Source organism: Pseudomonas sp. 50_B (genome assembly GCF_017491625.1).
Lineage (GTDB): Bacteria > Pseudomonadota > Gammaproteobacteria > Pseudomonadales > Pseudomonadaceae > Aquipseudomonas > Aquipseudomonas danubii.
The window spans coordinates 1-56,145 of record NZ_JAFGYX010000008.1 but is presented as its reverse complement, the minus strand read 5'-3'; the positions used below and the strand labels follow the sequence as shown (position 1 = coordinate 56,145).

Sequence of the window (56,145 nt, the reverse complement as noted above, 5' to 3'; positions counted from 1 at the left end):
TTGCGGGAAGACTCATCAGGCGGGAGAGAATGCCAAGCAAGCTAACATTCCCCACCGGCTTTTTGTAGCCGCTGCCGCAGGCTGCGATGGCTTGCACAGGGGCGGCCTGGTGGCCGCTCTGGAGGGTTCGGCGAGCGTTGCTCAGGCTGAGCCCGCGCAGCGCGGCTACAGGCCCCCGGATCAAGGGGGCGGGCTCAGGTGGCCAGGCGTGCGCCGCTCAGGCTGCCGCTCAGTTCATAGGCCGCCAGTTCCGCCTGGTGCGCGGCGAGGATCTCCGGCAGGGAGCCGCGCAGGTATTCGACCCAGGTCTTGATCTTGGCGTCCAGGTACTGGCGCGACGGGTAGATGGCGTACAGGTTCAACTCCTGGGAGCGGTACTGGGGCATGACCCGTACCAGGGTGCCGTTGCGCAGGCCTTCGATGGCGGCGTACACCGGCAGCACACCCACTCCCATGCCGCTGATGATCGCGGTCTTCATGGCGTCGGCGGAGTTCACCAGGAACGGCGAGCTGTTGATGGTCACCATCTCCTGGCCTTCCGGGCCGTCGAAAGCCCACTTCTCAAGCGGTATCACCGGGCTCACCAGGCGCAGGCAGGCATGGTTGAGCAGGTCGCTGGGTTTGTGCGGGCAGCCGTTGGCTTTCACGTAGGCCGGGGAGGCGCAGACGATGCTGTAGGTGATCCCCAGGCGCTGGGAGACGAACCCCGAGTCCGGCAGCTCGCTGGCCAGGACGATGGACACGTCGTAGCCCTCGTCCAACAGGTCCGGCACGCGGTTGGCCAGGGTCAGGTCGAAGGTCACGTCCGGGTGGGTCTTGCGGTAGCGGGCGATGGCGTCGATCACGAAGTGCTGGCCGATGCCGGTCATGGTGTGCACTTTCAATTGCCCGGCGGGGCGGGCGTGAGCGTCGCTGGCCTCGGCCTCGGCTTCTTCGACGTAGGCCAGGATCTGCTCGCAGCGCAGCAGGTAGCGCTTGCCGGCTTCGGTCAGGGCGATACGGCGGGTGGTGCGGTTGAGCAGTCGGGTTTGCAGGTGAGCCTCAAGATTGGAGACTGCGCGCGAGACGTTGGCCGTGGTGGTGTCCAGTTGCACGGCCGCGGCGGTGAAACTACCGGCTTCGGCGACGCAACTGAAGGCGCGCATGTTTTGCAAAGTGTCCATGGGGTGCTCTCTGGGGAGATGGCAAATTGTGACACGAAGTTACGGGGGCTTGGATAGGCGACCAAGGGATTATCGCGTTTACGGTAACAAAGATTCACAGGAATCCCACCTTATCGCCGCCACGGGCGCCCCCTAGAATTGCGCCGATCCGTAGGAGCCGGTTTGCCGGCGATCCGCGCAACGCGGTTTAGCAGGCGTATCGCTGCGCCGGCCAGCCGATGCCTACGAGAGAAATACTCCCCCCCGATCTTCAGGAATTCGCAGCAGTGCCGCGTCGCATCAGCAGAGGGTTCAAGACCCTCAGTGTTTGGGCTTTATCGTTAGCAATCAGCGGCTGCATCGGAACCGGAGGCATTGCCCCACAAGGCAAGACACTTCCCGCTAATACACTGGCCACCGACGAGGCGATAAAGAGCGCCGCGCAAGAGGCCCATTGGCCCAGTGCCCAGTGGTGGCAGGCCTATGGCGACCCGCAGCTGAACCGCTGGATCACCCTCGCCGTACAAGACAGTCCGAGCCTGGCCATGGCCGCCGCCCGGGTGCGTCAGGCCAAGGCCCTGGCCGGTATTGCCGAGTCCGCCGAGTCGCTGCAGATCAAGGGCGACGCCACCCTCAAGCGCCACAACTGGCCCACCGATCAGTTCTACGGCCCCGGCGCCCTGGCCAACAGCACCACCTGGGACAACAACGCCGCCCTGGGCTTGAGTTATGCCCTGGACCTCTGGGGCCGGGAAAGCAACAGCACCGAGCGCGCCGTCGACCTGGCCCACATGAGCGTGGCCGAAGCCCGCCAGGCCCAGCTGGAACTGGTGAACAACGTGGTGCGCAGCTATATCCAGCTGTCCCTGCACTTCGCCCAGCGCGATATCGTCGCCGCCACCCTGAAGCAGCAGCACCAGATTCTCGAACTGGCGCAACGGCGCCTGGACGGCGGCCTGGGCACCCATTTCGAAGTCAGCCAGGCCGAGGCGCCGCTGCCGGAAACCCATCGCCAGCTGGACGCCCTGGACGAAGCAATCGCCCTGACCCGCAATCAACTGGCGGCCCTGGCCGGCAAGGGCCCGGGGGAGGGCGCGCAACTGCAGCGACCGAGCCTGTCCCTGGGCGCCGCGCTGAAACTGCCCTCGGCCCTGCCCGCCGAACTGCTGGGCCAGCGCCCGGACGTGGTCGCCAGCCGCTGGCAAGTGGCGGCCCAGGCCCGTGGCATCGATGTGGCCCACGCCGGCTTCTACCCCAATGTCGACCTGGTGGGCAGCATCGGTTTCATGGCCACCGGCGGCGGGGCCCTGGAGTTCCTCACCGGCAAGAAACTCAACTACAACGTCGGCCCGGCCATCAGCCTGCCGATCTTCGACGGCGGGCGGCTGCGCTCGGAACTGGGTGAAGCCGCGGCCGGCTACGACCTGGCCGTGGCCAGGTACAACCAGACCCTGGTGGACGCGCTGAAAAGCATCTCCGACCAGTTGATCCGCCGCGAGTCCATGGACAAGCAGCAGGCCTTCGCCGCCGAGTCGGTGGCTGCGGCGCAGAAGACCTACGACATCGCCACCGTGGCCTTCCAGCGCGGCCTGACCGACTACCTGAATGTGCTCAACGCCCAGAGCCTGCTGTTCCACCAGCAGCAGATCCAGCAACAGGTGCAGGCCGCGCGCCTGACCGTCCAGGCGGACCTGGTCACGGCCCTGGGCGGCGGGCTTGAAGCCGGCCGTGACGTCCCTGCGGAAAATCGCACCCAGGCACCCAAGACCCCCGCGGCTCTGGCCGTGTTCGACCACTGAAGCAGGCCCTCATGACTTCCTTGCCCGCCCCTTTGCGCTGGCTGTACTCCCTGGAATGGCGCCGGGGTTTCTTCGACTGGGCGCGCAGCGACGGCGTGACCTGGGTGTATATCTTCAAGGTCCTGGCCGCCGCGTTCCTCACCCTGTGGCTGGCCATGCGCCTGGAGTTGCCGCAACCGCGCACGGCGATGATCACCGTGTTCATCGTCATGCAGCCGCAGAGCGGCCAGGTGTTCGCCAAGAGTTTCTACCGCTTTCTCGGCACCCTGACCGGCTCGGCGGTGATGGTGGCGCTGATCGCCCTGTTCGCCCAGAACACCGAGCTGTTCCTCGGCTCACTGGCGATCTGGGTCGGCATCTGCTCGGCCGGTGCCGCGCGCTACCGCAACTTTCGCGCCTACGGTTTCGTGCTGGCCGGCTACACCGCGGCCATGGTCGGGCTGCCGGCCCTGGCTCACCCGGAGGGCGCCTTCATGGCGGCGGTGTGGCGGGTGCTGGAGATCTCCCTGGGGATTCTCTGCTCGACCCTGGTCAGCGCCGCGATCCTGCCGCAGACCGCCAGCGCCGCCATGCGCAACGCCCTGTACCAACGCTTTGGGGTGTTCGCCCTGTTCGTCACCGACGGCCTGCGCGGGCGCAGCCAGCGCGACAGCTTTGAAAGCAGCAACGTGCGCTTCATTGCCGAGGCCGTGGGCCTGGAAGGGCTGCGCAGCGTCACCGTGTTCGAAGACCCGCACATGCGCCGGCGCAATGGCCGCCTGAGCCGCTTGAACAGCGAATTCATGGGCATCACCACGCGTTTCAACGCCCTGCACCAGTTGCTCGAACGCCTGCGCAGCAGTGGCGCCGACCATGTGGTGGCGGCGATCAAACCGGGCCTGCAGGACCTGGCAGAACTGCTTGACGGTTTCTCCGGCCGGGCCCTGACCAGCCCCGATGCGGGGCGCCTGGCCACGGCCCTGGCGGCCTACAAGAGCGAGCTGCCGGCGCGGGTGCGCAGCCTGCGCACGGCCTTCCAGGAGAGCGGTCCGAGCGATGCCGAGCAGCTGGATTTCCACACCGCCTACGAGCTGCTGTACCGCTTCGTCGACGAGATGCACAGCTACGCCCAGACCCACGCATCCCTGGCCGACCACAGTCACGAACGGGAGCGCTGGGACGAGCCCTACACGCCGCAGACCAACTGGCTGGCCTGCGCCGCTTCGGGCATCCGCGCGGCCTTTGTGCTGGTGGTGCTGGGCAGCTACTGGGTGGCCACCGCCTGGCCCAGCGGCGCCACCATGACCCTGATCGCCGCCGCCACCATCGGCCTGTCCGCCGCGACGCCGAACCCCAAGCGCATGGCCTTCCAGATGGCCTGCGGGACCTTGATCGGGGCCCTGGTGGGCTTCGTCGAAATGTTCTTCGTGTTCCCCTGGATCGACGGCTTCCCGCTGCTGTGCCTGATGCTGGCGCCGGTGATCGTGCTCGGCTCATTCCTCGCCTCGCGGCCCAAGTACGCCGGGGTCGGCCTGGGGCTGCTGATCTTCTTCAGCACCGGCTCGGTGCCGGACAACCTGACGGTCTACAACCCCTACACCTTCATCAACGACTACATCGCCATGGTCATGGGCATGCTGGTCTGCGCCGCGGCCGGGGCGATCATCCTGCCGCCCAACAGCCGCTGGCTGTGGCGGCGCCTGGAGCAGGACCTGCGCGGCCAGGTGGTGTACGCCATCAGCGGCAAGCTCAAGGGCCTGGCGTCGAGTTTCGAGAGCCGCACCCGCGACCTGCTGCACCAGGCCTATGGCCTGGCGGTGGGCCAGCCCAAGGTGCAGAGCGAACTGCTGCGCTGGATGTTCGTGGTGCTGGAAGTCGGCCACGCCATCATCGAGTTGCGCAAGGAACAGGCGATCCTCCCGGTGCACCCGGCCTATGCCGAATCCCAGCCGTGGCGCCAGGCGATCCGGGTCATGGGCCGCTCATTGGTGCGGCTGTTCCTGCAACCGAGCCAGAGCAACCTGGAACGCGGGCTGATCGCCGTGGACCACGCCATCAGCCGGGTCCAGGCCACCGACGAACCCTTTGCCCCGCACTTCGACACCTCGGCCCTGCGCCGGGTCAAGAGCTACCTGCACTTCATCCGCACTTCACTGCTCGACCCGCAATCGCCGCTGGCGGCCTATGCCGTGGCCAAGCCGGCGGCGCCTGCCCCCCAAGGACTTGACCATGCCTCGTGAAATCGCCTTCCACGGCGTTTACATGCCCACCATGACCCTGATGTTCTTCATCGCCGCGGCCCTGGCCTGGGCCCTGGACCGGTTCATTTCCGGCTATGACCTGTATCGCTTCTTCTGGCACCCGGCGCTGCTGCGCCTGAGCCTGTTCTGCTGTCTGTTCGGCGCCATGGCGCTCACTGTCTACCGTTGAGATTCGCCCAATGAAAAAGTTTTTCAGCCTGCTCGCCACCCTGCTCGTGCTGGCCCTGGCCCTGTGGATCGGCCGTACCCTGTGGGAGCACTACATGTACACCCCCTGGACCCGTGACGGCCGGGTGCGGGCGGACATCATCAACGTCGCCGCCGACGTCACCGGTGAAGTGGTGGACGTGCCGGTCAAGGACAACCAGCTGGTGCACAAGGGCGATCTGCTGATGCAGATCGACCCCGAGCACTACCAGATCGCGGTCAAGCAGGCGCAATCGCTGGTGGCCTCGAAGAAGGCCACCTGGGAGATGCGCAAGGTCAACGCCAAGCGCCGTGCCGACCTGGACAACCTGGTGATCTCCAAGGAAAACCGCGACGACGCCGGCAACATCGCCGACTCGGCCCTGGCCGACTACCAGCACGCCCAGGCGCAGCTGGAAGCGGCGGAGCTCAACCTCAAACGCACCCAGGTGCGCGCGGCGGTGGACGGCTACGTCACTAACCTCAACGTGCACCGCGGCGACTACGCACGCATCGGCGAGCCGAAGATGGCGGTGGTCGACATGAACTCGTTCTGGGTCTACGGCTTCTTCGAAGAAACCAAGCTGCCCCACGTGCGCGTGGGGGATAAAGCGGACATGCAACTGATGAGCGGCGAAGTGCTCAAGGGCCACGTGGAAAGCATTTCCCGCGGCATCTACGACCGCGACAACCCGGAAAGCCGCGAACTGATCGCCGACGTCAACCCGACCTTCAACTGGGTGCGCCTGGCCCAGCGCGTGCCGGTGCGCATCCACATCGATGAAGTGCCGGAAGGCGTGCTGCTGGCGGCGGGCATCACCTGCACCGTCATCGTCAACCCCGAGCCCCTGTAAGAGCTGGCTTGCCAGCGAAAGCGCCGGCAGGGGCGATGCAAGGCTCGCGGGCCTCTTCGCCGGCAAGCTGGCTCCTACGAGGGAGGCATCGGCTGTAGGAGCTGGCTTGCCAGCGAAAGCGTCGGCATGGGTGATGCGAGGCTCGCGGGCCCTTTCGCCGGCAAGCCGGCTCCTACGACAGTGGGGGCGACGGTTATTTGTAGGTTTTCTGCATGATCGCCAGGGACTTCTTCGCCGTGGCTTCCAGACCGTCGTTGACGTGGTTGATCGCGGCCACCAGCTTCGGGTTCTGCAGCACGTCGACACCGGGGTAACGCTGCTGGGCCAGGCGCGAGACGATGATGTACTGGGTCACCGCGTAATGCAGATCGAACTTGCCGCTGTCCCGGGCCTTGGCAATGGCCGCTTTGACAAAGGCCTGGCGCTCGGCCGTGGTCATGCCCTGGAACAGGTCGGGGAGATCGAAATGGATCTCGGCCGAGAAAATCGCCACCTCCTCATCTCGTGCTTCGTCGTACATCACCTGCTTGCTGGTCACGCGCTTCTTGAGGTCGGCAAAGCGCTGTTCGCCTTCGGCCAGTTGCTCTGGGCTCATCTTGCCTTTCAGGGCATCCAGCTGGCTGGTGTCCTCGGTGTTGTCGATGACTTTCAGCCAGGCGTAGGCCTTCACCAGATCGCCGGACTCTTCGGCGGCGTCGGCCAGGCTCTGCTGCGGTTCCGGGTTGCCGTGCAGCGCCGAGCGTTCCAGCCAGCGCAGGGCCAGGTCCCGGTCCTTGGGAATGTCCTTGTCGCCGAACCAGTAGGTGGCGTACATGCCGTACTCGGCGCACCAATCGTTCTGCGACGCCGAGTAGGCGATGTAGTTGAACGACTCGCGGTCGCGCTCGGCCTTGGGCTTGTCCGTTTCCTGGTCAGTGGTGGTGGACAGGTAGCAGAAGGCCCGGGTGTAGTGCGGCGCGGCCATGGCGAAGCAGCCCTTGGCGTTCTTGTAGTCCTCGATCTCGTTCAGCTTGTAACCGATGCCGTACAGCAGATCGGCCTCCATGGCCGGGTTGCAGTATTCGTTGCTGCTGACCTTGGGCAAGACGCTGTCCAGCGTCAGCTTGGGCAGGGTGTCATTCAGTTCGGGGACTTTCGGTTCGGTGTTTTCCGGAGCTGTGGAGGCGCAGGCCGCCAGCAAGACAGCCAAGGCCAGTGGCAGCGCGTTGAACAATTTCAATGGGTATTCCCTGATCGGCGAATGAAAAGGCGCGCATGAAATCAGGCTGGGACGGGGGAAGGAGGAGCGTTAGCCATTCCGTGCTTGGGTGTCGACGCCAGCGATTCCATGCTGCATGAGCCCTAGGGGCTCAAGGTCGCGCATTCTACTGGGATTGAGAGGGCGTACAACCCAAACCGCGGCATCTGGTTGACCGCGGCAAGGGGACCTGAGGCCTTGAGCGGATGACACCTCGGCGACGGCTTCAACAGCGCTAGCGCCGCCGCTCCCGTTCTGACTTGCGCTTGGCCAGAATGGTTTTGGCCTTGGCTACGCTGTCTTCCACGCTCAGGTCATCGTCCTCCAGCACGGCCTGCAGCGCCGGGTCTTGCCACAGGTCCACGGCCGGGCCGGTGCTTTGCACCAGGCGGGAAATCAAGGCGTAGGCCACCAGTTGGCCGCGGGTGTGGAACTTCGGGTGGCGCTCCTGCATGTCCACCAACTGGGCGACGAACGCATGCCGTTGCTCAGGCGACATGCCCGCGAATACTTCCGGGTAGCTGAAGTACAGATCCCCTGTGCCCAGGGCGATGAGGTCCTGGCGCAGCGCCTGCTCAATCTCCTGTTTCGGCGTGAGTTGACCGAGCAATCGGGTGTAATGCTGCTCGCCTTCGGCCAACTGCTGAGGGCTCATCTTGCGTTTCAGCGCTGCGAGCGTTTGGGCGTCATCCAGGGTTCGGGCCCAGGCGAAGGCCAGCGGCAAATTGTCCTGTTCGTTGCTGCGCACCATCTCCTGTTGCGAGTCCTGGTCGCCGTGCCGAGCGGCGCGTTCCAGCCAGGCCATGGCCAATGCCTTGTTCGGGCGCTGGTCCAGCTTGCCGACGTTATAGATGTGGTACAGGCCCGCTTCCGCACAGGATTCATTGTGCTGGGCGGCGTAGGCGATGTAGTTGAAGGCTTCGCTTTTGTCGTAGTCCTTCTGCCTGGAACCGACAATCCCGCCCAGGATGCACAGGCTCATGGTGTTGTGGGGGGCGGCCATGATCAGGCAGGCGCGGGCCATCTGTATGGCCTGGCTTGCCAGCAGGGTACGGCTTGCGCCATGCCGCACCTCGTCCTCATTGATCAGTCGGATGCCGAGGCCGACCAGCCGTTCGCTGTCCATCTCCGGTGAGCAGTACGGGTTGGCCTCGACCTTGGGCAGGATCTGTTCCAGGCTCAGGTCCGGCAGGGTGGCATTGAGTTTTTCGTCCGGTGACGAGGCATTGCAGCCCAGTAGCAGAGTGAGGATGGCCAAGGGCAGCAGGCTACGAGATTTCAATGAAGAGTCCCTGAGGTTCAATCGTAAAAGGCAGGACGCCAAGAGGGCATGAGCAGGGGCGGGGTGCAGCCGTTGCGTGCCTGAGGTGCCGCTTCCCTGGAATTTGAGTGCGGGCATTCTATGGGCATCGGCGCGGCATACAACGGTGTCATGCAACGGATGCCCTGCGTGGGGTGCTCAGAGCTTGGCGTTCAAGCCAAACCGCTTCATCAGTCCCTTCTCCAGCCAACCCTTGGGCAGCAGGTTGGCCAGCAGCGGCAGGGCGCGGCTGCCATTGCCCAGGCGCACCAGGCGCGGCGGGTTGTCCTGCTGCACGGCCTTGAGCAAGCCGGCGGCAAATTCGCTGGCGGGGGTCGGCTTGTCCTGGGAGGCCTTGGCCCGGGCGCGGATGCCCTCGCGCAGGGGCCACCAGGGCGATTGTTCGTTGAGCAGCTGTTCGGCTTCATGCCCGGCGTTCTTGGCGAAGCTCGATGCAATGGCCCCGGGCTGCACTTCCATGACCCGGATGCCGAACGGCGACAGCTCCATGCGCAGGGCGTCGCTCAAGGCATGCACCGCGGCCTTCGAGGCGCAGTAGGCGCCGGCAAACGGCGTCACCAGCACCCCGGACACACTGCCGATATTCACCACCAGGCCACGGCTGCGGCGCAGCACCGGGAACATCGCCCGGGTCACCCCGACCACCGAGAACACATTGGTTTCGAACTGGCGCTGCATGGCTTGCACACCGCCATCCAGCAGCGGGCCCATGGCGCCGTAGCCGGCGTTGTTGATCAGCACATCCAGGCCGCCGTATTGCTGGTTGATCTCCTCGCTCAAGGCGCTCAGGGCCGGGGCGTCATTCACGTCCAGTTGCACGGCCTTGAAACCGGCGTCTTGTAGGGTGTTCACGTCCTCGGCCTTGCGAGCGGTGGCGAGCACGGTGAAACCGGCGCCCTTGAAGGCATCTGCCAGGGCGCGGCCGATGCCGCTGGAACAACCGGTGATCAACGCTACGGGCATGGCGCGGTCCTTGTGCTGGGTGAGGGGAGGGGCGAATCAGTCGGAGAAACTACCCTGTAGACGCTCGGCGCGAAACTCCAGGGTTTGCGGGCGATAGCCGGGGCGCAGCGGTGGCAGCGGCAGGCAGTCCTGCCAGTTGGCGCCGGCCTGCAACTCGCCGGGGCCACGGTAGCGCGGGGCGCTGTACTGGTTGTCGGCGAGGTTGACGGTATCCCCCGGGGCATAGGCGGCGACCCGCCAGCGCAGTTCCACCAGGGGCACCTTGTTGCCGTTGTTGAGCTTGACCTGCAGCGGCCGGTCGGCGGGGCAGTGGTCCGGCGCGTAGCTCAGGCGCAGCTCCAGGCGCGCCAGTTGCTGGGCTTCGCGGTTGTCCAGCCAGACCACCCAGCAGGCCACCAGGGCCAGGCCGAACGCAGCGGCCAGGGACACAGGAAGGGCTTTGGCGGGGTAGCGCAGAAGCAGGATCAGCCAGGTGATGACCAGCAGAACGCCGATGAACATGAGGTGAGCCTCGGGGAAAAGGAGGGGACATCCTACCTAAGCGTAGGTGGGGTTGGCGATGGAGGAGGGCTGTTGTGACGTTATCCACAGGCCTGGTTTTGATGGGGGTGTTAGGGACAATAGAAGGTCTGTTAAAGCGGATTTATGCCGATAGTGGACATCATGTGGTCCACTCTGGTGCCCGCCCGAGCGGGTGGTTGGCATGCTCCCGGGGCCTCTATTCACTCCTGGAACACCTTTACCGGGACTGGAAAATGCTCAGGTTCTAAGGGCTGCAAACATCGAACGAGGCGAATGCTAGCTGAAGGGGTGGACTCCGCTTTCGACTGTGAAGAGTGCTGGTGCCAAGGACGAGACATGCCCGTGGTGGCGATCTATGAGGTGTATAATCTCCGGGCTTTGGCATCAATCATGGGGCGATGATGGACGTATCACTGCAGCAGATTTTGCAAACTGCACAGATCAGCGATCTGAAGAAGCTGGGGACGTTTCTTGAGGTCAAACGCTTTGTCGAAACTCAGCTCTATTTGAAGTTAGGGGCAAATGGCTGGAGCTCTTTATCTTTGAAGTTGAAGCGCCTCAGTGCCCTCGCAGAAGAGGGGCGAGAGTGCGAACGTGCGCTCAGTGATGCCTTGCCCTATCCGGTTGTACGCAATGAAGTTTCAAAAAGAATCGGCTTCAGGATGTGCGCCAGGAATGTTGCAGAACTAAGAGACGCTTTGTCCTTGTTGTCGAAATGCGCTGTTCGTCCTAGGTTTGATCCTTACGAACGTTTCGAAAAGAACAAGCTTAAAAACTTTGTAAGCAGTTCAAGACTGGAAGGCATAGACATACCGATCTTCGACGAAAAAGCCTCGTTGGAAAAAGTCTTGGCCAAGCATGGAAGACCGTTGAATAGATAAATACGACGCTTCTCATGATCATTACTGCTACCCCGCCTCCTCAGTGCTTAAAAACAAGCTGAATATCCAGGAAATGGCCGCCCTTGAGGCGGCGGAGAGGGACATCACCGCGCTGACCGTCAGTCGGGTTCGCTATGTTGCTCCGCCCTACAGCCTGGAGAATCTCAAGCTGCTGCATCGACAGTTGTTTTCCGACCTCTATGCCTGGGCGGGAGAGATAAGAAATGTTGATATCTCCAAGGGCGGGACGCGTTTCTGTAACTGCGGAAGAATCGAGGCGGAAGCCCTGAAGATTTTTTCCAATCTTCAAGAAAACAACTGGCTGAGTGGACTTGAACGAAACGATTTCTGTGAAAAGTTGGCGGAATTCTACTGCGAGCTGAACATGATTCATCCGTTTCGCGAGGGCGATGGCCGAGTCCAGCGGATCTTCTTTGAACACCTCGCGCTATCGGCCGGTTACGAACTGGACTGGGAAGAGGTCAGCCAGGATGAGTGGCTTGAAGCGAATATCAATGGCGTCTATGTGAACTACGCGCCCATGGCAGAGATCTTCAAGCGCATCGTCACTGCCTAAAACCTCCTATCGAAGTTGGCCGCAATGGCCTGCTTGTTCTGGCGTGCTACGGCGTGCCGCCATCCTAAACATTCCCAACACCCATGGCTTGGACATAAACGGCGACGCCTTCGTCGTTGCTGCGTGTCGAACCCGGACTAGCCTTTGAGCGTCGCAGCACACTCAGCGACCGGGCTTGGTAACTCGTTCTGATACAGGCGCAACAGCGCCGCATTTCACTTGTGCAATGGCAGCTGTGCGTGGGAGGGGGCGTCCCTGCCGGGTTCCTGTATCTCCGGTTTACCAACCTGCACGCAGCTGCCACCCCTCCGCTTGGTAACCCGTTTTGATGCAGCTGCAGCAGCGTCCCATTTCGCTATGGCAGGCGGGTTGTGCGCCTGCGCATTCGTGCAATGGCAGCTGTGCGTGGAAGGGCTTCGTCCCTGCCGGGTTCCTGTATCTCCGGTCGACCAATCCACGCACGGCTGCCACCCATTCGTTTGGTCGCGAACGTGGCAGTCCTCACTTTGATACGGGAGGTTCAATCATGTGCGCTATCAAAACCTCGGGCTTCGTCACCTTCGGTTCCTGTGGTGATGCCGATCAGTCCCTGTTCCGCGTCAATGCCGACGTGCCTCTGCAGCAGGCGCTGGAGCACGCGTCGACCCTGCTGTACTACGCCAAGAAATTCGCTCTGGATGCGGCCATGGAAGACCAGGGCGAGCGTTACGCCTGGGCCGCGCATTTCCTGGCGGAAATGGGCAAGGCGGTGATCGATGACGTGGGATTGGGAATGAAGGACGAGGTGTTGCAGGCCTGATCGATGTTTCTTGATCAGGGAGTCGAAAGGGCGCTACGTCTTCGTGGGAGGGACGCGGCGCTTTTTTGCTTCTTGTAGCCGCTGCCGCAGGCTGCGAACGACCGCGCAGCGGGCGCAGGGGGCTCAAGATCGCAGAAGGTCCTTCGGCCCTTTTCACAGCCTGCGGCAGCGGCTACAAAAATCCCCCTGTCCAAGTGCCTGCGGATAGGGGACGCCGGCACCTGGAAAGGGGGAGCACAAAGGTCTTGCTAGCACGACTCCCTGCTTTTACTTGCAGCTTGCCGCTTGAAGCTTACGGCTGCTTCTACTTGCCGCTGTTACTGGGCGATGGTCTTCACCGAGACGCCACGTTCCACCGGCGTCGAGCGCCCGTAGATATCCTCAAACCGCTCGATATCGTCCTCGCCCAAATAACTGCCCGATTGCACTTCGATGATCTCCAGCGGGATCTTGCCCGGGTTGCGCAGGCGGTGCACCGAGGCAATCGGGATGTAGGTGGATTGGTTCTCGGTGAGCAGGAACACGTTCTCGTCACAGGTGACTTCGGCGGTGCCGCTGACCACGATCCAGTGTTCGGCGCGGTGGTGGTGCATCTGCAGCGATAGGCAGGCCCCCGGCTTGACCGAGATGTGCTTGACCTGGAAGCGCCCGCCCATGTCCACCGAGTCGTAGGAGCCCCACGGGCGGTAGACCTCGCAGTGGTTCTGGGTTTCGCTGCGGCCCTGTTCGTTGAGGGTGTTGACCATCTGTTTTACCCCTTGGACCTTGTCCTTGTGGGCAATCATCATGGCGTCCTTGGTTTCTACGACGACGATGTTGTCCAGGCCGATCACCGACACCAGCTTGCCGTTGCCGTGGATCATGCAGTTGTGGCTGTCCTGGATCACCACATCGCCTTTGCTGACGTTGCCGTTGGCGTCTTTTTCATGCACGTCCCACAGCGACGACCAGCAGCCGACATCGCTCCAGCCGGCGCTCAGTGGCACCACGCAGGCGCGTTGGGTCTTTTCCATCACCGCGTAGTCGATGGAGTTGTCCGGGCAGCAGGCGAAGGTGGCTTCGTCGATGGTCACGGTGTCCGCGTCCTGCTGGCTGCGTTCCAGGGTCAGGAGGCAGGTGTCGTAGATGTCCGGGTCGTGTTTCTTCAGCTCTTCGAGGAAGCGGCTGGCGCGGAACAGGAACATGCCGCTGTTCCAGAAGTAGCCGCCGGCCTGGACGAACTCGGTGGCGCGTTTTTCGTCGGGCTTCTCGACGAACTGCGCGACCCGGCTGATGCCCTCCGGCAGCAGCGCATCGTTGCTGGACTTGATGTAGCCATAGCCGGTTTCCGGTTTGGTCGCCGGCACGCCGAACAGCACCATTTCGCCCCGCTCGGCGGCCACGGTGGCCAGGGCCAGGGCCCGTTGCAGGGCTTTCTGATCGTCCAGGACGTGGTCGGCGGGCAGCACCAGCATCAGTTCGTCACGGCCTTCGTTGACCAGCATCATCGCGGTCAGGGCCACGGCCGGGGCGGTGTTGCGGCCGAAGGGCTCCATGAGGATGCGCTGGGACTCGAGCTTACGGGCTGCCAGTTGCTCGTTGACGATGAAGCGGTGGTCCTTGTTGCAGACCACGATCGGGGTGTCCATGCCTTCGAACACCAGGCGCTCCAGGGTTTGCTGGAACAGCGTGTGTTCGCCGGTCAGGGCGAGGAATTGCTTGGGGAATTGCTTGCGCGAAAGCGGCCAAAGACGTGAGCCGCTACCACCTGACAAGATCACCGGAATCATGTTGTTACTCCTTCAAACATCGTATGGGTTAGAGCTACTGCGTTCTGTCGTTTCACTCTTGTTTTTGTCTCGGTGTAGCCGCTGCCGAGGTACGAGGCTGCGCTGGGCTGCGAAGCGGCCCCGGAGGGCGGTCCTGCGGACCGCGTCGCAGCCTCGGGCCTCGGCAGCGGCTACAGGTCTTAACGGGTGGAGACGGGGCGTTTCACCCACACCGGCGACAGGTTGCTGCCGTTGCCGGTGACGTAGAGCACCGCCGCTTCGCCGCGCTCCAGGGCCACGGGCTTGAGGTCGCTGACTTTTTTATCGCCGTCGTACAGGGCGAAGCTGACCTTCACCGGGTTGATTTCGCGCTCGCCGCGGCCTTTGGCAGCCACCGCCTTGACCACGTCGGTCTTGCCGTCGGCGGTCTTCAGGGTCAGGGCCTGGTCGCTGAGGTTCTGTACCCGCACCAGGGATTTCTGCTTGTTCTTGAACGGCGGTTCTTCGATCAGTTGCGGCTGGCCGCTGGCGTTGTTGACCAGGGTGTAATAGTGATCGGCGGCCAGTTTCACCGGCACGCTCTGGCTGCCCACCTTGGCGGTGTAGTCGCCGCCGGGCATGAAGCTGAAGTCGCTGCTGGCCAGGGGCGCGACGTCGTTGACGTTGGTGCTGCCCACCGTGGCGCTGACTTCGCTGTTGCTGGCGTTGTACAGGCGCACGAAGGTCGAGCCCTTGGGCGCGGTGGGGCCGTACAGCGCGGCGTCGCCACCGGCGAAGGCGGACAGGGACAGGACGCTCATGCCGGCAGCCAGGGTGATTGCTTGGGCGAGACGGCGAGGAGTAGTGATGAAAGTCATGAGTGTTACCTCTTTGTTCAGTTTTGCGCCCGGTCGGGCGTCTCGGATTTCGAAGTGTTGCTGGCCAGGTTTTGCTGGCGAGCACCGGCTTGCTTGAGCGCTGCGACCCACTGCGGGTCGGCGTCGCCGATTTCGTTGTTCACAGGCAGATAGCGTTCAGGGAATTCCCAGATCAGCACCTGGGGCGGGTGGTTCTTGAAGTCGTCGCTTTTCAGGTAGCTGAGCATCGGCAGGATCGGGCCGTGGCCGTCTTCGGCGTAGCTCAGGACGTCGCTGTGCAGGGCCTGTTTCAGGGCGCCGACGAAGTTCCAGTTGGGGTTGGCGCTGTAGCTGGTGCCCACCAGGGTCACCGGCACTTCGTGGTCGGCGAACAGCGCGTCGTCGGCGGCCGGCTGTTCCTCGCTGGCGCGGGTCACGCGCTTTTGCAGGGGCTCTTCGGCCGGCATCAGGTTGTCGAACAGCGGGTCCAGGGGCAGGAAGCGCCGCAGGTCACCCTGGTGCTTCACGGTCTCTTGGGTCTCGGTGACGAAGCGTTGTGGCTGACCGCTGAGCGGGGTCTTGGCGGCGATGGCCTGGGCCAACTGGCGAGCGACGACTTCGGCGCCTGCCGGGGTCCAGTGGGTGTCGGTACGCAGGAACACTTGCTGGCCCTGTTGCTTGGCCTGTTGCAGGGGGCCCAGCAGGTCGGGGGCAAGGATCTTGTTGGCGGCGACCCGGGCATGGAAGTCCTGGTAGAGGTTGGCGTGAATGCGCGCCGGGCGCACCTCGTCCAGGTGCTCCGGGTACAGGCGCGCCTTGGCCGGAATGATGGCCATCACCAGTTTCACTCCGTGCTCTTTCAAGGTCTGGCGCACGCCTTCCACCAGGGCGTAGTTGCCTTGCAGGTTGAGCTCCTCGTTGACCACGGGGTTGAACTCTTCATCGCTGTACAGCCACTGGTCGCGGCCCAGTACCACCCCGGGGCGGCCTTCGTTGAACAGCTTGAAGTCCAGGGCGGCCCACAGGTTGGTGCCCAGGCGCTTGATCGGGAACTGGTCGTCGTAGTGGGTTTCCACGGCCTTGGCCCAGCGCCCGTTGAGCACGGTGGCGTCATTGTTGGTGCTGAAGCCGAAGAAGCTGCGCACCGACCACAGCCCCAGCGCCAGCAGGGTCACCAGGAACAGGGCGATGTAGAACACACGTAATGAGCGGGTCATGGGCAGATCCCTCAGAACTGGAAGTAAAGGAACGGCGAGAAGCTTTGCGCCGAGAGTTTGAGAATCGAGGCGATGAACAGCAGCAGCACCAGGGCGCGCATCACGTAGCGCGACCAGTCGGCGCTCCAGTAGGCCGGTTGCACCTGGGCCTCGGTGCCGACGATGTAGCCGGGCTGGTGAATGCTGCCGGGGGTGTCCCCGGGCACTGCCTTGATCAGGCCGGGCTGGGCGCTGGCCGGGCCGTCGGCGGGGCTAGCGACGTCGGGCTTGGCCTTGACCGGTGCCGGGTTGCGGTACAGGTCACGCAGGCCGAAGAACGCCAGGGTGGCGTAGGCCAGGATCAGGGTCGCCACTTGCAGGCCGGTGAGGCTGGCGCGATTGAGTTCCGACAGCGACCAGTCGCCAAAGCTGAACATGGCGCCGTACATGCGCCCGGCCACGTGCAGGTTCTCGGCACGGAAGATCACCCAGCCCATCACCACCAGCAGGAAGGTCAGGGCCCAGCGCACCGGGTTCAGGCTGCGTGGAGTGGTGTTGATGCCCAGGGCCTTTTCGATGGCCAGCCACATGCCGTGCCAGGCGCCCCAGACGATGTAGGTGATGTTCGCACCGTGCCACAGGCCACCGAGCAGCATGGTCAGGAACAGGTTGCGGTAGGTGATCAGGGTGCCTTTGCGGTTGCCGCCCAGGGTGATGTACAGGTAGTCGCGCAGCCAGGTGGACAGGCTGATGTGCCAGCGCCGCCAGAACTCGGTGATCGACTGGCTGATGTAGGGCTGCTTGAAGTTTTCCATGAAGCGAAAACCCATCATCAAGCCCAGGCCGATGGCCATGTCGCTGTAGCCGGAGAAGTCGAAGTACAGCTGCGCGGTGTAGGCCAGGGCGCCGAGCCAGGCATCGCCCGTGGTGGGGTTTTGCAGGGCGAAGCAGTGGTCGGCGACCACCGCCAGGGTATCGGCGATGAACACTTTCTTGATGAAGCCCTGCATGAAGCGAGTGCAGCCTTCGGAGAACTTGTCCAGGGTGTGGGTGCGATTGTTGAACTGGTCCGCCAGGTCGCGAAAGCGCAGCACGGGGCCGGCGATCAGGTGCGGGAAGATCGCCACGAACGCCGCGAAGTCGATGAGGTTGCGGGTGGCCGGGGTGTCGCCGCGGTAGACGTCGATGATGTAGCTGATGGACTCGAAGATGTAGAACGAGATGCCGATCGGCAGCAGGATGTGGGTCAGGATGAACGGTTCCAGACCGTAGGAGGTCATGATCGCGTTGATGCTGTCCACGCCGAAGTTGGCGTACTTGAAGTAGCCGAGGATGCACAGGTCGACGCCGACGCCGAGCAGCAGCCAGCGTTGGGCCGGCTTGGTGCGGACCCCGGCGGCGCCGACTTTCAGGCCGATCCAGTAGTTCCACAGGGTGACCCCGGCGAACAGCGCCAGGAAGTCCACGCGCCACCAGGCATAGAACACGTAGCTGGCGATCAGCAGCAGCAGGTTGCGATAGCGTTGCCCGCTCAAGTAGTACAAGCCGAGAAAGATCGGCAGGAACAGGAACAGGAACACATTGGACGAGAAAACCATCCCGATCTCTCCATGTTTAACCAATAGTCAGAGGCCGCAGCCCCCCCAAACCCCCCCCGTGAAAAACCGCGGGGGCGTATTGCATTCATGACGCTCTCTGTCGCCGCTGCCGAGGCACGAGGCTGCGATGGGCTGCGAAGCGGCCGCCCTGGCGGCGGTCCTTTGGACCGCGTCGCAGCCTTGTGCCTCGGCAGCGGCTACAGGTGTTGCTGTTACGGGCCCTTGCTGCCTTTTTCGTGGGTCGGGTCGTAGACCTTGGTCAGGTCGCCGCCCAGGCGGAAGGTCTTGAACGGCTGCATCTTGTGCTTGCGTTCCAGCACATCCGGGGCGCAGGTGTAGAGGCTGCAGTAGGGTTCCAGCCAGGCGAATTTGGAGTCGACCTTGAGGTCGGTCATGTCCTGGGCCTTGCCGTTTTTCTGCTCGAAGGTGTCCGGGTCTTTCACCCCAGCCAGCACTCGCTCGCCCAGGCGCTTGAGCGCGCCGTTGTTTTCCTGGCGCAGGTCGACGCCGTTGACCTGGGCGAAGCTGGCGATCATCGCCAGCGGCGGCAAGGCGTAGTTGTGGTACGCCAGGGCCCGTTGCTGGCGCTTGAGTTCGTTGGGCAAAAAGCCGTCGGCGTCGACCTGGTGGGCGCCGACCTTGTATTCCTTCACGGCCCAGTCGAACAGGTCGCGGCGGTTGGTGGCCACGGCGGTGGCCATCACCGACCAGGCGGCCCAGTAGGAGTGGTTGTTGGTCTTGTCCAGGGGCAGGTTGTCCCAGTCGCTGACTACCTGGTCGGCCATCTTGCTGAACCAGGCCTCGATCTTCTGCGCCTGTTCCTGGTGGCTGGCCAGGGGGTGGGAGTCGGAGAACTTCAGCCGCAGGTAGGCCGAGGCCATGCTGCCCAGGGCCCATTTGCGCATGGACTTGCCGGTGTGGTTGAAGTCCTTGGACATCAGCGCGTCGGCCTGGGCCCAGGCGCTGAGCCAGGCGAGGGTGCAGTCCAGTTGCTCCGGGCGGCCGTCGCGCATGAACTGCATGACCCGCTTGCTGGTGCCGCGCTCGATCTTGGTGATGTCCGCGGTGGTGTCGCGAAAGGCCTGTTCGGACTGCACGTTGAGGGTGGCCCGGGCCTTGTCCGAGCCTTCGTACTTGCTGCGAAACTGCAGGGCGCCGGTGTAGGGCGCGGGCATGGCGTCGCAGCCTTCGCTGTCGTCACCGCTCTTGAACTTGTCCACCGGGGCGTAATAGCCCTGGGGCGGACGCAGCGGCGCGGCGGCCTGGGCGCTGCCGGTGAGCATGGCCAGCCCCAGCAGGCTGGGTATCAACAGGCGTTTCAGGTGTGTGCTTTGCATAGGTAACCTCATTGCCCGATCTGCGCGGTGCGTTGCTCGGCGCTCGGGAATACGTTGCGTTTGCAAATTTTCGCTTCGACCTTCTGCCCGGCAGTGCCCGCTTCCGGGCCCTGGATTTCCACCGCCAGCAGGTTCTGCGAGGCCCAGTCTTCGTCAGTGCGCAGTTCGAAGGCGAAGCGCCCGTCGGTGTCGGACGTTTCCGGTTTTTCGATCTTGATGTCCTCGTGGCGGCCGTTCATGTACCAGAGGGTGGCTTGCAGGGTTTTCACCGAAGGGTCGGCGAAGCGGATGTCGACCTGATGGCCGCTGTTGCGCAGGTCCAGGTTCTTGCTGTTGACCAGCAATTCGTTCTTGCCCGGCTTGAGGGTGGTGCTGGCGCTCATCTGCGGGTCCTTGCCTTCGCAGCCGTTGTCCAGCAGGGCCATCATCTGCCGGTAGATGGTTTCCTGGTCCAGGCGGTACAGCGGCGAGAATTCCCAGATCAGGATCTTCGGTGGGGACTTCTGGAATTCGTCGCTGCCCAGGTACTGCAGCATCGAGCCTTCCAGGCCACCGCCGGGGAAGGCGACGTTGAGAATGTCGGCACCGATGGCCTCTTCGAGGAAGCCGGCGAAGTTGTAGTTCTTGCCGCTGTGGCTGGTGCCCACCAGGGTGATCTGCGGGTTGCCGGAATCACCGAACAGGTCGCCGTCGCCGGCCTCGCCCTTGGGCTCGGTGGTGAACTGGTCCATGTACTGGATGGCGTAGCTGGTGCCGCACAGCTGCCCGGCCATGTTGTGCAGGGTGCCGGTCTTACCCATGCGCCCGGACTTGTGGGTCTCGAATTCACGCCGGGGAATGTCGGCGAAGGCTGGCAGTTGCTTGACCTTGTCGGCGACGATCTTGGCGGTGCGCTGGGCGCCGTAAGGGGTCCAGTGCTGGTCGCCGCGGAAGTAGAAGTCGTGGGCCGGCAGGGTGTCGGGCAGTTGTTCGTTGGTCAGCGGCGACAGGTCCGGCACCACGTAGCCCATCTGCGCGAAGCGCCTGAGCATGGCCTGGTAGTTGTTCAGGGCCTTGTCGTAGTCGAAGCGGGCTTTCTGTTCCGGGTTGAGCTTGTTGCGGTTCACCAGGCCGCGGGTCGGCTGGTAGACCAGCACCAGTTCCACGCCCTTGCTCTTGAAGGCTTCGTGCAGCTGCTTGAGGCGGCGGTAGCCTTCAGGCGTGGTGTTGAACTCGGTGCGCAAATCTTCCTGGGTACGGAACAGCCAGTCGCCCTGGGCTTGCACCAGGGTGGTGAAGTTCTGCTGGTAGCGTGTCACGTAGTTCTTCGCGTCGTGGGCGGCCGGGCACAGGTTGCAGCACGGCTCGGCGGTGAAGTTCGGCGCCTGGGGCTCATCGGCACGGGCGCCGGCACTGGCGGCGAGAATGCCGGCGGTCAGCGCCGACAGGCTCAACAGTTTGATCAGGTGTGGGGGCATGACAGTCATCCTCAATCGCGCATTTCGGTCTGGCGTTCGACAGGGTCGATCAGCACGGCTTTTTGCTGGCGCACCATCAGGTCGAGGATTTCATCCTGGCGTTCGCCAAGGATCCCCGAAAAGCTGATGCCGCTGCTTTTGGTGGGCGCGAGCATGGACACGCGATACAGCTCCACGCTCAACGGCGAGTCGATGGACAGCGGGCCGCTGCCATTGGCCGCCAGCTCGCCGCCGACCACCATCAGCGAAACCTGAGCGTCGAATGGGTCGAGCTTGATGTCGCGGTCGGTGTCGGACAGGTCCTTGATGTGGCCGTAGACGCCGGTCAGGCCGTTGGCCATGGCGATGTTTTCGTACAGGCGGATGTTCACGCTGTTGCGAATGCGGATGCCGTGGCGTTTGTTGCTGATCACCTTGTTGCCCCACAGCAGGTTGTCGGCGCTCTCGTAGAGGGTGATGCCGTCGGTGTGGTTGCGGTAGATCTCGTTGTAGGCGATCAGGTTGTTGACGCTGTTACGGTCGATCACCAGGCCCGAGAGTTTGTTGTCGTAGCTGCGGTTGTTGAAGATGAAGCTGTCGTTCACTTCCCGGGAAATGATGATGCCGTGCTTCTTCTTGGTCCCGTGGACGGTGTTGTCGGCGATGATCAGACCGTGGGAACGGTCGTGGGGGTCGATGCCGTAGACGATGTTGTCCTTGTAGGTGTTGCCCTTGACCACGAAGTCGCGGGTTTCGTAGCAGTAGAAGCCGTACCACATGTCCGAGAAATCCGAGCCGATGATCCAGCCGGTGGGTTCATCGCGCTTGAGCACCTTGGCCATGTTCGGCGTGTACTGGGAAATACTCACTCCGTAGGACTTGGAGTTGGCGTAGCCGAAGCTGGCCATCTGGCTGTTGACGATGTAAGTCTCGGTGCCGCCCCAGGCCAGCAGGAACGGGCGGAATTCCTTGGGCGAGCGGAAGGTCGCCGGGCCGTTGTCTTTCTCGCGCCAGCCGGTGACCTTGGTGTCGCGCACAAACAGCTGGCCATCGTTGACCAGGAACGAACCGCCTTCCTGGGACAGGCGCAGCTCCTGGGTCTGTTTGTCGATTTCCAGGATGCCCTTGCGCCCGACCACGATCGGCAGGCGCGCGAGGAATACACCCGGCGCGGTTTCGCTGATGTACTGCTTGGGCAGTTTCTTGGCCAGGTCCTTGAGGTTGATGTAACCGTCGTCGATAAAGATCGCCTGGGGAATGCCGTGCTGGCGCACCACCCATTCGGCCATCTTGTTGTCACCGCCGATAAAGTCTTTCAGGGCGTCTTCCTGCATCATCCGGCGCACGCTGATCTTGCCCGGCTGGCTGCGCACGATCTTCGCCGCAACGGCCTCGGCGGTGTAGCCGGAGAGATCGGGCAGGGTCGGCGTGGCCAGGTTCAACGGCTCAGTGGGCGCGCTGCTGACGGTATAGGTCTTGGCCTGTTGCAGTTCCTTGGCGACGATCGGCGCCTTGGCCGGCTCGGCAGTGGCGAACGCCGAGCTGCTGGCCAGCAACAGAGCGCCCGCCAACAGGCTGATGGCGCCTTTCGCAGCGGGGCTGTTCATGGGGTAGCAGTTCATTTCGGGCACTCCCTTCGCGGTTCGCATCAGAAGCGCCAGATCACGTCGATAAAGGCGCGGTGCATGTACGAGTCGACGTCTTTGCCATAGGCATCGCCGGGCTTGAACACGCCGCCACGAAAACGCACCAGGGCCGACGGCTCATCGATGGACTGGCTCAGGGCCGCCGGCAACAGGCCTTGCTTGAAGTACTTGGTGACCACCAGGTCCATTTCCTGCCCCAAGTCTTTCTTGCCGTCCTGCAGGGGCAGCGCGGTGCTGGAGAGCAGGTTGCCGTTGCCGTCATAGTCGTTGTCCACGGCGTTGATGCCGTTGCTGCCCACCGGCTTGTTGCCGTCCACGCGCCAGAACTTGTGGTAGATCAGGCTGGCGTCGTATTCATCGTTGAGCATCCAGGAGCCGAACAGGGTGGCGGTCTGCATGTTGTTCATTTCGCCGCGATAGGCTTCGCCGAAACGGTGCACGCGGGAGCGGGTGCCGGTGTAGTTGGAGCGGTTGCTTTCCAGGCCGTTCTGCTCGTAGTCGCCGCTGGCGCGGGCATAGGCGGCGCCGACTTGCCAGTTGGGGTCCAGGCGCAGGCGTACGCCCAGGTCGGTGGCCCAGCCGTCGAGGTTGTCGCCGCGCTTGGCCTGGGCCGGGCGGTTGCCATTGGCGTCCAGTGCGTTGACCGTGTCGCGCTCGCCGCGCATGCCGGTCAGGCTGGCCCAGTAGTTGACCGTGTTGGTGTTGCGCCAGTTATAGGCGTCGCTGTCGGCGGTGAGGCCGAGCCAGGTGAGGTCGCCGTTCTCTTTCTTGTCCAGGGAATCGGCGGCTTCGCCGGGCACCGGATAGTCGAGCTTGCCGTCATCGTGAGTGTGATGACCGCGAATCCCCACCCAGTTGCCTGGGGTCCACTGGTAGGCCGCGTCGCCGTAGACGTGCAGGCGGTCCTTGTCCTTGGGCGCCAGTTCCTTGAGGTCGGTGCGGTATTCGCTGAAGCGCTCGGCGGCGCCAACGTTGGCCCGCAGCAAGGTGGTGTCGAAGGTCCAGTTCAGGGCTTCGATGTTGGTGTCGCGCCACTGGCCGTCGTCGTTGCGCAGGCGTTGGCGACCCAGTTTCAACTGCTCGCCGGGGTAGGGCGTGAAGCCGCTGTAGCCGATCCAGAACTCGCGCAGGGCCAGGTAGTTTTTCTTGGTCTTGCGGTCGTCATTGCTCGACTGCTGGGTACCGTCGGCGTCCGACTGCTGCAGGGTATCGGTTTCGATGATGTCGGTGGAGGTCACCGCCTGGCCCATGGCGTAGGCGCTCCAGGCACCGCGTTCACCGTAGACCCACGGCCGCAGGTCCAGGCCCAGGCCGTTGACGTCGCCGCCGCTGAGGGTGCCCAGGTCGCGATCATCTTCGGATTGGCCGGTGATCTTCACTTCCAGGCCGAAGTTCTGGGTATCGGTCATCGCCGCCAGGGTCGGGTTGGACCCGAGCATGGCAAAACCCAGGGCCATGCCCAGTTTCGACAGGCTGAAGCGCTTGCCTATAGCTGCTGCCGCAGGCTGCGCCCGGTCGCGCAGCAGCCGCGATTGGCGGGGGCTGGTGTGGCGAGCGCTTTGCGCTCGATCGCAGCCTGCGGCAGCGGCTACAGGAGGTGTATTGAGTGGGGGGAGCGTCATAGGGTTTCCTCGCCGTCTTCTTCTTGCAGGGCGTGCAGTTGCAGCGCGTTCTGGCTCAAGGCCCCACGCACGGCCTGCTCTTGTTGCAGCAGGCGTTGGGCTTCGGCGCGCTGTGCAGGCGGCAATTGGCTTTCCAGTTGTTGCGCCAGCTCGTTGGCCTGCGGTGTGTCCTGGACCTTCGCCAGTTGGCTGAAGACGTAGGCGTTGACTGGGTTGGGCTGGGTGCCGCGGCCCTGGGAGAACAACTGGGCAATGGCGAAGTCGGCGCTGTTCTGGCCGTTGCGCGCGGCGGTCAGCAGGTGGTCCAGGGCCTTTTGTGGGTAGACCTGGCCCAGGTAGCCACGGCGGTAGATCTGGCCGAGGTAATAGTCGGCAGCCACTTCGCGGCCCACGGCTTTCTGGAAGTGTGCTTCGGCGACCTTGGCGTCGGCCGGCACCCATTTGCCTTCGTAGTAGAGCTTGCCCAGCAGCAGTTCGGCGCGGGGCTGGTCGGCGGCGCGGCCGTTGTCCAGGTACTGCATCATCTTGTCGACGTCACCCAGTTCGGGGAAGTCGTAGAGCAGCTGGGCCAGGCTGACCCAGGACGCCGGGTAACCCGGAGCGACCTGCTCCAGCAGGGCCTGGGCGGTTTTTTCATCCGGTTTGCCCAGGCTGGCATCGCCCAGCACCCGGGCCACGCTGTCGACGCGCTGGGCGCTGACCGTGCCACGGCTGTAGCTGGCCTGCAGCTGCTTGAGCAGCTCGGCCTGTTGCTCCGGCTGGCCGCGTTTCTGATAAACGGTTGCCAGTTCCACGTAGCAGATGTCGGTGCTGTTGAGTGCGGCCTTGCAGATGCTTTCCACCTCGGCCAGGTGCTGGTCGTAGCTGCCTTGGGTGCGGTACAGCAGCACCTGGGCCAGGCCGGCTTCCGGGTAACCGGCGCTGCGCCATTGGCTGATCTGCCGCTGGGCGTCGACGTTGGGGAAGCTGTGGGGGTATTGCAGGTACAGCATCGCCAGGGGAATCAGGGTGTTGCCTTCACCGTTGGCAAAGGCTTTTTTCAACAGGCCTTCGGCTTCGTGCTGCTCGGCCTCGGTGGAACCGGGCTTGGCCACCAACAGGCGGCCCAGGCGCGCCTGGGCCCGGGGCGACACATCGGCTGCGGCGCGATAGGTGGCCTCGGCCTGCTTGATCTGCGCCGGGTCGCGGCTGTCCACCTGGATGTCGGCCAGGCCTACCTGGGCCTCGCTGTAGCCCAGGTCCGCCAGTTGCCGGTAGTTCTGTTCGGCCAGCGCGGTGTCGCCGCGCTTCAGGGCTTCGTTGGCCAGGCGCTGGTCCGGCAAGCCGGCGCAACCGGCCAGGGCCAGGGCGGCAACCAAGGGCAACACCGAACCCTGTAGCCGCTGCCGCAGGCTGCGATCGAGCGCGCAGCGCTCGTGCTGGTTGTCGGGGTGCATCGAGTCGACCGGATTGCGTCCACTGCGCGGCTGGGCGCAGCCTGCGGCAGCGGCTACAGAGAGCTGGGTAGGCACTGTCATGGTTACAGACCCGCAGCCATGGCTTTGTCGATCAGCCAGTTCATCGACGGGCCGCGGTCGCTGCTGACTTCCACCGGGCGGCCGGCGAAGGTGCTGCTCAGCGGCGCGTCGGGCTTGATCTGCACGCGGATGTCAGAGGACAGGTCGCTGCTGTTCAGGCTGGTGCTGCTGACGATGGTGCCGGTGCGTACTTCATCCTCGCCGGCGATCTGGAAGTTGACCCGGGTGCCCGGGCGCACGTCGCCGAACTGGCGGTAGGAGAAGCGCGCCTCGACGTTGGCCTGGCTGTTGCGGGGCACCAGTTGGAAGATCACGTCGCCTTTGCTGGCGTACTGGCCGTCGGCGACCATTTGCTGGGCCACGATGCAGTCGCAAGGGGAGGTCAGGGTGCCGGTCATTTGCTTGCCGAACAGTTCCTCGACCTTGGCCGGTTGCAGTTGGTCTTCAGCCAGGTGGCCTTTGAGCACGTCGAGCATGCTGGTGCTGAAGGTGGCCAGTGGCGCGCCCTTGGCGGCGATGCCGTCGCTCTGTACCAGGCTTTGCACAGTGCCGTCGCGCGGCATGGTGACGTTCATCCCCGGGACGCTGACCAGGCCGGCCTGGGCGTGGCTGACGAAGTACATGCCGTACACCGACTTGAGGATGAAGCCGAACGCCGCCAGGCCCACCACGAAGATCCCGGCGCTGAAAGTCACGGCCCGCAGGCGGCCCATGGCGGTCATGCCGCTGCCGCTGTCCTTGACCTTGCGCGCCTTGGTGAAGTTGTCGCGCTGTAGGGTGGCGAGCACGTCGCCCATGCTGACGATGTCGCCGGCCAGGTGCGAGGTGATCAGGTGGCGCAGGGTGGAAATGTCCTGGGGTTCGAGGTTCTGGAACTGGCAGCCGACGCGGCCGCTCTGGCGATCGAAGGAGCGGATCTGCAGCTCCACGTCCATGGCCAGGCCCAGGTTGTCGATGACGAACTGCAGGCGGCCCTTGTGCACGGCACCCACGGTCAGCATCTGCTGCCCGGCGTTGAAGCTCAGGCCGCCGGCCGAGAGGTCGTGGACCCGCACTTCCAGGGGCTTGGCCTCGTTGCCGAAGAAGCGCAGCTTGGCCGGGATCTTGACCCGGGCGTGCTGGCGTTGGGCTTCGGATTCATGCACTACATTGACGTTCACGGCGGTGTTCATAGGGTCGATTTCCTAGTTAATTCAGGCAAGGCGGTTCAGACCATCAGCAGCAGGACAGCGACGAACACGCTGCCGGCCGAGAAGGTCATGGTCCGAGACGACCAGGTGTTGAACCAACGTTGAAAACTGGCCAGGTCGCGGGTCAGCTTGGTGTCCTGGCGGGTCCAGGATTGCTGGTCGAGGCGGAAGAACACGTAGATCTTCACCAGGGCGCCGACGATCTGGTTGTAATAGAGGATCAAGGGGTAGGCCGGGCCGATGTGGTGCCCCGAGCAGGACAACAGCAGGGTCAGGATCAGCCGGGTGATGCCGATCCACAGCAGGTAGGCGAGGATGAAGGCGGTGCCGTACTTGACGCTGGCGATGATGGCCACGGTCAGGCCCAGCAGCGAGGTCCACATCGACACGCGCTGGTCGAACAGCACCACGCTGGTGAACAGTCCCAGGCGCTTGACTCCTAGACCCAAGGCCCGGGCGTTCTGCCGCAGGTTGTTGCCGTACCAGCGGAACATCAGCTTGCGGCTGGCCTTGATGAAGCTCTTCTCCGGCGGGTGTTCCACTGTGTTGATCGCCGCGTCGGGCACGTAGAAGGTGTCGTAGCCCAGGCGCATCAGGCTGTACCAGCTGGACTTGTCGTCGCCGGTGAGGAACTTGAAGCGGCCCAGGCGCCAGTGCTGCAGGGAGTCGCTTTCCACGTCGGCGATGAAGTCCGGGTCGGTGACCACGGTGGCGCGGAACACCGACATGCGCCCGGTCATGGTCAGCACGCGCTTGGACAGGGCCATGGAGCACATGTTGATGTGGCGCTGGGCGAAGCGCAGCTTGTGCCATTGGCTCATGACGTAGCCGCCGCGCACTTCGCAGAATTCGTTGGTGGTCAGGCCACCGACGTTGCCGAACAGCTGGAACCAGGGCACGGTCTTGCGCACCACGCCTTCGCCGAGCACGGTGTCGCCGTCGATCACCGCCACCACGGCGCGGTTGTCCGGCAGGTGGCGGGAGATGGCGCGGAAACCGAAGGCCAGGCCGTCGCGCTTGCCGGTGCCGGGGATGCGCACGAAGTCCAGCTTGACCCGCTCCGGCGGATTCATCCGCGTCCACAGGCTTTTCACCAGCAGCTCGTCGGACATTTCCACGATCGAGCAGACCACGGTGGTGGGGAAGCCGCAGTCGATGGCTTCGCGGATCACCGAGCCGTAGACCTGGGCGGTGGTCAGCGCATCGATGCGAAAGCTGGTGACCATCAGGAACACGTGGGACGGGTCGGCCGCGCTGCCGAGCTTGCGCACCTTGCGCCGCAGGTGCGGGTAGACCACGTAGAGAAACAGCATGCCGCGCACGAAGTGCGTGGCGCCCATGGAGTAGCGCCAGATGCCTACGGCGCCAATCAGGAAAATGAAGTCCTTGGACTGCGAGTCGAAGGTCGATGCGGGCAGCAGCAAGGCCATGCCCATCAGCAAACTCAAGTAAAACAGCCAACCGGCGGCCTGAAGCAGGCCGTGCTTTAGCCTGTGCATAATCTGCGTCCTAAAATTCTAAGCGGTACCCTGTAGCCGCTGCCGTAGGCTGCGATAGGTCCGCAGGGCCTCGAGATGCCCTCGGGAGCACGCCCCTTCGGGGACGATCGCAGCCTGCGGCAGCGGCTACAGGCGCATGCCTTTACCAGCAGATCCCTTCGGTTCGGCCCTGGACGCTGGAGGCTTTGGACATGAAGCCCACCAGGTCGATGACCTGCTTGCCGTGGGGCACGTCTTCGGCCAGGGCGCGGAACTTCTCGTCGCGGTTGCCGAGGATGATCACGTCGGACTTGCCGATCACCGCGTCGAAGTCCGAGTTGAGCAGGGACGAGACGTGGGGGATCTTCGACTCGATGTAGTCCTTGTTGGCGCCGTGGACCCGGGCGTACTCGACGTTGCTGTCGTAGATGCTCAGGTCGAAGCCCTTGCCGATGAGCATTTCCGCCAGTTCCACCAGCGGGCTCTCGCGCAGGTCGTCGGTGCCGGCCTTGAAGCTCAGGCCCAGCAGGGCGACCTTGCGCTTGTCGTGGCTGGACACGATGTCGAAGGCGTTCTGTACCTGGGATTCGTTGCTGCGCATCAGCGAGTTGAGCAGCGGCGCTTCGATGTCCAGGGAGCTGGCGCGGTAGGTCAGGGCGCGCACGTCCTTGGGCAGGCACGAACCGCCGAAGGCGAAGCCGGGGCGCATGTAGTACTGGGACAGGTTGAGGGTCTTGTCCTGGCAGACCACGTCCATCACTTCACGGCCGTCCACACCCACCGCCTTGGCGATGTTGCCGATCTCGTTGGCGAAGGTGACCTTGGTGGCGTGCCAGACGTTGCAGGTGTACTTGATCATCTCGGCGACTTCGATGTCCTTGCGGATGATCGGCGCGTCGAGCTCTTCGTACAGCGCTTGCAGCACGTCACCGGAGGCCTGGTCGAACTGGCCGATCACGGTCATGGGCGGGAAGTCGTAGTCCTTGATCGCGGTGCTTTCACGCAGGAACTCCGGGTTCACCGCGACGCCGAAATCCACCCCGGCCTTCTTGCCCGAGCAGTCTTCGAGAATCGGGATCACCACGTTCTTCACCGTGCCCGGCAGCACCGTGCTGCGCACCACGATGGTGTGGCGGGTGGCCTTGTCGCGCAGGACGAAACCGATCTCGCGGCACACCGATTCGATGTAGTCCAGTTCCAGGTCGCCGTTCTTCTTGCTCGGGGTACCGACGCAGATCATCGACAGGTCGGTATCGCGGATGGCTTCGGCGAAGTTGGTGGTGCCGCGCAGACGAGCGGTCTGGATACCTTGCGCCAGAAGTTCACCCAGACCCGGTTCAACGATCGGCGATTTACCGGCGTTGATCAGGTCGATCTTGTCTTTGGAGATATCTACGCCAACCACTTCATGGCCCCGTGCGGACAGGCAACCGGCACAGACTGCACCGACGTAACCCAAACCAAATATGCTGATGCGCATCGCATTTACCTCTGTGTTATTCACGCCATTAGATGGCCGGAGTTAATGTTTGCCAGCTGTTGTTGCGCACTCGGAAGTACAACGAAGTACGTTGTAGGGCCGCGTGCAGGCAGACTAAGTTCCGAGTGTCTAAATAAGTGCACTCAAGTTGTGCGCAACCGATCCTTGTTGTACTGATTTGCCCTTGAATGTTGCCGGCGGCTCCTGCTGCAGGGTTCGCGAGAAAAACCATCCGCTATCCTTGGGATGGCTGAAGGCCACGTAATACGGGCTTTTCAGTTGGTTCTCGCGGCCCTTGAAGGCCAGCTGTTCCTTGGCTCGTTAGGGGATAGTTGTGCTGCCTTATCTCCTGTTGTTTACCCTTTAGTTCAAGTTTGTGACTCATTGGTCAAAGGTGGACGCAACTTGATTAGTTTCAGTTGAGTCCGTGTAAGTCATCTCCTACAAGCTCGTTGAGAATCGTTACCGGTGGTATGAGCGGTGTCCGCAGGCATAGTTCCGGCCCGCTCATCCTGTTTTGCGAAGTTTCTTGAAATATTGAGAAAGATGGCACTGCTTTCAAACTGATAGCACTTAAGGTTTGGGCCTTTAGTTGTGGGGAGTTGAACTGCGTAGATAGTTTTGTGCCACTACCTAATAAAAAAAGTGGTGCCACTACTGAAAAAAATCACTGTTGTCGAGTGAAAGAAAAGTTATAGAAATAGATGAAGATTTTATGGCGCCAAAAAAATGGCTAAAAGGAGGCGGGGAATGTGCGAGTGATCACATTCTGGCGCGCTCGCCGGGTGGCAACGAGCGCGGCAGGGGAACGTTTTATTCCGGTGCGTGGTCGCGCAGGAACACCAGGTTGTCGGCTTTGGATTGCTCCGCGCTGAAGCGATAGCCCTGGACGTCGAATTGCTTGAGTTGTGCGGGGTCGTTGATGCGTTCCTGGATGACGAAACGGCTCATCAGGCCCCGGGCCTTCTTGGCATAGAAGCTGATGATCTTGTACTGGCCGTTCTTCAGGTCCTTGAACTCGGTGTTGATGATCCGCGCGTTCAGGGTCGTGCGCTTGACTGCCGAGAAATACTCGTTGGAGGCCAGGTTCAGCAGCAGATCGTCGCCCTGATCGGCCAGGGCCTCGTTCAGCCATTCACTGATGCGCGTGCCCCAGAAAGCGTACAGGTCCTTGCCACGGGCGTTGGCCAGCTTGGTGCCCATTTCCAGGCGATAGGGCTGCATCAGGTCCAGGGGGCGCAGCAGGCCGTACAGGCCGGAGAGCATGCGCAGGTGCTGCTGGGCGTAGTCGAAGTCCGCTTCGCTCAAGGATTCGGCATTGAGCCCGGTGTAGACGTCGCCCTTGAAGGCCAGCAGCGCCTGCTTGGCGTTGTCGGGAGTGAAGGCTGGGGTCCAGCTGCCGAAGCGCGCGGCATTCAGGCCGCCGATCTTGTCGGACACGTGCATCAGTTCGCTGATCTGCGCCGGGCTCAGTTCCCGCAGTTGCTGGATCAGTTCCTGGGAGTGGTCGAGGTATTGCGGCTGGGTAAAGCGCGGGGTGACCGGCGGCGTCTCGTAATCGAGGGTCTTGGCGGGTGAAATCACCATCAGCATGAGTCGTCTCCTTTTAGCGTCGGGGGATTCTATTGGCTCGGGCGTTCGGACTCCACCTATCAAGGCGATAGCTGACGCGTGGCGGATGCCGGGTGAATGCCTTCGCTGCGCGGCATATCGGCTATAGTGCCGCGCGGGTTTTGTTCTGGAGGCGTCTCTTTTGCGTATCGCGTTTTTCTTCTCGGCCTGGCTTCTGAGTCTCAGTGTGCTGGCGGCGCCCAATGATGTGGCGACCCTGGATCGCAGCACCTGGCCGGAAAAGCTCGACAATCCGACCCTGTTCGACGTCGCCTCGCGGGCCGAGATCCTGACCTTTGCCCGCGCCTTGCTGGTCAGCGAGGCCTGGGACGAGGCGTCCCTGAAGCAGCGCCTGGGCTTGCGCATGATCAACATGGAGGCGATCTCTGAGCTGCGCGAGCATCTCTGGAAACGCCTGCTGGACAACTACAACTTCGCCCAGCAGAGCTGCGACCAGGACGCTTCGTTCTGCTACCTGGTGGAAAACATGCAGCAACTGCGCAAGCAGGCCGGCAAGTTCCACTTGGCGGAGGATTCCTACTACGCCCGTTGGGGCGAGCCGAGCCGGACCTTCCATGAGCAGTACCTGGACGAGTTGCTGCGCAAGGCGGCGCTGGCTCCCCAGACCAGCAGCGAGGTGCTGCGCTACGGCGACTACGAGCGCAATGGCGACGAACTCAACGACCGGCTGTTTCTGCTGACCTTCGACAGCGCCGCCAACCTGGCGCCGGACAACACGCCCTGGCTCACCAACTACCTGCGCAAGGCCAATCTCAGCGGGACGTTCTTTGTCCTGGGCAACGACATCCAGAATCGCCTCGACAAGGCCTCGGTGGCCAGCCTGCAATCGCTGTACTCCAGGCAGTGCGTTGGCGTGCAAGGCTGGGAGTTCCGCTCCCACAGCCACTGGCAGGACTGGCAGTATTCGATCCAGCGCAGCGCCGATCTGGTGAAGAGCAAACTGCCGGAAAACTATGTGCCCTTGTTCCGCCCGCCCTTTGGCCAGCGTCGTGCCGACGCCGAGGGCTTCTTCAATGCCCAGGGCATGCAGGTGGCATTGTGGGACATCGACGCCCAGGACGGTGCCGGCAAGCTCAAGGCCGAGGACAGTGGCCAGCGGGTGCTGACCTTGATGTTGCTATGGCGGCGTGGGGTGATCGCTTTCAATGCCAAACAGGACGGGGTCAAGAGCAGCTTGCCCTGGCTGCTGGCGCAGACCGCGCAAAGTGGCATCGGTTGGGAGGATTGTCAGGACGCGTTTCGCTGAAACGGCCAAGTGCCCGTAAACACGGGGCGTGGGCGCAAAAGGGGGCGGATTACGGCGGGATTTCGAGGCAGGCGGACTTCCGACTTTAACGGTGACCGGGCAGCGCGCCAAGGGCTTTTCGTCACCCTGAAAAATAAACATCAAAAAAGCGTCAAAGTGCGTTTTCCTGTCACGGTTTTTGGAGTATTACGAACTCAGACCGCCGAAACCTGCGACACAGGTGGCGTCTCCCAAGACTCCTTGTGTGTGCAGCTCACCTGAACCCCTGCGGGTGAATTCGGTGGTCATTCGAGGCGCGATACCCCATGGTATTGCGTCGACTGGCTCCCACATAAGGTGACCGAGTATGGATGACCACGGACGTAGCGCTTCCTCCAACCAGCCAATCCTTTATGTACTCGATACCAATGTATTGATTCACGATCCCAACGCCTTACTGAATTTCGAAGAACACCACGTCGCCATCCCCATGACCGTCCTTGAAGAGCTGGACAAGCTCAAGAGCGGGCATCACAGCGTGGCCGCCGAATGCCGTCAGGCGATCCGCCTGATCGACAAGACCCTGGGCGAGGCTTCGCCCGAGGATGTCGAGCTGGGCGTGCCGATCCAGCGTGGCAAGAGCGGGCCCAAGGGCTTGCTGTCGATTCTGATGAGCAAGCGCAACGAGCCCAACAGCTTGTTGCCGGACAATCTCAACGACAACATCATCATCAACCAGTTGATCGACCTGCACGCGCGCAACAAGGACTTGCCCGTGGTGCTGGTGACCAAAGACATCAACATGCGCCTCAAGGCGCGGGCCTGCGGGATCGCCGCCGAGGACTACAGCACCGACCAGCTGGTGGACGACGTGTCCCTGCTGCCCAATGGTTTCCACAACATGAGCGGCTCGTTCTGGGACCGCGTAAGCAAGGTGGAAACCCGTCAGGATCACGGCCGTACCTGGCACCAGGTGCAGTTGATCGACAACCTGCCGGCGGTGCATATCAACGAATTCATCATCGACGAACAGGGCTTTGTCGGTTGGATCAAGGAGATCCGCGCCGATGTGCTGCTGATCCTCGACCTGCATCAGGAACCCCTGTTGCACCAGGAAGCCTGGGGCCTGAAACCGCGCGACATCTACCAGGGCCTGGCGCTGTACGCGCTGCTCGACCCGGACATCCACCTGGTCAACCTGTCCGGCGCCGCCGGCTCCGGCAAGACCATCCTGGCCCTGGCTGCCGCCATCGAGCAGACCATGGTCAGCAAGCGCTACCGGCGCATCATCGCCACCCGCAGCGTGCAGGGGCTGGACCAGGAGATCGGCTTCCTGCCGGGCACCGAGGCGGAGAAGATGGAACCCTGGCTGGGCGCCATCACCGACAACCTCGAAGCCCTGCACATGGATGACGAGAACACCCACGGCAGCGTCGACTACATCCTCAGCAAGGTGCCGTTGCAGTTCAAATCCCTGAACTACATCCGCGGTCGCAGCTTCCAGCAGAGCCTGATCCTGATCGACGAATGCCAGAACCTCACCCCGCACCAGATGAAGACCATCATCACCCGTGCCGGCGCCGGTTCCAAAGTGGTGTGCCTGGGCAACCTGGCACAGATTGATACCCCTTACCTGTCGGCCACCAGCTCGGGCCTGACCTACCTCACCGAACGCTTCAAGGACTTCCCCAACGGCGTGCACATCACCTTGCAAGGGGTGCCGCGCTCGATCCTGGCGGAGTACGCGGAGAGCCATCTGTAACGGCAATTGCTTCCAGCACGGGCGGCCTTCGGGTCGCCCGTTTTGCATTCGGCCTGCGCCACTGGGTTATTCTGCGGCTCCCCGCCGTAGAGCGCTTCCCAGTTGGAAAACACCGGATGACCCGCGTTTCCCTGCGCAATATCGATCTGAATCTGTTGGTGGTACTCGATGCCTTGCTGACGGAAAAGCACGTGACCCGCACTGGCGAGCGCCTGCACCTGAGCCAGCCTGCTATCAGTCATTCCCTGGGCAAGCTGCGGGTGCTACTGGATGATCCGTTGCTGATCCGCCAGGGCAACGACGTGTTGCTCAGCCCCCTGGCCCGCAGCCTGCAAGCGCCCCTCAAGGAGATTCTCAGTCAGATCGAAACCCTGTTCGGCAAGTCCCTCGACTTTGATCCGGCCACCTCCCAGCGGATCTTTCACCTGGCGATGTCGGATTACGGTGCGGCGATCGTGCTCCCCAGGTTGCTGGTGCGTCTGCGTGGCGAAGCGCCCTTGATGCGCCTGGTGGTAACCCAGGGCAGCCGCCACGAGATGTTCGAGCAGATCACCCAAGGCAAGATCGACCTGGCCCTGGGGGTGTTTCCCACCTCCTCGGACGAGATCGTCAAGGAAGTGCTGTTCGAGGAAACTTTTTCCTGTCTGGTGGACCGCGCCACCCTTGAGGGTGACGGCGGCCTGGACCTGACGGCCTATCTGCAGCGTCCCCATCTGCAGGTGTCGATGGACGGTTGTTTCAATGGTGAAGTCGATCACCGCCTGGGGGAGGAGGGACTGCAACGGCAGATCGCGGTCAGCGTGCCCCACTGGGGCATCGCGCCGGGGATGATCCGCGGCACCGACCTGATTCTTACCGTGGCCAGCCGCACCCTGGACGAGATTCCGCTGCCGGAAGGGCTGCTGCGGCTGACCCCGCCCTTGAACATTGCGCCCTTCAAGTTCGTGCAGATCTGGCACTCGCGCTTGAGCGATGACCCGGCCCATCGCTGGTTGCGTGAACAGGTCAAGCTGGCCAGCGTGGCCAAGGCCTGAAATGGCGCCTCAGCCGCGGGTGGTGATGACGAAACCGCCGATCACCACCAACACGCCTATCAGCTTCTGCAGGCTGATGTCCTTGCGTGGCAGACCCACCAGCCCGAAGTAGTCGATGATCAGCGAGATCAGCAACTGGCCGATGATCACCACCATGATGAAGTTCAGCGCCCCCAGGCGTGGCGCCATCAACAGCGCGACGGTGATGTAGAGCACTCCAGCCAGGCCGCCCATCCAGATCCACCAGGGGCCTTGCAGCGCGGCCATGAGATTGGGCTTGGGCACTTTAATGAACAGCAGCAGGACCCCCAGCACCAGCAGGCTGACCAGCAGCGAAACACCGGTGGCCCACAGTGGATGCCCCAGCAGGGTGCCCAGGCGGGCGTTGGTCCCGGCCTGGAGGGGCACGGCGAAACCGGCGAGCAGGCTGAGCAGGATCGAAACGAACAAGGCCATGAAGTGACTTCCTTTTGCGGGTTCTTGCGCTGTTGTACGTTTATCCGCAGTCGGGCTCCAATTCGTTGTTTTGATGCGGGTTATTCGCCAGGCTGATTGCCGGTTGGCGCAGCCAAACGCCGGGCAGATGCCCCGTGCGAAAAACTGACCCGCAGGTTTACAATCGGCCCACCTGATCAGGAGTAACACCGTGCTGACTCATCTCGATTCCCAAGGTCGCGCCAACATGGTCGACGTCACCGATAAGGCCGTGACCTTCCGCGAGGCGGCGGCCGAAGCCCGGGTGCGCATGCTCCCGCAAACCCTGCACATGATCGTCAGTGGTGGTCACCCCAAGGGTGACGTGTTCGCCGTGGCGCGCATCGCCGGAATCCAGGCGGCGAAGAAAACCAGTGAGCTGATTCCCCTGTGCCATCCGTTGATGCTCACCAGCGTCAAGGTCGAGCTCAGTGCCGAAGGCGAGGACAGCGTGCGCATCGTGGCGCGTTGCAAGCTGTCGGGGCAGACCGGGGTGGAGATGGAGGCGTTGACCGCCGCCAGCGTCGCCGCGCTGACGATCTATGACATGTGCAAGGCCGTGGACCGCGGCATGACCATCGACGGCGTGCGAGTGCTGGAGAAATCCGGCGGCAAGAGCGGCGATTACCGGGTGGCTGACGCATGAGGATCTCGGTGAAGTTCTTTGCCCGCTACCGTGAGGCCCTGGGGCTCGATGGCCTGCTTGTCGAGGGCGACTTTGCCTGTGTCGACGATGTGCGCCAGGCGCTGTTGTCCCGTGACGGGGCCGCCGTGCTCGCCGAACAGAACCTGATGTGCGCCCGCAACGAAGAGCTGTGCCAGCTTGACGAGCCCCTGGCGGACGGCGATGAAGTGGCGTTCTTCCCCACTGTGACCGGAGGCTGAGATGGCAATCCGTGTGCAAACCGCGGCCTTCGATCCCGGCGCCGAAGTCAACGCCATGCACGCTGCCGATACCGGGGTTGGCGCGGTGGTCAGCTTTGTCGGCTACGTGCGCGACTTCAATGACGGCCAGGACGTGCATGGCATGTTCCTGGAGCACTACCCGGGCATGACCGAAAAGGCCCTGGGCAAGATTGCGGCCGAAGCCGAGCAGCGTTGGCCGCTGTTGCAACTGGAGGTGCTGCACCGCATCGGCGCCCTGGAGCCGGGCGAGCCCATTGTTTTCGTCGGCGCAGCCAGTGCCCATCGTCAGGCGGCGTTCGAAGCCTGCGCCTTTGTCATGGATTATCTGAAGACCCGGGCGCCGTTCTGGAAAAAGGAAAACACCGCCGACGGCCCCCGTTGGGTAGAAGGCCGCGACAGTGATCACGCGGCGGCCGCGCGCTGGAAAGACTGATCCCCCTGATGCTGGCCGGCGGGGCTTGAGCCCGCCCCAATTCAACCTGTAATCGACTGCGACTGTTCCCGCCGACCGCTGGGGATAAGTCGCTGTGCGCGCCGTTGACGATATGTACGTAAAAGTCCAGTATGGATTTACAAGTACAAATACAGCGTCCTCCGTTTCATCCTTTCCTTCTGTCTTGCCAAACCAACAACAACCCGCGAGAGAACGAACATGAAAAAACTCCCCCTCATCAGTGGCCTGGCCTTGAGCTTGTTGGCGTGCAGCAGCCTGATGGCTGCCGAGAAAACCTTGCGCCTGGGCATCGAGGCGGCGTATCCGCCGTTTGCCTTCAAGACCGCCGACGGCAAGATCGGCGGATTCGACTACGACATCGGCAATGCCCTGTGCGCGCAGATGCAGGTCAAGTGCGAGTGGATCGAGGGCGAGTTCGACGGCCTGATTCCCTCGTTGAAAGTGAAGAAGATCGACGCCGCGCTGTCCTCCATGACCATCACCGCGGAACGGCGTAAATCCGTGGATTTCACCCACAAGTACTACTTCACTTCGTCGCGCCTGGTGATGAAGAAGGGCGCGGTGGTGGACGACCAGTACGCCAGCCTCAAGGGCAAGACCGTGGGCGTGCAGCGTTCCACCACTACCGACCGTTTCGCCACCGAGGTCTTCGAGCCCAAGGGCATCAAGGTGGTGCGCTACAGCAACAACGAAGAGATCTACATGGACCTGGCGGCCGGGCGCCTGGACGCGATCTTCGCCGACACCATTCCCCTGGAGGATTTCCTGTCGATGCCGCGGGGCGCCGACTACGCCTTTGTCGGGCCTGAGCTGAAAGATCCGAAATACGTTGGGGAAGGCGCCGGGATTGCAGTGCGCAAGGGCAACAGTGAACTGGTGGGCGAGTTGAACAAGGCCATCGATGAGATTCGCGCCAAGGGCGAATATCAGAAGATCCAGGCCAAGTACTTCAAGTCGGACATTTATGGGGATTGAGACGTTGCGGCGTTCTTGAGGACGCTTTCGCGAGCTCGTTCCTAGGGGATATGTGCAGGGGCGAGCTCGGGAACCTTTATTGTCCCTTCAATTCCTTCAAGTGCTTGTACACCGTCGCCCGACCCATGTTCAGTACGTTGGCCACGTAGTTGGAGGCGCTCTTGCCCTTGAAGGCGCCCTCGGCGTGCAGCGCCAGTACCAGTTCGCGCTTGTGGTCGCGGGTCAGCAGGTTCAGCCCCAGCTGGCGCTCGCGCAGCCAGTTGTGCAAGAAAGTGTTGATGCGTTCCTGCCAGTCGTCGCGAAACAGTGAATCGGGCTGGGGAATCAGTTTGCTCGGTGAGAGAAACAGGTCCAGCGCGGCCTTGGCATTTTCGAACAGCGAGATATTCAGGTTGATGCACAGCACGGCCATTGGCTGACCGTGGCTGTCGCGCAGCACGCTGCTGAGGCTGCGGATCTTCTGGCCGTCCCAGTTGAGCTTTTCATAGGGACCGATATTGCGTTCGTCGCTGTCGCCACTGAGCAGGTCTTCCAGGGCCGCATCGTCGCCCACTTCGCGCTTGGACAGGTTGTTGGCGATGTAGTCGATCTTCTGCGTGCGCAGGTCGTGGAGCACCACCTCGGCGTGAGGGAAAAACAGCGTGGCGATGGCATCGGCAATCGCCCGGAAATTATCCAGGGCTGGGTCCTTTGCGGGTGAGGTCATGGGTCGTACTCCAGGCGGCTTCAGCGCCCGCCGTTAGCGGGCGCTGGGAGTGTGCCGCAATCGTTCGGGCGCGTCACCCCGCAGGCGGGTTCAACCGAGGCGGGCAGGGGAGAGCATGGCGGACTCCAGGCCGAAGCGGGTCAACTGCTCCGGCAGGGGGTGGCCACGCACCAGGGCGGCGCTGGCCTGGCCCATGGCCGGAGATGTCTGGATGCCGTAGCCGCCTTGCCCGGCGACCCAGAACAGCCCGGGCACCTGTGGATCAAAACCGGCCAGCAGATCGCCGTCGCTGACAAAGCTGCGCAGGCCGGCCCAGGTCCGGGTCGGGCGACGAATACTCAGGGTGGTGGCCTCTTCGATCTGGTAGATGCCCAGGGCAATGTCCAGCTCTTCAGGCTGCACATCATGGGGCTCCACCGGGTCGGCGTTGGCCGGCGAACCGAGGAACATGCCGGCGTCGGGCTTCATGTAGAAGGACTCGTCCAGGCTCACCAACATCGGCCAGTGGTGAATATCGACCCCTTCCGGGCCGGCAAAGATAAAGGCCGCGCGGCGCTTGGGTTGCAGGCCCAGGGGGCGGGCACCGGCCATCGCGCCGATCTGGTCGGCCCAGGCCCCGGCAGCGTTGATCAGCACCGGCGCACTGAAGCCCTGGCCGCTGGTTTGAACCTGCCACAGCCCTTGTTCATCACGGTGCAGCCCCAGCACTTCATGGTCGGTATAGACCTGGCCCTGATGGCGGCGGATGCCCCGCAGGTAGCCCTGATGCAGGGCGTCGGTGTCGATGTCGCTGGCACTGGGGTCGTAGAGGGCGCCATGGACCTTTTCGCGACGCAGGATTGGCAGACGAGCGCAGGCTTCGTCGGCACTGAGCAGTTGCATCTCCGGCACCGTGGCCTTGGCGCTCAGGTACTGGTTGTTCAGTTCGGCCGGATCGCCGGTGAAGTCCACGGTCATTTCCCCTCGTGGCGTCAGCAGCGGGTGGTCGCAGAAGCCCTCCGGCGGATGGTCGAAAAAGTCCCGGCTGGCCAGGGTCAGGGCCCGCACCTGGGCGGTGCCATAGGCGGCGGTGTAGAGCGCGGCAGAGCGGCCGGTGGAGTGATAGGCCGGATGGGATTCGCGCTCCAGCACGATGACGCGGCCGTGGCGCGACAGCCAGTAACCGGTGGAGGCTCCGGCGATACCGCCGCCGATGATGATGAAATCTGCCTGGATCATTCAAGGCTCCTGGAAAAGTGCTAGTGACAGGCCCTTAGTGCGGGTGCCTCAGGTGGTACAGGGCATTGGCCAGGGCGATGTCTTCCAGGCCCAGGCCGATGGAGCGGAAGAACACATGGCGCTCGGCGCTGGGGCGTTGAGCCTGGTTGCTCAGCAGCTCCGGCAGGTCGCCGAGAATCGCCGCGTTGTCCCAGTCGTGCTGTTCACCGGCAATCAGCATCTCGCCGGCCGAGCCCGGGGTGGTACGGCGATAGTCACAATAGACCTGCATCTGCTGCAGTGCGGCGGGCGGCACTTCGTGGGCCCGTGGCGCATTGGTGCTGATGGAGGTGATCAGCGCCGGCTTGTTGAGGGTGCGTGGGTCGATGACCGGTCCGGCGGACGAAGTGCAAAGCATGACCACGTCTGCATCTTCGACAGCCTCTTCAAGCTGCGGGACGATTTGCAGGCGCGGATCGAGGGCCTTGAGACGCGCAAGCTCCTCGGCGGATTTGCTCGCAAGGCTTGGGGAAAAGAGGCGGATGCTCTGCCAGGGGCGCAGGTCTTTCACGTAGTGCAGATGAGCCTGGGCCACGGCGCCGCTACCGATGATTGCCAGGTGCCGGGCCTCGGGCGTGGCCAGTGCCTCGACGGCGACCGCCGTAGTGGCGGCGGTGCGTGCGGTGGTCAGTTCGGCGGCGTCGCACAGCAGCAGGGGCTGGCCGCTGTCCATGGACATCAGCAGGGTCCAGGCGGTGACCAGCGGGCCTTCGGCGCGAACGATGTAGGGCGAAGTCTTGACCCCGTAGACCCGATCTTCAGTCAGCACGCCCAGGTAGTTGATGAAGTCGCCGGCGCCCTGGGGAAACTCCACCAGCTGTTGTGGCGGTTGTACGGCGAGTCCGGCGGCCAGGTCGCGAAACAGTTTGCGCAGGATCTGCGGGACGTCGATTTGCGCGAGCAACTGGCGGGCTTCGGTCTGGGCAATCAGGTAGGGCGTGCTGGGCATGTAGGCGTTCCCAAAGAGTTGAACTTATTTGTCCATTATGGACTTTTAGTTTCCTTGAGCAACATCCAGGCGAAAAAAAACGCAGCCGGTGATGGGCTGCGTTTTTTCGGCGCGCCTGCTATCAGGCTTGCGGGCGTTTGCGCTCTACCGGGCGCAACAGCTCGGCCGGCGGCATCTCGCAGCTGATCTTGCGCCCCAGCAGGGCTTCGATCGATGGCAGCTGATAGGAGTCGTCCTCGCCGGCGAAGCTGATGGACACGCCGTCGGCACCGGCACGCCCGGTCCGGCCGATGCGGTGCACGTAGTCGTCCGGCACTTCCGGCAGGGTGAAGTTGATCACGTGGCTGATGCCGTCGATGTGGATGCCGCGGCCGGCCACGTCGGTGGCCACCAGGACCCGGATCTTGCCTTCGCGGAAGCCTTCCAGGGTCTTGATCCGCTTGTGCTGGGGCACGTCGCCGGACAGTTGGGCGGCGTTCACGCCGTCGCGCACCAGGCGTTCTTCGATGCGCCGCACTTCATCCTTGCGGTTGGCGAAGACCATGACCCGCTCCCAGCCGTTGTCGGTGACCAGGTTGTACAGCAGCTTGTACTTGTCGGCCCCGGCCACGGCATAAATGTGCTGTTCGACGTTTTCGCTGGCGACGTTCTCGGCCTCGATCTCGACGATCGCCGGGTCGGTGGTCCACTGCTTGGCCAGGTTCATCACGTCTTCGGTGAAGGTGGCGGAGAACAGCAGGGTCTGGCGCTCGCTCTTGGGCGGGGTCTGGCGAATGATCTGCCGCACTTGCGGGATGAAGCCCATGTCGAGCATGCGGTCGGCTTCGTCCAGCACCATCACTTCGACCATGTCCAGGTGCACGTCACCGCGCTGGTTGAAGTCCAGCAGGCGGCCCGGGGTGGCCACCAGGATGTCGCAGTGGCGAGCTTCCAGGTGCTTGAGCTGCTTGTCGAAATCCATGCCGCCAACGAAGGTCATGACGTTGAGGCCGGTGTATTTGGTCAGGGCCGCGGCGTCCTTGGCGATCTGCACTACCAGTTCCCGGGTCGGGGCAATGATCAGTGCCCGTGGTTCGCCCATGTAGCGCTCTTTCGGCGGCGGGGTCTGCAGCAACTGGGTGATGATCGAGATCAGGAACGCGGCGGTCTTGCCGGTGCCGGTCTGGGCACGGCCGATGGCGTCTTTGCCCGCCAGGGTGAAGCCCAGTACCTGGGCCTGGATCGGCGTGCAGTAGGGAAAGCCCAGGTCCTGGATGGCGTGCATCAGTTCCGGAGCGAGCTTGAAGTCGTGGAAACGGGTCTTGCCTTCCTGGGGTTGCACCACGAAGTCTTCGAGTTTCCAGGTGCTGGCCGCTGGTTTTGGCGGCCGCGGGCGCTGCGCTTGCTCAGGTTTGGGTTGCTCGGCCTTGGGCTTCTCTTGGCGCGGTGCTTTGGGAGCGGAAGGGGCGGCCGGTGTGTTCACCGGTTCTTTTTTAGCTGCGGTAGCAGGTGCGCTCCGCTCCGGCTGACGGCCGTCATTGCGGCTGCTGGAACTGGGGGAAGGGGCGCTGGGGCTTGGCGCGAGCGGCTCAGCCTCGCTTTTACCGAAGATTTTCTTGAGTGCTTTGAGCACGGTCATCTCATCAATTGGTTAAGGAATGTACGCCGGCCAGTGTAATGCAAGAAACGGGCGCGGCGTAGTCTGTTGCTTGTGGTCCTGGCGCGAGGCACTTTTTCTAGCGCAAACGCTCGCTCAGCCAGGTGCCGATATCACGGATTTCTTCCGGTAACACCTCGTGTCCCATTGGGTATTCCTGCCATGTCACGGTGACACCGTGCTGTTTCAGGTACTCGTATGCGGTGCGTCCCATGGCGTTCTGCACCACTTCGTCGTACTGGCCGTGCAGGGACAGCACCGGAATCCGCTGTTGGCTGGCGCACAGTTGCAGTTCGTCGCTGAAGGTCGGGGCATAGGTGGAGAGGGCAAGTACGCCACCCAAGGGACCCTGCCATTTGAGGAAGGCGGTGTGCAGTACCACGGCGCCACCTTGGGAGAAACCCGCGAGGAAAATGCGCGATGCGTCTATTCCGCTTGCGCGTTGCTCTTCGATAAGTCTGATGACCTCGTCAGATGATTCTTCGAGCTGTTCGCGACTGATCGCGCGAGCCGGGCTCATGGCCAAAATGTCGTACCAGCTGGGCATGGCGTATCCGCCATTGATGGTCACGGCACGGGTCGGTGCCTGGGGCAGGACGAAGCGGGTGCTCAAGAGTTTTTCCTGCAGCATCTCGGCCACCGGCAGGAAGTCGTAACGGTCCGCTCCCAGGCCATGAAGCCAGATCACACAGGCATCTGTGGGCTTGCTGGGCTGAAGAATCAAGGGCTCGGTCATGGCTGCTCCATTTATGTGCGTGCGCGCTGATTGAGTGCGAGGTTAAGGGGCGCGCCCGGTTGATCGGTGAAGAAGATGTCGCACGGTTGAACGTTTTGCTATTGACCACTGGCTGAAACGCTTTAGCCGAAACTGTGGTACGGGCTTTGCTATGGCTCAGAAAGAGGAGCGGATGTGATAGCACGCTCTGCCGGCGGTAACACTAACAGGCTACCGCGGGCGATGGCATACCCACCTCCTCTGATACAGGTTCGCCTACGGCCGCTACGGGCTCTGTGAACTGCAAAGGGCTAAAGCCCGTTCGGCCGATTGGTGAGATGTAGGTCCCCCATTACGTGGATTTCTCCTACTAGACTCATAGCGAAGGTCTTACGCCGCTTGACCCTATAAAAAGCCGACACGGGTCAACAGCGCCTCATGAGGGTGCGGCAGGACTCAAGCTCCGACACAACAAGAGCAAAACTGGAGGTTTGAATGAAGATGTTGAAATCCACCCTGGCCGTCGTTACGGCGGCCACGGTACTGGCTACAAGCGGTTTCGCACAGGCGGGTGCGACCCTCGATGCAGTACAGAAGAAAGGTTTCGTACAGTGCGGCGTCAGCGATGGTCTGCCGGGCTTCTCGGTACCGGACGCTACCGGCAAGATTCTCGGCATTGACGCCGATGTCTGCCGTGCCGTGGCCGCAGCCGTATTCGGCGATGCGACCAAGGTCAAGTTCAGCCAGTTGAACGCCAAGGAGCGCTTCACTGCGCTGCAATCCGGCGAGATCGACGTGCTGTCGCGCAATACCACCTGGACCAGTTCCCGTGACGCGGGTATGGGCCTGATGTTCGCCGGCGTCACTTATTACGACGGTATTGGCTTCCTGGTGAACAACAAACTGGGTGTGAAAAGTGCCAAGGAGTTGGACGGTGCGACCATCTGTATTCAAGCCGGTACTACCACCGAGCTGAACGTGTCGGACTACTTCCGCGGCAATGGTCTGAAATACACCCCGATCACCTTCGATACTTCCGATGAAAGCGCCAAGTCCCTGGAATCCGGGCGTTGCGACGTGCTGACATCCGACAAGTCCCAGCTCTACGCACAGCGCAGCAAGCTGGCGACCCCGACCGATTATGTCGTGCTGCCGGAAACCATCTCCAAGGAGCCTTTGGGCCCGGTGGTGCGTAAGGGCGACGAAGAGTGGTTCAGCATCGTCAAGTGGACCCTGTTCGCCATGCTCAACGCCGAAGAGGCGGGCATCACCTCGAAAAATGTCGAGGCTGAAGCCAAGTCCACCAAGAACCCTGATGTAGCACGTCTGCTGGGCGCGGACGGTGAATACGGCAAAGACCTGAAACTGCCGAAGGACTGGGTAGTACAGATCGTCAAGCAAGTAGGTAACTACGGTGAAGTGTTCGAGAAAAACCTCGGCAAGAGCACGCCACTGGCCATCGACCGCGGCCTGAACGCGCTGTGGAACAACGGCGGCATCCAATACGCACCACCTGTGCGCTGATGGTTCTATCACCCGGCGGGCCAACCGCCGGGTGATGTTCTGTTCCATTATTCCTGGGGCACTTCATGCAAAATTCAATCGGCGCACCCAAGCAGAGGCTTAGCCTCAGCGATCCGCGTGTGCGCGCCTGGCTGTTCCAGATCATCACCCTTGTGGCGGTGGTTTCGCTGGGCTGGTTTCTGTTCGACAACACACAAACCAACCTCCAGCACCGGGGTATTACCTCGGGTTTCGACTTTCTTGAGCGCAGCGCCGGTTTCGGCATCGCTCAACACTTGATTGCCTACACCGAAGCGGACAGTTATGCCCGGGTCTTCGTCATCGGTCTGCTCAATACGCTGCTGGTGACCTTTATCGGGGTGATCCTGGCGACCTTGCTGGGGTTCATCATCGGGGTGGCGCGGCTGTCGCAGAACTGGATCATCAGCAAGCTGGCGACGGTGTATGTGGAAGTGTTCCGCAACATTCCGCCGCTGCTGCAGATCCTGTTCTGGTACTTCGCGGTGTTCCTGACCATGCCGGGGCCGCGCAACAGCCATAACTTCGGCGACACCTTCTTCGTCAGCAGTCGTGGCTTGAACATGCCGGCGGCGCAGATGGCTCCAGGGTTCTGGGCGTTCTTTGCGAGTGTGGTGCTGGCCATCGTCGCCATCGTGCTGATGTGCCGCTGGGCCAACAAACGCTTTGAAGACACCGGGGTGCCGTTCCACAAGTTCTGGACTGGCCTGGCGTTGCTGCTGGTGATTCCGGCGCTGTGCGCGCTGGTCTTCGGCTCGCCCGTGCATTGGGAGTTGCCGAAGCTGCAAGGCTTCAACTTCGTCGGCGGCTGGGTGCTGATCCCCGAACTCTTGGCCCTGACCCTGGCCCTGACCGTCTACACCGCGGCGTTCATCGCCGAAATCGTGCGCTCCGGGATCAAGTCGGTGAGCCACGGCCAGACCGAGGCGGCCCGCTCCCTGGGCCTGCGCAACGGTCCGACCCTGCGCAAGGTGATCATTCCCCAGGCCTTGCGGGTGATCATTCCGCCACTGACCAGCCAGTATCTGAACCTGGCGAAGAATTCGTCCCTGGCCGCCGGTATCGGTTACCCGGAAATGGTTTCGCTGTTCGCCGGCACGGTGCTCAACCAGACCGGCCAGGCCATTGAGGTCATTGCCATCACCATGAGCGTGTACCTGGCAATCAGCATAAGCATTTCCCTGCTGATGAACTGGTACAACAAGCGCATTGCGCTGATCGAGCGGTGAGGAAGCGCCCATGACGACTCATACTTTCAAGCCCGATATGCCGCCGCCCAGCCGCAGTATCGGCGTGCTGGCGTGGATGCGCGCCAACATGTTCTCCAACTGGCTCAACACCCTGTTGACCCTGTTTGCCTTCTACCTGATCTATCTGGTGGTACCGCCGATCCTGCAGTGGGCGATCCTCGACGCCAACTGGGTCGGCACCACCCGTGCCGACTGCACCAAGGACGGTGCCTGTTGGGTGTTCATCCAGCAGCGTTTCGGCCAGTTCATGTATGGCTACTACCCAGTGGAACTGCGCTGGCGGGTGGACCTGACCGTATGGCTGGCGGTGATCGGCGTGGCTCCCTTGTTCATCTCGCGCTTCGCTCGCAAAGCGATCTACGGCCTGTGTTTCCTGGTGTGGTACCCGGTGCTGGCCTACACTCTGCTGCACGGCGGCTACCTGGGCCTGAGCACAGTCGCCACCAGCCAGTGGGGCGGCCTGATGCTGACTTTGGTGATTGCCACGGTGGGCATTGCCGGGGCGTTGCCCCTGGGTATCCTGCTGGCATTGGGACGACGTTCCAACCTGCCGGCGATCCGCGTGGTCTGCGTGACCTTCATCGAGTTCTGGCGTGGCGTGCCGCTGATCACGGTGCTGTTCATGTCGTCGGTGATGTTGCCGCTGTTCCTGCCCGAGGGCATGAACTTCGACAAGCTGCTGCGGGCGTTGATCGGGGTGATCCTGTTCCAGTCGGCCTATGTGGCCGAGGTGGTGCGTGGCGGTTTGCAGGCCATTCCCAAGGGCCAGTACGAAGCGGCTGCCGCCATGGGCCTGGGTTACTGGCGCGCGATGGGCCTGGTGATTCTGCCGCAAGCCCTGAAGCTGGTGATTCCCGGCATCGTCAACACCTTCATCGCCCTGTTCAAGGACACCAGCCTGGTGATCATCATCGGCCTGTTCGACCTGCTCAACAGCGTCAAGCAAGCCGCCGCCGACCCCAAATGGCTGGGCATGGCCACCGAAGGCTATGTCTTCGCGGCCCTGGTGTTCTGGATTTTCTGTTTTGGTATGTCCCGCTACTCCATGCATCTGGAGCGTAAGTTGGACACAGGCCACAAGCGTTAGGAGTACCTCCATGAGTGAAGCGAACAAAAAGCCTGTGGGCCCTGAAGGCATTATTCAGATGCAGGGTGTGAACAAGTGGTACGGCCAGTTCCACGTGTTGAAGGACATCAACCTCAACGTCAGGCAGGGTGAGCGCATCGTGCTGTGCGGGCCTTCGGGCTCGGGCAAGTCCACCACCATCCGCTGCCTCAACCGCCTGGAAGAGCACCAGCAGGGACGCATCGTGGTGGATGGCGTCGAGCTGACCAACGACCTCAAGCAGATCGAGGCCATTCGCCGGGAAGTGGGCATGGTGTTCCAGCACTTCAACCTGTTCCCGCACCTGACCATCCTGCAAAACTGCACCCTGGCGCCGATGTGGGTGCGCAAGATGCCCAAGCGCAAGGCAGAGGAAATTGCCATGCATTACTTGGAGCGGGTGCGGATTCCGGAGCAGGCCAACAAGTACCCGGGCCAGCTGTCCGGTGGCCAGCAGCAACGGGTGGCGATTGCCCGGGCGCTGTGCATGAAGCCCAAGATCATGCTGTTCGACGAACCCACCTCGGCCCTGGACCCGGAAATGGTCAAGGAGGTGCTCGATACCATGATCGGCCTCGCCGAAGACGGCATGACCATGCTCTGCGTGACCCATGAAATGGGTTTTGCTCGCACCGTGGCCAACCGGGTGATCTTCATGGACAAGGGCGAAATCGTCGAGCAGGCGGCCCCCAACGACTTCTTCGACAACCCGCAAAATGATCGCACCAAGCTGTTCCTGAGCCAGATCCTGCATTGATCCTGATGCACGGCTGGTGCTGACGATAAACCCGGACTGGCTCCGGGTTTATTTTTGCCCGGCATTCAGCTGCCGGCAGCGCCGAGCTGTGGTTCGGGGTGGTCGCCCAAGGCTGAGGGCGCCAGCCGTGGTTCGCCAAGCTCCAGTACGTCCTTCATCAACCGTGGGTGGCGATCCAGCAGGCGCATCAGCACGTACAGCGGTTGGGGCACGCCGACTTCGCCGCGCTCGTAACGGGAAAAGGCGTTGTGCCCGCCGCCGGACAGCAGTTTGACCGCTTCTTTCTGCGAGAGGTGCAGCTTGCGGCGGATGCGCTTCAGGTCGGCGGCGACGCTCTGCCGGTACTCCTCCAGCAAGTGGTCGCCCGCGGCGGCATAGCGCTCTGCACTCTGGGCATCGAATTCGATTTCACCGCACTCCTGGCATTCCCAGCCCGCCAGGCCATGGAGCTGACGCTGCAGGTGCCGGTAGTCGATGAGCTCGCTGCGCTGCTCGAAGGCCAGCATGCCGGTGGGAGTGCCGCAGCTGTAGCATTGTTGTCGTTTCATGTCTCTGCCTCCTTGAAGGAGATCACCGGAGGCCCTGCACCGGGGCGGTAGGTGACCTTGATGTAGAGCGTCCGGTTATCGATGCGGGTGTAATACACGTCCTGCCACAGCCGGTGATCGCCATAGGTGGTCATCGATTTGTAGAACAGGCTGCCCTGCAGTCCGGCTACTACTCGTTGCATGGCGGCCAGGGACAATCCGAGTTCCTTGCCGCAGCGCAATGCGCTTCGAGTGAAGGCTTGTGCTCCTTGCCGAACGACCTGTGCCTTGATCAGCGACAGGTCGTAATGAGGTGTTTTCTTTTCCATGAGACACCCTTGAGGCTTGATCGAAATTACCCTTATAGGGTTTTTTGTCAAGACCTGTTTGCAATGGCGAAAGTGCCTCCTCCAGCCTAAATCGTTGAACTCTCGGAAAAGCCTGAATACCATGTCGGACAATTCATCCGATGATTGGATGATTGAGTGAGTCCCATGAGCGAAACATCCCCCCTGATCAAAAAATCCCTGGTCGACCAGGCCCTGGAACAACTGCGCAAACGCATCAACAGCGGTGTCTGGCGGGTCGGCCAGCGCTTGCCCACCGAACCGGAACTGGCCCAAGAACTGGGCATCAGCCGCAATACCGTGCGCGAAGCCATGCGAGTGCTGGCGTTCTCCGGACTGATCGAGATCCGCCAGGGCGACGGCAGCTACCTGCGAGCGGTGGCCGATCCACTGGACATGCTCCAGGCCCTGTCCCAATGCTCTCTGGAGCAGGCCCGGGAAACCCGGCAGATCCTTGAAGTGGAGGCGGTCGGCCTGGCGGCCCTGCGTCGCACCGACGAGGACCTGCGCGCCTTGAGCGAAGCCTTGCAGGCCAGCGGCGGGCATTTTCATGGCGATCTGGAAAGCTACATCGCCTGCGACCTGGTGTTTCATCAGGGCCTGGTGGATGCCGCGCACAATCCGACCCTGAGCCAGCTGTACCGCTATTTCTCCAGTGTGGTGGGCGCTCAGTTGCGCCAGACCTTGACGGTTACTCCGCGCCGCCAGGACGTCTTCGATCTCCACCAGCATCTGCTGGACGCCATCGAGCAGGGCGACCCCGAGCGGGCCAAGCAGCTGTCCCGCCAGTTGATCAACGAATCCTGAATCCGAGACCTTTATGTCCAACCAGCAGTCCCCTCCGAACACCCCGTCGCCTCCCGAGTTGTTGATCGATGCCGAGGCCGATGACGAAGAAGTCCAGCAGTCCCCGCCACCTTTGCGGCGGCCCTGGCTGTTGCTGCTGGGGCTGATTCTGGTGGCGTTGAACCTGCGTCCGGCGCTGTCGAGCATGGCGCCGTTGCTCAGTGATGTATCCCAGAGCCTGGGCCTGTCGGCCGCCAAGGCGGGGTTGCTGACCACTTTGCCGGTGTTGTGCCTGGGGCTGTTCGCGCCGTTGGCGCCGCTGCTGGCCCGGCGTTTCGGCGCCGAACGGGTGGTGCTGGGGATTCTCCTGACCCTGGCCCTGGGCATTGTGCTGCGCAGTTCCCTGGGGGAGTTCGGCGTCTTTGCCGGGAGCATCCTGGCCGGCGCCAGCATCGGTGTGATCGGGGTGCTGCTGCCGGGCATCGTCAAGCGCGATTTTGCCCGCCATGCAGGCACCATGACCGGGGTCTACACCATGGCCCTGTGCCTGGGGGCGGCGATGGCGGCAGGCGCGACGGTGCCCCTGAGCCAGCACTTCGGTAGCAGCTGGGCCATGGGCCTGGGGTTCTGGGTCGTGCCGGCGCTGGCGGCGGCGCTGTTCTGGTTGCCGCAAGTGGGGCACAAACACGGCGCCCACCATGTCGCCTTCCGTGTGCGCGGGTTGCTGCGTGATCGCCTGGCCTGGCAGGTGACCTTGTACATGGGCCTGCAGTCCTCCCTGGCCTACATCGTGTTTGGCTGGTTGCCATCGATCCTGATCGGTCGTGGGCTGACTCCGACCCAGGCCGGACTGGTGCTGTCGGGTTCGGTCATCGTGCAACTGGCCAGCTCCCTGGCGGCGCCCTGGCTGGCGACTCGCGGCAAGGACCAGCGTCTGGCCATCGTGATCGTCATGCTGATGACCTTGGGCGGTCTGTTCGGCTGCCTGTATGCACCGCTTGATGGCTTGTGGGGCTGGGCCATTCTGCTGGGCCTGGGGCAAGGAGGCACTTTCAGCCTGGCCCTGACCCTGATCGTCCTGCGCTCACGGGATACCCATGTGGCCGCCAACCTGTCGAGCATGGCCCAGGGCATTGGCTACACCCTGGCGTCCATGGGGCCGTTTGCCGTGGGGCTGGTGCATGACTGGACCGGCGGCTGGAACGCCGTGGGCTGGATCTTCGCAGTGTTGGGCAGCGGGGCGATCATTGCCGGGCTGGGCGCCGGCCGCTCGCTGTATGTGCAGGCGCAAAGCGAGAGGATCTGAGGAGCGTCACTGTCGGTATTTGCACGGCAAATGCCGATAGTCTTCTCTGGGCGTGCGGATTATTGTGCTGGCATCCCTTTGTCCTTCCGGAGTCCGCCCATGAGTGATGCCCACCGCGTCCTGATCACTGAGTTCTACCAGGCCTTCCAGCGGCTCGATGCCGAGGCCATGAGCGCCTGCTATACCGAGGACGTTGTATTCAGTGATCCGGCCTTCGGCGAATTGCGCGGACGTGACGCCGGCGACATGTGGCGCATGCTCACTTCCCGGGCCAAGGACTTTTCCCTGACCTTCGATCAGGTGCATGCCGACGAGCGTTCGGGTGGCGCGCACTGGGTCGCCACCTACCTGTTCAGTCAGACCGGCAACACGGTGGTCAACGATATCCAGGCGCGCTTCGTGTTTCGCGATGGCAAGATCTGTGAGCACCACGACCATTTCGACCTGTGGCGTTGGGCGCGCCAGGCCCTGGGGGCCAAGGGGCTTTTGCTGGGCTGGACGCCGCTGCTGAAAAATGCCGTTCGCGCCCAGGCCCGTAAAGGCCTCAAGGCCTTCCAGAGCGGTCGCTGAAAGCCATCCTCTGCTAAGATCGCGGCTTGTTATCCACAGGCCCCGATGGTTTTTGTGAGCAGCCCCGATCCAAACCCCGTGATTGCCGGCGAACTGCCCGCGCCTGCCAGCAAACCCTGGTTTGTGTATCTGGTGCGTGCGGCCAATGGCGCCCTTTATTGCGGCATCAGCGACGACCCGGTGAAGCGCTTCGCCAAGCACCAGAGTGGCAAGGGCGCGCGTTTCTTTCTCTCCAGCCCGGCGGTGGCCCTGGTCTATACCGAAGCTTGTCGGGACAAGAGCGAGGCTCTGCGTCAGGAGCGGTTGATCAAGAAGCTCAGGAAAAGCGCCAAGGAGTGTCTGGTGGCGTCTGCCGGGGCAGCAGCATCAATCTGACTGATAGGTGCTCATCAGTCGGATCGGTAGGCCGTCCATGGATTGCGCGCTAAGCTCAGCGCTTTCCCTCTTCCGGCGGACCCCAGCATGTCAGAGTTGATCCTGCACCATTACCCGACCTCTCCCTTCGCGGAAAAAGCCCGTTTGCTCCTGGGCTTCAAGGGCCTGTCCTGGCGCTCCGTGAAGATTTCCCCGGTGATGCCCAAGCCTGATCTGACGGCCCTGACCGGTGGCTATCGCAAGACGCCGGTACTGCAGGTCGGTGCTGATATCTACTGCGACACGGCTTTGATTGCCCGGCGTCTGGAGCGGGAAAAGGCCTCGCCGGCGCTGTTTCCCGAAGGCCAGGAAATGATCAGCGCGACCTTCGCCGCCTGGGTCGACTCGGTGGTGTTCCAGCATGCGGTGACCCTGGTGTTCCAGCCCGAGTCTGCCGCAGCACGTTTCGGCAAGATGCCGCCGGAGGTGGTCAAGGCCTTCATGGCCGACCGCGCCGGGTTGTTCAGTGGTGGCAGCGCCAGTCGTCTGCCCCTGGAAGTGGTCAAGCATCAGTGGCCGACCATCATGGCGCGTCTGGAGCAGCAACTGCAGCGCGAGCCGGGGGACTTCCTGTTTGGTGAGCCCTCGATTGCCGATATCGCCCTGGCGCACCCGCTGTGGTTCCTCAAGGGTACGCCGGTGACGGCGCCGCTGGTGGACGAGTATCCGGCGGTATCAGCCTGGTTGGCGCGAGTGCTGGGCTTTGGTCACGGTTCCTTCACCGAGATGAGCGCTGAAGAGGCCCTTGAGGTGTCGCGCGGTGCGACCCCGGCGCCGCTGCCGGATGAGCGGTTTGTCGATCCCAATGGCTTTGTGGCAGGGCAGCAGGTGGTGATTGCTGCGACCGACTATGGAGTCGATCCGGTGGCGGGCGAGTTGCTGTTTGCCGGTACTGAAGAGTTGATCCTGCGCCGTGAAGATCCACGTGCCGGTTTGGTCCACGTGCACTTCCCGCGGTTGGGTTTCCGTATCCAGGCACAGTGATCCACACCTGTAGGAGCTGGCTTGCCAGCGAAGGCGTCCTCAAGATCGATGCTCGATCTACTGGCCCTTTCGCCGGCAAGCGGAACGCCGCCCGGCCGGCTCCGACTAAGGTTTCAGCGCAGCCATGATCGCGTCGGGGTCGTAGGTACGGATCAGGCTGCCATTCACGTCCAGGATCGGAATCCCGGCACCGCCCAGAGCGGTATAGGCCTTACGCGCCTCCGCGTCTTTCTCGATGTCGAACTCCCGATAGGGAATGCCCTTCTGATCGAGAAAGCGCCGGGTAGCCTTGCAGTAGCCGCACCAGTCGGTGGCGTACAGCACCACCCGGGCCTGGCTACGGATCTCTTCGCTGACCACCGCCGAAGGGTTGAACAGCCGCTCGATCTTGCCCCAGTTCTGATAGACCACCACCACCAGCAGGATCAGCAGGAACTTCTTCAGTACTCCCTGGAGCATCAGTTGCGGCGCTTGAGCTGGTCGGTCAGTTGGGTCGGCAGGCCCTTGATGATCAGGGTCCCGGCTTCTTCGTCGTACTCGATCTTCGAGCCCAGCAGGTGGGCTTCGAAGCTGATGGACAGGCCCTCGGCGCGACCAGTGAAGCGGCGGAACTGGTTGAGGGTGCGTTTATCCGCAGGAATTTCCGGCGATAGCCCGTAATCCTTGTTGCGGATGTGGTCGTAGAACGCCTTGGGGCGGTCTTCGTCGATCAGTTCCGAGAGTTCTTCCAGGCCCATGGGTTCGCCAAGCTTGGCTTGGCTGCTGGCGTAGTCCACCAGGGTCTTGGTCTTTTCCCGGGCCGACTCTTCCGGCAGGTCTTCGCTTTCGACGAAGTCGCTGAAGGCCTTGAGCAGGGTGCGGGTCTCGCCCGGACCGTCGACGCCTTCCTGGCAGCCGATGAAGTCGCGGAAGTACTCCGAGACCTTCTTGCCGTTCTTGCCCTTGATAAAGGAGATGTACTGCTTGGACTGCTTGTTGTTCTGCCACTCGGAGATGTTGATCCGCGCGGCGAGGTGCAACTGGCCCAGGTCCAGGTGGCGCGACGGGGTCACGTCCAGTTGGTCGGTCACCGCCACGCCTTCGCTGTGGTGCAGCAGGGCGATCGCCAGATAGTCGGTCATGCCTTGTTGGTAATGAGCAAACAGCACGTGGCCGCCCACCGACAGGTTGGATTCTTCCATCAGCTTCTGCAGATGCTCCACCGCCACCCGGCTGAATGCGGTGAAGTCCTGGCCGCCGTCCAGATACTCCTTCAGCCAGCCGCTGAAGGGGAAAGCGCCGGACTCGGGATGGAACAGGCCCCAGGCTTTGCCCTGTTTGGCGTTATAGCTTTCATTGAGGTCGGCGAGCATGTTCTCGATGGCCGCGGACTCTGCCAGTTCGGAGTCTCGGGCATGCAGAACTGCGGGGCTGCCGTCGGGTTTTTTGTCGATCAGGTGGACGATGCAATGACGGATCGGCATGGGCTTCTCGGCTGATTGAAGGGGGAGGGCGGACTCCCCGAAAAAGTGCCCAGTGTACCGCACCCGCTGGTTTTGGCGCGGTTTGCCAGGCGATGAACGGCCTGTCGGTAACGCTTATGCATTTTTTTACCGATTTAGAGCAATAAAGCTGACCAAATGGCTAGGTAGAGGCGGATATTTCCCCGTCTGTGTGCTAGTTTTGCCCCGTCTTACGCGATGTCTCAGCGTTAAGCGTGCATTCAGCATTTGTCGGGTCGAACCAAACCCTGATTTCGGTATCTATAACCCCGATCTGTCGTGGTTGTAACCGGGGTGCCAGATTCACAAGATCTGGCTCGATGGCTGACACTGCACTCTGCAATCCAAATGAATTTGATAGGGAAGGAACACCACAATGGCTATTACTAAAGACCAACTGATCGCTGATATCGCTGAAGCTATCGACGCGCCGAAAACCACCGCGCGTAACGCTCTGGACCAACTGGCCCAGATCGTTGCTGATCAATTGGAAAATGGCGGCGAAATCACTCTGCCAGGTATCGGCAAGCTGAAAGTGACCGAGCGTCCTGCCCGTACTGGCCGTAACCCATCGACTGGCGCTGCCATCGAAATCGCTGCCAAGAAAGTTATCAAGCTGGTTGTGGCTAAAGGCCTGACCGACGCTGTTAACAAGTAAGACTTGCAGTGAAACCGTGCTCAGAAGTTCTCCGGGCACGGTTTGTGTGACACCGATTCACGCAAGGTGAATCGTCTTTGAATCTCCCGCCTCTCTAGCTCTTCCTGACCCAGCGTTCCTGACTCCAGGCCTGTTGCTGTGCCTTGTCCTTGAAGGTCCAGGCGACGAAGCGGCTCTGTTTCTGTCCCTGGGACATCTCCACCACCTGGCTTTCCAGGGCGCCGGCCTTTTTCAGCGCGCTTTCAATCGCCGGCAGGTTCGAGGCCTTTGACACCAGGGTGCTGAACCACAGCACTTGCTGGCCGACGCCGGCGCTCTCGCTGATCAACTGGCTGACGAAACGGATCTCGCCGCCTTCGCACCACAGCTCCCGGGCCTGGCCGCCGAAATTCAGCACTGGCAGCTTGCGCTTGGGATCGGCCTTGCCCAGGGCTCGCCATTTGCGCTGGCTACCGCGGGTGGCTTCATCCAGGGAGGCGTGGAACGGCGGGTTGCACATGGTCAGGTCGAAACGCTCGGTGCTTTCCAGCAGGCCGTTGAGGATCTGCCTGGGATTGCCCTGCTGGCGCAGGCTGATGGCCTTGTTCAAGCCGTTGGCCTGGACGATGGCCTTGGCGGCGGCCAGGGCGGTGCTGTCGATGTCCGAACCGAGGAATTGCCAGCGGTAGTCGCTGTAGCCGATCAGCGGGTAGATGCAGTTGGCGCCGACTCCGACGTCCAGCACCCGCACGGCTGCGCCACGCGGGATTTCACCCTGGTTGTGGCTGGCCAGCAGGTCGGCGAGGAAATGCACGTAGTCGGCGCGACCGGGCACGGGTGGGCAGAGAAAGTCCGCCGGAATGTCCCAGTGGGCAATGCCGTAGAAGGCCTTGAGCAGGGCGCGGTTGAACACCCGCACGGCCGCCGGGTCGGCGAAGTCGATACTTTCCTTGCCGTAGGGATTGAGGATCACGAACTGCCCCAGTTCCGGGGTGCTCTTGATCAGTTGCGGGAAGTCGTAACGCCCCTGGTGACGATTGCGCGGATGCAGGCTGGCCTTTTCCCGGGGGGCGGCGTTTTTGGCCGGGGAGGCGGGTTTGGGCTTCTTG

Annotated in this window: 54 protein-coding genes (1 of these 54 only partly in view); 24 read left to right on the top strand and 30 right to left on the bottom strand. The window is 62.6% G+C overall.

What is annotated here, in order from left to right; genetic code table 11:
• On the bottom strand, position 1 holds a 1-nt sliver of the coding sequence (locus J5M73_RS13325; RefSeq protein ID WP_207815767.1) for a D-glycerate dehydrogenase. 974 nt of this gene lie to the left of the window's left edge; only 1 of the gene's 975 nt is visible here; its start codon straddles the left edge of the window (only 1 of its three bases is visible, at position 1); its stop codon lies beyond the left edge, outside the window.
• A 193-nt stretch (positions 2-194) separates the two neighbouring features.
• Positions 195-1,163 (bottom strand): LysR family transcriptional regulator, encoded by a 969-nt coding sequence (locus tag J5M73_RS13320; RefSeq protein WP_102861226.1) that lies wholly within the window; start codon positions 1,161-1,163, stop codon positions 195-197.
• A gap of 266 nt (positions 1,164-1,429) precedes the next feature.
• Here J5M73_RS13320 and J5M73_RS13315 point away from each other — a divergent pair, with 266 nt between their 5' ends.
• From J5M73_RS13315 to J5M73_RS13300, 4 genes are read left to right on the top strand one after another with little or no spacing between them, the layout of a single operon-like run.
• Complete coding sequence (locus J5M73_RS13315; protein ID WP_207815766.1) at positions 1,430-2,941, top strand: efflux transporter outer membrane subunit; 1,512 nt, start codon at positions 1,430-1,432, stop codon at positions 2,939-2,941.
• Positions 2,942-2,952: 11 nt separating this feature from the next.
• The gene (locus J5M73_RS13310; protein ID WP_207815765.1) at positions 2,953-5,160 is read left to right on the top strand and encodes an FUSC family protein; all 2,208 of its coding nucleotides are present in this window, start codon (positions 2,953-2,955) and stop codon (positions 5,158-5,160) included.
• The gene (locus tag J5M73_RS13305) at positions 5,150-5,350 is read left to right on the top strand and encodes a DUF1656 domain-containing protein (RefSeq protein WP_007930063.1); all 201 of its coding nucleotides are present in this window, start codon (positions 5,150-5,152) and stop codon (positions 5,348-5,350) included. The genes J5M73_RS13310 and J5M73_RS13305 overlap by 11 nt, the downstream gene beginning before the upstream one ends.
• A 10-nt stretch (positions 5,351-5,360) precedes the next feature.
• Positions 5,361-6,221, top strand: coding sequence for an HlyD family secretion protein (locus J5M73_RS13300; RefSeq protein WP_115581645.1), 861 nt, complete (start codon positions 5,361-5,363; stop codon positions 6,219-6,221).
• A gap of 193 nt (positions 6,222-6,414) precedes the next feature.
• Here the strand turns inward: J5M73_RS13300 and J5M73_RS13295 are convergent, their stop codons facing one another.
• From J5M73_RS13295 to J5M73_RS13280, 4 genes are all read right to left on the bottom strand, one after another.
• Positions 6,415-7,440, bottom strand: a complete 1,026-nt coding sequence (locus J5M73_RS13295; RefSeq protein ID WP_242553901.1) for a sel1 repeat family protein — start codon at positions 7,438-7,440, stop codon at positions 6,415-6,417.
• A 253-nt stretch (positions 7,441-7,693) separates the two neighbouring features.
• Positions 7,694-8,740: a sel1 repeat family protein gene (locus J5M73_RS13290; protein ID WP_243433790.1), complete on the bottom strand. Its 1,047-nt coding sequence runs from the start codon at positions 8,738-8,740 to the stop codon at positions 7,694-7,696.
• Between the two features lie 177 nt (positions 8,741-8,917).
• The gene (locus J5M73_RS13285; RefSeq protein ID WP_207815764.1) at positions 8,918-9,742 is read right to left on the bottom strand and encodes an SDR family oxidoreductase; all 825 of its coding nucleotides are present in this window, start codon (positions 9,740-9,742) and stop codon (positions 8,918-8,920) included.
• 36 nt (positions 9,743-9,778) lie between these two features.
• Positions 9,779-10,243 (bottom strand): multidrug transporter, encoded by a 465-nt coding sequence (locus J5M73_RS13280; protein ID WP_102861233.1) that lies wholly within the window; start codon positions 10,241-10,243, stop codon positions 9,779-9,781.
• Positions 10,244-10,665: 422 nt separating this feature from the next.
• On the opposite strand from J5M73_RS13280, the gene J5M73_RS13275 reads away from it, so the two are divergent.
• From J5M73_RS13275 to J5M73_RS13265, 3 genes are all read left to right on the top strand, one after another.
• Positions 10,666-11,145 carry a YhfG family protein gene (locus tag J5M73_RS13275; protein ID WP_180988522.1) on the top strand — a complete coding sequence of 160 codons (480 nt, stop codon included), beginning with the start codon at positions 10,666-10,668 and terminating at the stop codon, positions 11,143-11,145.
• Complete coding sequence (locus J5M73_RS13270; protein WP_102861235.1) at positions 11,138-11,722, top strand: putative adenosine monophosphate-protein transferase Fic; 585 nt, start codon at positions 11,138-11,140, stop codon at positions 11,720-11,722. Before J5M73_RS13275 ends, J5M73_RS13270 begins: the two co-directional genes overlap by 8 nt.
• A gap of 526 nt (positions 11,723-12,248) precedes the next feature.
• Entirely contained in the window at positions 12,249-12,521 is a 273-nt protein-coding gene (locus tag J5M73_RS13265; protein ID WP_102861236.1) for a DUF3077 domain-containing protein, read from the top strand.
• A gap of 317 nt (positions 12,522-12,838) precedes the next feature.
• Here the strand turns inward: J5M73_RS13265 and J5M73_RS13260 are convergent, their stop codons facing one another.
• The 13 genes from J5M73_RS13260 to yaaA form a co-directional block, all read right to left on the bottom strand.
• Positions 12,839-14,290: a mannose-1-phosphate guanylyltransferase/mannose-6-phosphate isomerase gene (locus J5M73_RS13260; RefSeq protein ID WP_102861237.1), complete on the bottom strand. Its 1,452-nt coding sequence runs from the start codon at positions 14,288-14,290 to the stop codon at positions 12,839-12,841.
• A gap of 179 nt (positions 14,291-14,469) precedes the next feature.
• Positions 14,470-15,126, bottom strand: a complete 657-nt coding sequence (locus tag J5M73_RS13255) for an alginate O-acetyltransferase AlgF (protein ID WP_047301872.1) — start codon at positions 15,124-15,126, stop codon at positions 14,470-14,472.
• Positions 15,127-15,143: 17 nt separating this feature from the next.
• Positions 15,144-16,322 (bottom strand): alginate O-acetyltransferase, encoded by a 1,179-nt coding sequence (locus tag J5M73_RS13250; RefSeq protein ID WP_102861238.1) that lies wholly within the window; start codon positions 16,320-16,322, stop codon positions 15,144-15,146.
• An 11-nt stretch (positions 16,323-16,333) separates the two neighbouring features.
• Positions 16,334-17,899, bottom strand: coding sequence for an MBOAT family protein (locus J5M73_RS13245; RefSeq protein WP_207815763.1), 1,566 nt, complete (start codon positions 17,897-17,899; stop codon positions 16,334-16,336).
• Between the two features lie 212 nt (positions 17,900-18,111).
• Positions 18,112-19,236: a mannuronate-specific alginate lyase gene (locus J5M73_RS13240; RefSeq protein ID WP_207815757.1), complete on the bottom strand. Its 1,125-nt coding sequence runs from the start codon at positions 19,234-19,236 to the stop codon at positions 18,112-18,114.
• 8 nt (positions 19,237-19,244) lie between these two features.
• Positions 19,245-20,693, bottom strand: a complete 1,449-nt coding sequence (locus tag J5M73_RS13235; protein ID WP_207815754.1) for an alginate O-acetyltransferase — start codon at positions 20,691-20,693, stop codon at positions 19,245-19,247.
• 11 nt (positions 20,694-20,704) lie between these two features.
• Entirely contained in the window at positions 20,705-22,294 is a 1,590-nt protein-coding gene (algG, locus tag J5M73_RS13230; RefSeq protein WP_207815752.1) for a mannuronan 5-epimerase AlgG, read from the bottom strand.
• 26 nt (positions 22,295-22,320) lie between these two features.
• A complete protein-coding gene (locus tag J5M73_RS13225) occupies positions 22,321-23,775 on the bottom strand; it encodes an alginate export family protein (RefSeq protein WP_207815831.1) in 1,455 nt (484 codons plus the stop codon).
• A gap of 161 nt (positions 23,776-23,936) precedes the next feature.
• Positions 23,937-25,376 carry an alginate biosynthesis TPR repeat lipoprotein AlgK gene (gene algK, locus J5M73_RS13220; RefSeq protein ID WP_243433797.1) on the bottom strand — a complete coding sequence of 480 codons (1,440 nt, stop codon included), beginning with the start codon at positions 25,374-25,376 and terminating at the stop codon, positions 23,937-23,939.
• Between the two features lie 83 nt (positions 25,377-25,459).
• A complete protein-coding gene (locus J5M73_RS13215) occupies positions 25,460-26,629 on the bottom strand; it encodes an alginate biosynthesis protein Alg44 (RefSeq protein WP_102861243.1) in 1,170 nt (389 codons plus the stop codon).
• Between the two features lie 35 nt (positions 26,630-26,664).
• A complete protein-coding gene (gene alg8 / locus J5M73_RS13210) occupies positions 26,665-28,149 on the bottom strand; it encodes a mannuronan synthase (protein ID WP_162884168.1) in 1,485 nt (494 codons plus the stop codon).
• A gap of 139 nt (positions 28,150-28,288) precedes the next feature.
• On the bottom strand, positions 28,289-29,605 hold the full coding sequence (locus tag J5M73_RS13205; RefSeq protein ID WP_102861245.1) for a nucleotide sugar dehydrogenase: 1,317 nt from the start codon (positions 29,603-29,605) through the stop codon (positions 28,289-28,291).
• A gap of 813 nt (positions 29,606-30,418) precedes the next feature.
• Positions 30,419-31,198, bottom strand: coding sequence for a peroxide stress protein YaaA (gene yaaA, locus J5M73_RS13200; protein WP_207815751.1), 780 nt, complete (start codon positions 31,196-31,198; stop codon positions 30,419-30,421).
• 160 nt (positions 31,199-31,358) lie between these two features.
• Between yaaA and J5M73_RS13195 the strand changes: the two genes are divergently transcribed.
• The 3 genes from J5M73_RS13195 (at position 31,359) to J5M73_RS13185 (ending at position 35,258) form a co-directional block, all read left to right on the top strand.
• Positions 31,359-32,483 carry a polysaccharide deacetylase family protein gene (locus tag J5M73_RS13195; protein WP_102861247.1) on the top strand — a complete coding sequence of 375 codons (1,125 nt, stop codon included), beginning with the start codon at positions 31,359-31,361 and terminating at the stop codon, positions 32,481-32,483.
• A 346-nt stretch (positions 32,484-32,829) separates the two neighbouring features.
• Positions 32,830-34,224 (top strand): PhoH family protein, encoded by a 1,395-nt coding sequence (locus J5M73_RS13190; protein WP_102861248.1) that lies wholly within the window; start codon positions 32,830-32,832, stop codon positions 34,222-34,224.
• Between the two features lie 116 nt (positions 34,225-34,340).
• Positions 34,341-35,258: a LysR family transcriptional regulator gene (locus J5M73_RS13185; RefSeq protein ID WP_102861249.1), complete on the top strand. Its 918-nt coding sequence runs from the start codon at positions 34,341-34,343 to the stop codon at positions 35,256-35,258.
• A 9-nt stretch (positions 35,259-35,267) separates the two neighbouring features.
• Here J5M73_RS13185 and J5M73_RS13180 read toward each other — a convergent pair whose 3' ends face one another.
• Positions 35,268-35,714: a DMT family transporter gene (locus J5M73_RS13180; RefSeq protein WP_047301890.1), complete on the bottom strand. Its 447-nt coding sequence runs from the start codon at positions 35,712-35,714 to the stop codon at positions 35,268-35,270.
• Positions 35,715-35,904: 190 nt separating this feature from the next.
• Between J5M73_RS13180 and moaC the strand changes: the two genes are divergently transcribed.
• The 4 genes from moaC to J5M73_RS13160 all read left to right on the top strand — a co-directional run bounded on the left by moaC (position 35,905) and on the right by J5M73_RS13160 (position 38,067).
• On the top strand, positions 35,905-36,378 hold the full coding sequence (gene moaC, locus J5M73_RS13175) for a cyclic pyranopterin monophosphate synthase MoaC (RefSeq protein WP_102861250.1): 474 nt from the start codon (positions 35,905-35,907) through the stop codon (positions 36,376-36,378).
• Positions 36,375-36,617 (top strand): MoaD/ThiS family protein, encoded by a 243-nt coding sequence (locus tag J5M73_RS13170; RefSeq protein ID WP_102861251.1) that lies wholly within the window; start codon positions 36,375-36,377, stop codon positions 36,615-36,617. The genes moaC and J5M73_RS13170 overlap by 4 nt, the downstream gene beginning before the upstream one ends.
• A gap of 1 nt (position 36,618) precedes the next feature.
• Entirely contained in the window at positions 36,619-37,071 is a 453-nt protein-coding gene (moaE, locus tag J5M73_RS13165; RefSeq protein WP_102861252.1) for a molybdopterin synthase catalytic subunit MoaE, read from the top strand.
• 219 nt (positions 37,072-37,290) lie between these two features.
• On the top strand, positions 37,291-38,067 hold the full coding sequence (locus J5M73_RS13160) for an ABC transporter substrate-binding protein (protein ID WP_102861253.1): 777 nt from the start codon (positions 37,291-37,293) through the stop codon (positions 38,065-38,067).
• Between the two features lie 76 nt (positions 38,068-38,143).
• Here J5M73_RS13160 and J5M73_RS13155 read toward each other — a convergent pair whose 3' ends face one another.
• From J5M73_RS13155 to J5M73_RS13135, 5 genes are all read right to left on the bottom strand, one after another.
• A complete protein-coding gene (locus tag J5M73_RS13155) occupies positions 38,144-38,773 on the bottom strand; it encodes a transcriptional regulator (protein ID WP_102861254.1) in 630 nt (209 codons plus the stop codon).
• A 90-nt stretch (positions 38,774-38,863) separates the two neighbouring features.
• Positions 38,864-39,991: an FAD-binding oxidoreductase gene (locus tag J5M73_RS13150; protein WP_102861255.1), complete on the bottom strand. Its 1,128-nt coding sequence runs from the start codon at positions 39,989-39,991 to the stop codon at positions 38,864-38,866.
• Between the two features lie 34 nt (positions 39,992-40,025).
• Positions 40,026-40,979 carry an ornithine cyclodeaminase family protein gene (locus tag J5M73_RS13145; protein WP_102861256.1) on the bottom strand — a complete coding sequence of 318 codons (954 nt, stop codon included), beginning with the start codon at positions 40,977-40,979 and terminating at the stop codon, positions 40,026-40,028.
• Positions 40,980-41,100: 121 nt separating this feature from the next.
• Positions 41,101-42,597, bottom strand: coding sequence for an ATP-dependent RNA helicase RhlB (gene rhlB / locus J5M73_RS13140; RefSeq protein ID WP_102861257.1), 1,497 nt, complete (start codon positions 42,595-42,597; stop codon positions 41,101-41,103).
• 97 nt (positions 42,598-42,694) lie between these two features.
• On the bottom strand, positions 42,695-43,351 hold the full coding sequence (locus J5M73_RS13135; protein ID WP_102861258.1) for an alpha/beta hydrolase: 657 nt from the start codon (positions 43,349-43,351) through the stop codon (positions 42,695-42,697).
• Positions 43,352-43,825: 474 nt separating this feature from the next.
• Here J5M73_RS13135 and J5M73_RS13130 point away from each other — a divergent pair, with 474 nt between their 5' ends.
• The 4 genes from J5M73_RS13130 to J5M73_RS13115 all read left to right on the top strand — a co-directional run bounded on the left by J5M73_RS13130 (position 43,826) and on the right by J5M73_RS13115 (position 47,984).
• Complete coding sequence (locus tag J5M73_RS13130; RefSeq protein ID WP_102861259.1) at positions 43,826-44,854, top strand: amino acid ABC transporter substrate-binding protein; 1,029 nt, start codon at positions 43,826-43,828, stop codon at positions 44,852-44,854.
• Positions 44,855-44,919: 65 nt separating this feature from the next.
• On the top strand, positions 44,920-46,101 hold the full coding sequence (locus J5M73_RS13125) for an amino acid ABC transporter permease (protein ID WP_102861260.1): 1,182 nt from the start codon (positions 44,920-44,922) through the stop codon (positions 46,099-46,101).
• A 10-nt stretch (positions 46,102-46,111) separates the two neighbouring features.
• Entirely contained in the window at positions 46,112-47,209 is a 1,098-nt protein-coding gene (locus tag J5M73_RS13120; RefSeq protein ID WP_102861261.1) for an amino acid ABC transporter permease, read from the top strand.
• Between the two features lie 10 nt (positions 47,210-47,219).
• Positions 47,220-47,984, top strand: a complete 765-nt coding sequence (locus J5M73_RS13115) for an amino acid ABC transporter ATP-binding protein (protein WP_016965197.1) — start codon at positions 47,220-47,222, stop codon at positions 47,982-47,984.
• A gap of 65 nt (positions 47,985-48,049) precedes the next feature.
• Here the strand turns inward: J5M73_RS13115 and J5M73_RS13110 are convergent, their stop codons facing one another.
• Together J5M73_RS13110 and J5M73_RS13105 are read right to left on the bottom strand one after the other, a co-directional pair.
• Complete coding sequence (locus tag J5M73_RS13110; RefSeq protein ID WP_102861262.1) at positions 48,050-48,532, bottom strand: type II toxin-antitoxin system MqsA family antitoxin; 483 nt, start codon at positions 48,530-48,532, stop codon at positions 48,050-48,052.
• Entirely contained in the window at positions 48,529-48,840 is a 312-nt protein-coding gene (locus tag J5M73_RS13105; protein ID WP_102861263.1) for a type II toxin-antitoxin system MqsR family toxin, read from the bottom strand. Before J5M73_RS13105 ends, J5M73_RS13110 begins: the two co-directional genes overlap by 4 nt.
• A 165-nt stretch (positions 48,841-49,005) precedes the next feature.
• Between J5M73_RS13105 and J5M73_RS13100 the strand changes: the two genes are divergently transcribed.
• The 5 genes from J5M73_RS13100 (at position 49,006) to J5M73_RS13080 (ending at position 52,918) form a co-directional block, all read left to right on the top strand.
• The gene (locus J5M73_RS13100) at positions 49,006-49,665 is read left to right on the top strand and encodes a FadR/GntR family transcriptional regulator (protein WP_102861264.1); all 660 of its coding nucleotides are present in this window, start codon (positions 49,006-49,008) and stop codon (positions 49,663-49,665) included.
• Positions 49,666-49,678: 13 nt separating this feature from the next.
• Entirely contained in the window at positions 49,679-50,950 is a 1,272-nt protein-coding gene (locus J5M73_RS13095; RefSeq protein WP_102861265.1) for a CynX/NimT family MFS transporter, read from the top strand.
• 99 nt (positions 50,951-51,049) lie between these two features.
• Positions 51,050-51,520 carry a nuclear transport factor 2 family protein gene (locus tag J5M73_RS13090; protein WP_102861266.1) on the top strand — a complete coding sequence of 157 codons (471 nt, stop codon included), beginning with the start codon at positions 51,050-51,052 and terminating at the stop codon, positions 51,518-51,520.
• A 54-nt stretch (positions 51,521-51,574) separates the two neighbouring features.
• Positions 51,575-51,895: a GIY-YIG nuclease family protein gene (locus tag J5M73_RS13085; RefSeq protein WP_102861714.1), complete on the top strand. Its 321-nt coding sequence runs from the start codon at positions 51,575-51,577 to the stop codon at positions 51,893-51,895.
• 87 nt (positions 51,896-51,982) lie between these two features.
• Positions 51,983-52,918, top strand: a complete 936-nt coding sequence (locus tag J5M73_RS13080) for a glutathione S-transferase family protein (RefSeq protein ID WP_102861267.1) — start codon at positions 51,983-51,985, stop codon at positions 52,916-52,918.
• Between the two features lie 105 nt (positions 52,919-53,023).
• Here J5M73_RS13080 and J5M73_RS13075 read toward each other — a convergent pair whose 3' ends face one another.
• Together J5M73_RS13075 and yejK are read right to left on the bottom strand one after the other, a co-directional pair.
• Positions 53,024-53,377, bottom strand: a complete 354-nt coding sequence (locus J5M73_RS13075; protein ID WP_207815749.1) for a glutaredoxin family protein — start codon at positions 53,375-53,377, stop codon at positions 53,024-53,026.
• The gene (gene yejK / locus J5M73_RS13070) at positions 53,377-54,381 is read right to left on the bottom strand and encodes a nucleoid-associated protein YejK (protein ID WP_060837659.1); all 1,005 of its coding nucleotides are present in this window, start codon (positions 54,379-54,381) and stop codon (positions 53,377-53,379) included. Before yejK ends, J5M73_RS13075 begins: the two co-directional genes overlap by 1 nt.
• 394 nt (positions 54,382-54,775) lie before the next feature.
• Here yejK and J5M73_RS13065 point away from each other — a divergent pair, with 394 nt between their 5' ends.
• Positions 54,776-55,057 carry an HU family DNA-binding protein gene (locus tag J5M73_RS13065; protein WP_003440137.1) on the top strand — a complete coding sequence of 94 codons (282 nt, stop codon included), beginning with the start codon at positions 54,776-54,778 and terminating at the stop codon, positions 55,055-55,057.
• A 94-nt stretch (positions 55,058-55,151) separates the two neighbouring features.
• On the opposite strand, the gene rlmF is transcribed toward J5M73_RS13065, so the two are convergent.
• The coding region (rlmF, locus tag J5M73_RS13060; protein ID WP_207815748.1) for a 23S rRNA (adenine(1618)-N(6))-methyltransferase RlmF at positions 55,152-56,145 on the bottom strand (994 nt) is incomplete at its 5' end.

Bases quoted from the DNA above. Each gene is read 5' to 3' on its own strand.
- J5M73_RS13320 (WP_102861226.1), bottom strand. From the start codon at position 1,163: ATGGACACTTTGCAAAACATGCGCGCCTTCAGTTGCGTCGCCGAAGCC.
- J5M73_RS13310 (WP_207815765.1), top strand. From the start codon at position 2,953: ATGACTTCCTTGCCCGCCCCTTTGCGCTGGCTGTACTCCCTGGAATGG.
- J5M73_RS13305 (WP_007930063.1), top strand. From the start codon at position 5,150: ATGCCTCGTGAAATCGCCTTCCACGGCGTTTACATGCCCACCATGACC.
- J5M73_RS13300 (WP_115581645.1), top strand. From the start codon at position 5,361: ATGAAAAAGTTTTTCAGCCTGCTCGCCACCCTGCTCGTGCTGGCCCTG.
- J5M73_RS13285 (WP_207815764.1), bottom strand. From the start codon at position 9,742: ATGCCCGTAGCGTTGATCACCGGTTGTTCCAGCGGCATCGGCCGCGCC.
- J5M73_RS13280 (WP_102861233.1), bottom strand. From the start codon at position 10,243: ATGTTCATCGGCGTTCTGCTGGTCATCACCTGGCTGATCCTGCTTCTG.
- J5M73_RS13275 (WP_180988522.1), top strand. From the start codon at position 10,666: ATGGACGTATCACTGCAGCAGATTTTGCAAACTGCACAGATCAGCGAT.
- J5M73_RS13265 (WP_102861236.1), top strand. From the start codon at position 12,249: ATGTGCGCTATCAAAACCTCGGGCTTCGTCACCTTCGGTTCCTGTGGT.
- J5M73_RS13260 (WP_102861237.1), bottom strand. From the start codon at position 14,290: ATGATTCCGGTGATCTTGTCAGGTGGTAGCGGCTCACGTCTTTGGCCG.
- J5M73_RS13255 (WP_047301872.1), bottom strand. From the start codon at position 15,126: ATGACTTTCATCACTACTCCTCGCCGTCTCGCCCAAGCAATCACCCTG.
- J5M73_RS13250 (WP_102861238.1), bottom strand. From the start codon at position 16,322: ATGACCCGCTCATTACGTGTGTTCTACATCGCCCTGTTCCTGGTGACC.
- J5M73_RS13245 (WP_207815763.1), bottom strand. From the start codon at position 17,899: ATGGTTTTCTCGTCCAATGTGTTCCTGTTCCTGTTCCTGCCGATCTTT.
- J5M73_RS13240 (WP_207815757.1), bottom strand. From the start codon at position 19,236: ATGCAAAGCACACACCTGAAACGCCTGTTGATACCCAGCCTGCTGGGG.
- J5M73_RS13235 (WP_207815754.1), bottom strand. From the start codon at position 20,693: ATGCCCCCACACCTGATCAAACTGTTGAGCCTGTCGGCGCTGACCGCC.
- algG (WP_207815752.1), bottom strand. From the start codon at position 22,294: ATGAACTGCTACCCCATGAACAGCCCCGCTGCGAAAGGCGCCATCAGC.
- J5M73_RS13225 (WP_207815831.1), bottom strand. From the start codon at position 23,775: ATGGCCCTGGGTTTTGCCATGCTCGGGTCCAACCCGACCCTGGCGGCG.
- algK (WP_243433797.1), bottom strand. From the start codon at position 25,376: ATGCACCCCGACAACCAGCACGAGCGCTGCGCGCTCGATCGCAGCCTG.
- J5M73_RS13215 (WP_102861243.1), bottom strand. From the start codon at position 26,629: ATGAACACCGCCGTGAACGTCAATGTAGTGCATGAATCCGAAGCCCAA.
- J5M73_RS13205 (WP_102861245.1), bottom strand. From the start codon at position 29,605: ATGCGCATCAGCATATTTGGTTTGGGTTACGTCGGTGCAGTCTGTGCC.
- yaaA (WP_207815751.1), bottom strand. From the start codon at position 31,198: ATGCTGATGGTGATTTCACCCGCCAAGACCCTCGATTACGAGACGCCG.
- J5M73_RS13190 (WP_102861248.1), top strand. From the start codon at position 32,830: ATGGATGACCACGGACGTAGCGCTTCCTCCAACCAGCCAATCCTTTAT.
- J5M73_RS13185 (WP_102861249.1), top strand. From the start codon at position 34,341: ATGACCCGCGTTTCCCTGCGCAATATCGATCTGAATCTGTTGGTGGTA.
- J5M73_RS13180 (WP_047301890.1), bottom strand. From the start codon at position 35,714: ATGGCCTTGTTCGTTTCGATCCTGCTCAGCCTGCTCGCCGGTTTCGCC.
- J5M73_RS13170 (WP_102861251.1), top strand. From the start codon at position 36,375: ATGAGGATCTCGGTGAAGTTCTTTGCCCGCTACCGTGAGGCCCTGGGG.
- moaE (WP_102861252.1), top strand. From the start codon at position 36,619: ATGGCAATCCGTGTGCAAACCGCGGCCTTCGATCCCGGCGCCGAAGTC.
- J5M73_RS13160 (WP_102861253.1), top strand. From the start codon at position 37,291: ATGAAAAAACTCCCCCTCATCAGTGGCCTGGCCTTGAGCTTGTTGGCG.
- J5M73_RS13155 (WP_102861254.1), bottom strand. From the start codon at position 38,773: ATGACCTCACCCGCAAAGGACCCAGCCCTGGATAATTTCCGGGCGATT.
- J5M73_RS13150 (WP_102861255.1), bottom strand. From the start codon at position 39,991: ATGATCCAGGCAGATTTCATCATCATCGGCGGCGGTATCGCCGGAGCC.
- J5M73_RS13145 (WP_102861256.1), bottom strand. From the start codon at position 40,979: ATGCCCAGCACGCCCTACCTGATTGCCCAGACCGAAGCCCGCCAGTTG.
- rhlB (WP_102861257.1), bottom strand. From the start codon at position 42,597: ATGACCGTGCTCAAAGCACTCAAGAAAATCTTCGGTAAAAGCGAGGCT.
- J5M73_RS13135 (WP_102861258.1), bottom strand. From the start codon at position 43,351: ATGACCGAGCCCTTGATTCTTCAGCCCAGCAAGCCCACAGATGCCTGT.
- J5M73_RS13130 (WP_102861259.1), top strand. From the start codon at position 43,826: ATGAAGATGTTGAAATCCACCCTGGCCGTCGTTACGGCGGCCACGGTA.
- J5M73_RS13125 (WP_102861260.1), top strand. From the start codon at position 44,920: ATGCAAAATTCAATCGGCGCACCCAAGCAGAGGCTTAGCCTCAGCGAT.
- J5M73_RS13120 (WP_102861261.1), top strand. From the start codon at position 46,112: ATGACGACTCATACTTTCAAGCCCGATATGCCGCCGCCCAGCCGCAGT.
- J5M73_RS13115 (WP_016965197.1), top strand. From the start codon at position 47,220: ATGAGTGAAGCGAACAAAAAGCCTGTGGGCCCTGAAGGCATTATTCAG.
- J5M73_RS13110 (WP_102861262.1), bottom strand. From the start codon at position 48,532: ATGAAACGACAACAATGCTACAGCTGCGGCACTCCCACCGGCATGCTG.
- J5M73_RS13105 (WP_102861263.1), bottom strand. From the start codon at position 48,840: ATGGAAAAGAAAACACCTCATTACGACCTGTCGCTGATCAAGGCACAG.
- J5M73_RS13100 (WP_102861264.1), top strand. From the start codon at position 49,006: ATGAGCGAAACATCCCCCCTGATCAAAAAATCCCTGGTCGACCAGGCC.
- J5M73_RS13095 (WP_102861265.1), top strand. From the start codon at position 49,679: ATGTCCAACCAGCAGTCCCCTCCGAACACCCCGTCGCCTCCCGAGTTG.
- J5M73_RS13090 (WP_102861266.1), top strand. From the start codon at position 51,050: ATGAGTGATGCCCACCGCGTCCTGATCACTGAGTTCTACCAGGCCTTC.
- J5M73_RS13080 (WP_102861267.1), top strand. From the start codon at position 51,983: ATGTCAGAGTTGATCCTGCACCATTACCCGACCTCTCCCTTCGCGGAA.
- J5M73_RS13075 (WP_207815749.1), bottom strand. From the start codon at position 53,377: ATGCTCCAGGGAGTACTGAAGAAGTTCCTGCTGATCCTGCTGGTGGTG.
- yejK (WP_060837659.1), bottom strand. From the start codon at position 54,381: ATGCCGATCCGTCATTGCATCGTCCACCTGATCGACAAAAAACCCGAC.
- J5M73_RS13065 (WP_003440137.1), top strand. From the start codon at position 54,776: ATGGCTATTACTAAAGACCAACTGATCGCTGATATCGCTGAAGCTATC.